General features: G+C 39.3%; 54 protein-coding genes (2 of these 54 running past the window's edge). 49 read left to right on the top strand and 5 right to left on the bottom strand.

Annotation, left to right across the window (positions count from 1 at the left end; translation table 11 throughout):
* The 16 genes from Q8N22_01255 to Q8N22_01180 all read left to right on the top strand — a co-directional run.
* A protein-coding gene (locus Q8N22_01255; protein MDP3052566.1) for an O-antigen ligase family protein crosses the window boundary here: on the top strand, positions 1-1305 show its 3' portion. It extends 1020 nt beyond the left edge of the window; 1305 of the gene's 2325 nt are visible here — the last part of the coding sequence; its start codon lies off the left edge, out of view; its stop codon occupies positions 1303-1305.
* A gap of 7 nt (positions 1306-1312) precedes the next feature.
* Positions 1313-2635: an O-antigen ligase family protein gene (locus tag Q8N22_01250; protein MDP3052565.1), complete on the top strand. Its 1323-nt coding sequence runs from the start codon at positions 1313-1315 to the stop codon at positions 2633-2635.
* 39 nt (positions 2636-2674) lie between these two features.
* Positions 2675-3280: a hypothetical protein gene (locus Q8N22_01245; GenBank protein ID MDP3052564.1), complete on the top strand. Its 606-nt coding sequence runs from the start codon at positions 2675-2677 to the stop codon at positions 3278-3280.
* 12 nt (positions 3281-3292) lie between these two features.
* A complete protein-coding gene (locus tag Q8N22_01240) occupies positions 3293-4102 on the top strand; it encodes a hypothetical protein (protein MDP3052563.1) in 810 nt (269 codons plus the stop codon).
* A gap of 24 nt (positions 4103-4126) precedes the next feature.
* Positions 4127-5176: a glycosyltransferase family 4 protein gene (locus tag Q8N22_01235; GenBank protein ID MDP3052562.1), complete on the top strand. Its 1050-nt coding sequence runs from the start codon at positions 4127-4129 to the stop codon at positions 5174-5176.
* 1 nt (position 5177) lies between these two features.
* Positions 5178-6197 carry a GDP-mannose 4,6-dehydratase gene (gene gmd, locus Q8N22_01230; GenBank protein MDP3052561.1) on the top strand — a complete coding sequence of 340 codons (1020 nt, stop codon included), beginning with the start codon at positions 5178-5180 and terminating at the stop codon, positions 6195-6197.
* Complete coding sequence (locus Q8N22_01225) at positions 6190-7125, top strand: class I SAM-dependent methyltransferase (protein MDP3052560.1); 936 nt, start codon at positions 6190-6192, stop codon at positions 7123-7125. The genes gmd and Q8N22_01225 overlap by 8 nt, the downstream gene beginning before the upstream one ends.
* Complete coding sequence (locus Q8N22_01220) at positions 7122-8306, top strand: glycosyltransferase family 4 protein (GenBank protein ID MDP3052559.1); 1185 nt, start codon at positions 7122-7124, stop codon at positions 8304-8306. The genes Q8N22_01225 and Q8N22_01220 overlap by 4 nt, the downstream gene beginning before the upstream one ends.
* Complete coding sequence (locus Q8N22_01215) at positions 8303-9100, top strand: ChbG/HpnK family deacetylase (protein MDP3052558.1); 798 nt, start codon at positions 8303-8305, stop codon at positions 9098-9100. Before Q8N22_01220 ends, Q8N22_01215 begins: the two co-directional genes overlap by 4 nt.
* A complete protein-coding gene (locus Q8N22_01210; GenBank protein ID MDP3052557.1) occupies positions 9097-10239 on the top strand; it encodes a radical SAM/SPASM domain-containing protein in 1143 nt (380 codons plus the stop codon). Before Q8N22_01215 ends, Q8N22_01210 begins: the two co-directional genes overlap by 4 nt.
* Entirely contained in the window at positions 10220-11005 is a 786-nt protein-coding gene (locus Q8N22_01205; protein MDP3052556.1) for a class I SAM-dependent methyltransferase, read from the top strand. Before Q8N22_01210 ends, Q8N22_01205 begins: the two co-directional genes overlap by 20 nt.
* On the top strand, positions 11002-12036 hold the full coding sequence (locus tag Q8N22_01200) for a glycosyltransferase (GenBank protein MDP3052555.1): 1035 nt from the start codon (positions 11002-11004) through the stop codon (positions 12034-12036). Before Q8N22_01205 ends, Q8N22_01200 begins: the two co-directional genes overlap by 4 nt.
* A 68-nt stretch (positions 12037-12104) precedes the next feature.
* Entirely contained in the window at positions 12105-13139 is a 1035-nt protein-coding gene (locus tag Q8N22_01195; GenBank protein MDP3052554.1) for an NAD-dependent epimerase/dehydratase family protein, read from the top strand.
* A 60-nt stretch (positions 13140-13199) separates the two neighbouring features.
* Positions 13200-14015, top strand: a complete 816-nt coding sequence (locus tag Q8N22_01190; protein MDP3052553.1) for a class I SAM-dependent methyltransferase — start codon at positions 13200-13202, stop codon at positions 14013-14015.
* On the top strand, positions 14012-15175 hold the full coding sequence (locus Q8N22_01185; protein ID MDP3052552.1) for a glycosyltransferase family 4 protein: 1164 nt from the start codon (positions 14012-14014) through the stop codon (positions 15173-15175). Before Q8N22_01190 ends, Q8N22_01185 begins: the two co-directional genes overlap by 4 nt.
* Before the next feature lie 6 nt (positions 15176-15181).
* Positions 15182-15940 (top strand): class I SAM-dependent methyltransferase, encoded by a 759-nt coding sequence (locus Q8N22_01180; GenBank protein MDP3052551.1) that lies wholly within the window; start codon positions 15182-15184, stop codon positions 15938-15940.
* 74 nt (positions 15941-16014) lie between these two features.
* On the opposite strand, the gene Q8N22_01175 is transcribed toward Q8N22_01180, so the two are convergent.
* The gene (locus Q8N22_01175) at positions 16015-17316 is read right to left on the bottom strand and encodes a cobalamin-dependent protein (protein ID MDP3052550.1); all 1302 of its coding nucleotides are present in this window, start codon (positions 17314-17316) and stop codon (positions 16015-16017) included.
* A gap of 249 nt (positions 17317-17565) precedes the next feature.
* A complete protein-coding gene (locus tag Q8N22_01170) occupies positions 17566-18495 on the bottom strand; it encodes an NAD-dependent epimerase/dehydratase (protein ID MDP3052549.1) in 930 nt (309 codons plus the stop codon).
* Positions 18496-18651: 156 nt separating this feature from the next.
* Between Q8N22_01170 and Q8N22_01165 the strand changes: the two genes are divergently transcribed.
* The 13 genes from Q8N22_01165 to wecB all read left to right on the top strand — a co-directional run bounded on the left by Q8N22_01165 (position 18652) and on the right by wecB (position 32591).
* Positions 18652-19818, top strand: a complete 1167-nt coding sequence (locus tag Q8N22_01165; GenBank protein MDP3052548.1) for a glycosyltransferase family 2 protein — start codon at positions 18652-18654, stop codon at positions 19816-19818.
* Between the two features lie 19 nt (positions 19819-19837).
* Entirely contained in the window at positions 19838-20761 is a 924-nt protein-coding gene (locus tag Q8N22_01160; protein ID MDP3052547.1) for an NAD-dependent epimerase/dehydratase family protein, read from the top strand.
* 2 nt (positions 20762-20763) lie between these two features.
* Positions 20764-21573 carry an NAD-dependent epimerase/dehydratase family protein gene (locus Q8N22_01155; GenBank protein MDP3052546.1) on the top strand — a complete coding sequence of 270 codons (810 nt, stop codon included), beginning with the start codon at positions 20764-20766 and terminating at the stop codon, positions 21571-21573.
* A gap of 23 nt (positions 21574-21596) precedes the next feature.
* The gene (locus tag Q8N22_01150; protein MDP3052545.1) at positions 21597-22739 is read left to right on the top strand and encodes a DegT/DnrJ/EryC1/StrS family aminotransferase; all 1143 of its coding nucleotides are present in this window, start codon (positions 21597-21599) and stop codon (positions 22737-22739) included.
* Between the two features lie 34 nt (positions 22740-22773).
* Complete coding sequence (locus tag Q8N22_01145) at positions 22774-23889, top strand: FkbM family methyltransferase (protein ID MDP3052544.1); 1116 nt, start codon at positions 22774-22776, stop codon at positions 23887-23889.
* Positions 23890-23906: 17 nt separating this feature from the next.
* Positions 23907-24836 carry an NAD-dependent epimerase/dehydratase family protein gene (locus Q8N22_01140; GenBank protein MDP3052543.1) on the top strand — a complete coding sequence of 310 codons (930 nt, stop codon included), beginning with the start codon at positions 23907-23909 and terminating at the stop codon, positions 24834-24836.
* Positions 24833-26023, top strand: a complete 1191-nt coding sequence (locus Q8N22_01135) for a glycosyltransferase (GenBank protein ID MDP3052542.1) — start codon at positions 24833-24835, stop codon at positions 26021-26023. Before Q8N22_01140 ends, Q8N22_01135 begins: the two co-directional genes overlap by 4 nt.
* A 171-nt stretch (positions 26024-26194) precedes the next feature.
* Positions 26195-26710 carry a hypothetical protein gene (locus Q8N22_01130; protein ID MDP3052541.1) on the top strand — a complete coding sequence of 172 codons (516 nt, stop codon included), beginning with the start codon at positions 26195-26197 and terminating at the stop codon, positions 26708-26710.
* A 187-nt stretch (positions 26711-26897) separates the two neighbouring features.
* Entirely contained in the window at positions 26898-27722 is an 825-nt protein-coding gene (locus tag Q8N22_01125) for a glycosyltransferase family 2 protein (GenBank protein ID MDP3052540.1), read from the top strand.
* Entirely contained in the window at positions 27667-28497 is an 831-nt protein-coding gene (locus tag Q8N22_01120; GenBank protein MDP3052539.1) for an adenylyltransferase/cytidyltransferase family protein, read from the top strand. The genes Q8N22_01125 and Q8N22_01120 overlap by 56 nt, the downstream gene beginning before the upstream one ends.
* Before the next feature lie 45 nt (positions 28498-28542).
* On the top strand, positions 28543-30165 hold the full coding sequence (locus Q8N22_01115) for a Gfo/Idh/MocA family oxidoreductase (GenBank protein ID MDP3052538.1): 1623 nt from the start codon (positions 28543-28545) through the stop codon (positions 30163-30165).
* Between the two features lie 19 nt (positions 30166-30184).
* A complete protein-coding gene (locus Q8N22_01110; GenBank protein MDP3052537.1) occupies positions 30185-31396 on the top strand; it encodes a glycosyltransferase family 4 protein in 1212 nt (403 codons plus the stop codon).
* Positions 31397-31400: 4 nt separating this feature from the next.
* Entirely contained in the window at positions 31401-32591 is a 1191-nt protein-coding gene (gene wecB / locus Q8N22_01105) for a UDP-N-acetylglucosamine 2-epimerase (non-hydrolyzing) (protein MDP3052536.1), read from the top strand.
* 1 nt (position 32592) lies between these two features.
* On the opposite strand, the gene Q8N22_01100 is transcribed toward wecB, so the two are convergent.
* Complete coding sequence (locus Q8N22_01100; protein ID MDP3052535.1) at positions 32593-34086, bottom strand: flippase; 1494 nt, start codon at positions 34084-34086, stop codon at positions 32593-32595.
* On the bottom strand, positions 34083-35411 hold the full coding sequence (locus Q8N22_01095; protein MDP3052534.1) for a sugar transferase: 1329 nt from the start codon (positions 35409-35411) through the stop codon (positions 34083-34085). Before Q8N22_01095 ends, Q8N22_01100 begins: the two co-directional genes overlap by 4 nt.
* Positions 35412-35495: 84 nt before the next feature.
* Between Q8N22_01095 and Q8N22_01090 the strand changes: the two genes are divergently transcribed.
* The 6 genes from Q8N22_01090 to Q8N22_01065 all read left to right on the top strand — a co-directional run bounded on the left by Q8N22_01090 (position 35496) and on the right by Q8N22_01065 (position 42938).
* On the top strand, positions 35496-36047 hold the full coding sequence (locus Q8N22_01090; GenBank protein MDP3052533.1) for a hypothetical protein: 552 nt from the start codon (positions 35496-35498) through the stop codon (positions 36045-36047).
* Positions 36048-36413: 366 nt separating this feature from the next.
* Positions 36414-37049 carry a hypothetical protein gene (locus tag Q8N22_01085; protein ID MDP3052532.1) on the top strand — a complete coding sequence of 212 codons (636 nt, stop codon included), beginning with the start codon at positions 36414-36416 and terminating at the stop codon, positions 37047-37049.
* 6 nt (positions 37050-37055) lie between these two features.
* Positions 37056-38204 (top strand): hypothetical protein, encoded by a 1149-nt coding sequence (locus Q8N22_01080; GenBank protein MDP3052531.1) that lies wholly within the window; start codon positions 37056-37058, stop codon positions 38202-38204.
* Positions 38161-41688, top strand: coding sequence for a lamin tail domain-containing protein (locus tag Q8N22_01075; protein MDP3052530.1), 3528 nt, complete (start codon positions 38161-38163; stop codon positions 41686-41688). The genes Q8N22_01080 and Q8N22_01075 overlap by 44 nt, the downstream gene beginning before the upstream one ends.
* A gap of 147 nt (positions 41689-41835) precedes the next feature.
* A complete protein-coding gene (locus Q8N22_01070) occupies positions 41836-42351 on the top strand; it encodes a TrmH family RNA methyltransferase (GenBank protein ID MDP3052529.1) in 516 nt (171 codons plus the stop codon).
* A 134-nt stretch (positions 42352-42485) separates the two neighbouring features.
* The gene (locus tag Q8N22_01065) at positions 42486-42938 is read left to right on the top strand and encodes a DUF192 domain-containing protein (GenBank protein ID MDP3052528.1); all 453 of its coding nucleotides are present in this window, start codon (positions 42486-42488) and stop codon (positions 42936-42938) included.
* Here Q8N22_01065 and Q8N22_01060 read toward each other — a convergent pair.
* Positions 42931-44394: a flippase gene (locus Q8N22_01060; protein ID MDP3052527.1), complete on the bottom strand. Its 1464-nt coding sequence runs from the start codon at positions 44392-44394 to the stop codon at positions 42931-42933. The two genes, Q8N22_01065 and Q8N22_01060, sit on opposite strands and share 8 nt — an antisense overlap.
* Positions 44395-44589: 195 nt before the next feature.
* On the opposite strand from Q8N22_01060, the gene Q8N22_01055 reads away from it, so the two are divergent.
* The 14 genes from Q8N22_01055 to Q8N22_00990 all read left to right on the top strand — a co-directional run.
* Entirely contained in the window at positions 44590-44964 is a 375-nt protein-coding gene (locus Q8N22_01055) for a glutaredoxin family protein (GenBank protein ID MDP3052526.1), read from the top strand.
* Positions 44885-45832: an FAD-dependent oxidoreductase gene (locus Q8N22_01050; protein ID MDP3052525.1), complete on the top strand. Its 948-nt coding sequence runs from the start codon at positions 44885-44887 to the stop codon at positions 45830-45832. Before Q8N22_01055 ends, Q8N22_01050 begins: the two co-directional genes overlap by 80 nt.
* 63 nt (positions 45833-45895) lie before the next feature.
* On the top strand, positions 45896-47422 hold the full coding sequence (locus Q8N22_01045; GenBank protein ID MDP3052524.1) for a glycogen/starch synthase: 1527 nt from the start codon (positions 45896-45898) through the stop codon (positions 47420-47422).
* A gap of 2 nt (positions 47423-47424) precedes the next feature.
* The gene (locus Q8N22_01040; protein MDP3052523.1) at positions 47425-48798 is read left to right on the top strand and encodes a UvrB/UvrC motif-containing protein; all 1374 of its coding nucleotides are present in this window, start codon (positions 47425-47427) and stop codon (positions 48796-48798) included.
* Between the two features lie 34 nt (positions 48799-48832).
* Positions 48833-49867 (top strand): glyceraldehyde 3-phosphate dehydrogenase NAD-binding domain-containing protein, encoded by a 1035-nt coding sequence (locus Q8N22_01035; GenBank protein ID MDP3052522.1) that lies wholly within the window; start codon positions 48833-48835, stop codon positions 49865-49867.
* A 6-nt stretch (positions 49868-49873) separates the two neighbouring features.
* Positions 49874-50326 (top strand): RpiB/LacA/LacB family sugar-phosphate isomerase, encoded by a 453-nt coding sequence (locus tag Q8N22_01030; GenBank protein ID MDP3052521.1) that lies wholly within the window; start codon positions 49874-49876, stop codon positions 50324-50326.
* A 25-nt stretch (positions 50327-50351) separates the two neighbouring features.
* Complete coding sequence (locus Q8N22_01025) at positions 50352-51023, top strand: ribulose-phosphate 3-epimerase (GenBank protein MDP3052520.1); 672 nt, start codon at positions 50352-50354, stop codon at positions 51021-51023.
* A 7-nt stretch (positions 51024-51030) separates the two neighbouring features.
* Positions 51031-51885, top strand: coding sequence for a transketolase (locus tag Q8N22_01020; GenBank protein ID MDP3052519.1), 855 nt, complete (start codon positions 51031-51033; stop codon positions 51883-51885).
* 7 nt (positions 51886-51892) lie between these two features.
* On the top strand, positions 51893-52882 hold the full coding sequence (locus Q8N22_01015) for a transketolase C-terminal domain-containing protein (GenBank protein MDP3052518.1): 990 nt from the start codon (positions 51893-51895) through the stop codon (positions 52880-52882).
* A 3-nt stretch (positions 52883-52885) separates the two neighbouring features.
* Positions 52886-54028, top strand: a complete 1143-nt coding sequence (locus tag Q8N22_01010; protein ID MDP3052517.1) for a UDP-N-acetylglucosamine--N-acetylmuramyl-(pentapeptide) pyrophosphoryl-undecaprenol N-acetylglucosamine transferase — start codon at positions 52886-52888, stop codon at positions 54026-54028.
* Between the two features lie 109 nt (positions 54029-54137).
* A complete protein-coding gene (gene gltX, locus Q8N22_01005; protein ID MDP3052516.1) occupies positions 54138-55532 on the top strand; it encodes a glutamate--tRNA ligase in 1395 nt (464 codons plus the stop codon).
* Positions 55525-56988 (top strand): peptidoglycan DD-metalloendopeptidase family protein, encoded by a 1464-nt coding sequence (locus tag Q8N22_01000; GenBank protein MDP3052515.1) that lies wholly within the window; start codon positions 55525-55527, stop codon positions 56986-56988. The genes gltX and Q8N22_01000 overlap by 8 nt, the downstream gene beginning before the upstream one ends.
* Before the next feature lie 21 nt (positions 56989-57009).
* A complete protein-coding gene (locus Q8N22_00995) occupies positions 57010-57420 on the top strand; it encodes a hypothetical protein (GenBank protein ID MDP3052514.1) in 411 nt (136 codons plus the stop codon).
* A 163-nt stretch (positions 57421-57583) separates the two neighbouring features.
* Positions 57584-57671: the beginning of a hypothetical protein gene (locus Q8N22_00990; GenBank protein ID MDP3052513.1), read on the top strand. 689 nt of this gene lie beyond the right edge of the window; 88 of the gene's 777 nt are visible here — the first part of the coding sequence; it begins with the start codon at positions 57584-57586; its stop codon lies off the right edge, out of view.

The raw sequence follows: 57671 nt of genomic DNA, 5'->3' as shown, positions 1-57671 counted from the left end.
GACCCCCGCCTTTTGAGGTTTGATTTTAGCGGGACTTATTGGGACAAACCCCATAATGTTTTTTTGGAATATCTGATTAATACCGGTATTCTTGGTTTTATGGCTTACTTGGGAATTTTTATTGTTGCGTTTAAAAAGCTGATAGGTGCTGATAAAAAGCTGATTTATGCGGATAAAAATATCAGCATCAATCAGCCAGAATCGGCATTAATCAGCGCATCGCCATTTTTAATGGCGATGTTGATAGCTTATTTAGCGCAGAATTTTTTTCTTTTTGACACCTTTGGTTCTTATCTGATGTTTTTTATTTTACTGGCTTTTATAGATGGGAATTATAAACACAAAGATGACGCAAACGAAAATAAAATAGAAAAAAAACAAAATTTGCCGAATTCTTATATCAAAGCAATTGTTATCGTTTTGTTGGTTTTGGTGTCGTTTATCCCCATTTATTTTGTAAATTACAAATCGCTTTACGCCAATAATCGCCAATACTGGGGATTAAACTATTTTCTGAACCGTATGTCTGCTTCGGCTCTTGTTGCTTACGCCCAGTCTTTGTCCACCCCTAATCCGTATACCAATGACATCAGAAAAGATTTTGCTTCAGCAGTTTCCGATATTTATTCCCAAGGAATATTTATTCCCGAAATTGAAAAGGTTTCCGCCAAAGCGATGTCGGAATTGGCTTTAGCGATTAATAGCCAGCCGAATGATGGTGCTTTGCGTTTGACTTTTGCCAATTTAAGTTCAGTCTTTTATGTTTTCAATTCCGCTTATTTGAAAGCAGGGGAAGAGCAAGGCGCGCAATCCTTGAAATTGAGCCCTCAACGGCAGGAAATTTATTACACTTTGGCGAAAATTAAAGTCATCGAAGGCGAAAAATCTGCGGCGGTTGAATTGATGAAAAAAGCGGTGGAGCTGGACCCGGAAGCGGCTGACCCGCATTTTTACTACGGGTTTACTTTACTTGAAGCCGGCGAAAGAGAACTTGGCTTCGCCGAAATAGAACGAGCCAAAAAATTGGGACGCGGACCGCAAAACAACGGAGAAGCGAGAGTGCTTGGTAATTATTATGGAGACGCCGGTGATTACGAAAAAGCTATTTATATGTATCTGACCGCCATAAGCTATAATCAAGATGATTTGGATTCGCAGCTTAAGCTGGGAATGGTTTATTTTTATTCCGGCGACCGAGGTAATGCTCGCTTTCGTCTAAAACAGATCTTAGACGCTTTGCCGGAATTTAAAAAATCGCCGTCTTTTGAAACAGTTAAGCCGATTATTGAAGATTTAGGCTTGTGATGGTTATATGATTAATTTATTTTCAAAACTTTCAAAATTTTTCCTTTATTTGGTGCCTTTTACTGTTTTGATTGTTTCCCGAAGCACTCTATTTCCTTTTATTGTCGGCAAATATGTCTTTTTCCGGGTAGTGGTGGAATTAGCCCTGATATTTTTTCTTTGGGCTTGGGTGAGGGGAGAATTTCAATTTTCAAAGTTAAAATTAAAAATTTTAACCCCCTTGGTAATCGCGGTTTCGGTTTTTACTTTGATATTTTTGCTGGCGGGATTTTTAGGTTATGATCCTTCCGCTTCTTTCTGGTCCAATTTTGAGCGTGGAGAAGGCGGATTGCAGATGCTGCATCTTTTTATTTTCTTCGTTTTATTAGGTTTACTCTTTAGAGATGAAAAGGCCTGGCGGAGAATGTTTATTGTTTCGGCGTTGGTGGCGGTTTTGGTAATTGCCTATGGATTCGCCGCCGCTTTGAAAATATCTGGTTTTATAGGTCCTGGTATTTGTGAGCGGTTCGCCGGTTCTTTGGGAAATTCGGCTTACATCGGCACTTTTATGATTTTCGCTTTGTTCTACGCCGGCTATCTGCTTATTAATGGCCTGCGCCAGTCCGCGTCCGGTCCGCATAAGTTTGCGTCTTTGAAAAAATGGCTTTGGGGGAGTTTAATGGTTTTATTTTTGATAATTCTGATTTTTTCCGGAACCCGGGGAGCATTTTTGGGATTGGCCGCCGGTGTTTTAGCCGGTTTGTCTTATCTCTTTTTCCGTCTGCCATCCGGCCGCGTCCGGAAAATAATTTTGTTTGTAATTATTGTTTTGATAATTTTTGGATGGCTAGGATTCAAATATCGCAGTTCCATAGATCTAATGCCTTTTTGTAAAAATGAAGGCCAGGGTGGAAATAGAATTTTGGATATCAATTTAAGCACCGAAAATTTACAAACGCGATTTTTTCTCTGGAAACAATCAATTAAAATTTTTGAAGAAAGGCCGATTCTCGGCTGGGGGCCGGAGAATTTCAGTCCGGCTATTGAAAAATATCATCTGCCGCAATTTACGGTTTGGTTCGACCGCGCTCACAACATTTTTTTCGATTATTTGACAACAACCGGCATTTTGGGGCTGTTAAGTTATCTTTCAATTTTTATTGTTTTCTATTGGCAATTTTTAAAAAAGATGCGCAAATCAGCGTTAAGTCCGTATCAGTCCGCGCTGATATTTGCTCTCCCTATAGCTTATTTGGTTCAAGGCGTTGTTCTCTTTGAAGTTTTGCCGATTTACATTAATCTTTTCCTGTTTTTGGCCTTTGCAAATTACAAATTTAATAATAAATTTTAAAATTAAGGCATTCATTCAAAATTGAAAATTATTACATTTATGTTTAAATCATACAAACTCATAATAGCAACAACATTATCTTTACTGATCGTCACAGTAATGTACTTTGGCTCTTATTTGCCCTTGAGAAAAAGCCAGCTTTTTATCAAAGCTATGTCTGACCTTCAATCGGGAAAAATTCGCTCCATCCAGGATTTTGATACGGCTTTCGCGTCGGCTTTAAATTTTTATTCACCCATCGGCCAAGATGAGATTTCTTCTCAATATTTAAATATTCTGGCTAATGTAATAAGCCAGCAGACCGATAAAAATATAATTGAAATTTTAACCAAGCAGGCCGAAAATACAATGGAGCCGATTCTTAAAGCAGGCAAAGGATTCGGCTATAGCCAGAATCTCTATGCCTTTGCCCGACTTTACGAATTAGCCGCCCAGAAATTAAACAGTAATGTTTATCTTCAAAAAAGCGTTGATATGCTAAAATTGGGTTTAGAAAATAGTTCCAATCGTTTTATTTTCCTTGAAGGACTTTTTAATATTTATCAAATGGCGGGGGATAAAGAAAAAACAAAAGAAATAGGAGAAATTATTCTTAAATATTGGCCGGACAATGAAAAAATTAAAACAATTATCCAGTCGTTATAATTAATTATAAAAATGGCAAAAAAAACAAAAGTTGGTATTATTGGTTTGGGTTATGTCGGCGGCGCGTTGCGGCATTGGTTTGAAAAACAACCCGGAAAATATGAGGTTTTTTCTTACGATAAATATAAAAATATCGGGTCGGAAAACGAAATCAACCGGGCCGAAATTATTTTTGTGGCGGTGCCGACGCCTTTTTATGACAACGGCCGGGGCTATGACGATTCCGAAGTCGGGAAGGCTCTTGAAAATATCCGGGATAAAAAAATCGTGGTTTTAAAATCAACGATTCTCCCCGGCTCAACCGATAAATTTCAAAAACAGCATCCCCGGAAAATTCTTTTGCATAATCCCGAATTTTTAAGAGCTAAAACCGCCATCAAGGATTTTTTGAAACCTGAAAAACAGCTCGTCGGCTACACTAACTTAAAAAGCAGGCGATTGGCGCCGAAAATTTTAAAAATTCTTCCTCAGGCGCCGCATTCGAAAATCATCAAGGCCCGGGAAACGGAAATGATCAAATATTTTTCCAACACTTTTTTGGCTGCCCGGGTTATTTTCGCCAACCAAATTTATGATTTATGCCAGAAACTCGGCGGAATAGATTTTGAAGTGATAAAAGAATGCGTCGGCTGGGACCCGAGAATCGGCTCAAGCCATTTTAATATTTTTACCGACGGTTATCGGGGCTATAGCGGCGGCTGTCTTATCAAGGACACCAAGTCCTTTGTTCAGCTTGCCGAAAAACTTCGGGTTAATTTGTCTTTGCTTAAAGAAGTGGATGAGGCTAATGAGAAGTTGCGGATGAATTCTCATCGTCGATAGGTATCTTAAAGAACTGCGTCAAGTATGAAAATACTATTTTTATCTTCAGACCTTAGCAAAACCGGCGGTATCCAGCGGTATAATAAAGACCTTCTAATGGCCTTAAAAAACAATAACGCCAAAGTTTTTTTAGTTGAAAGACCGTCCCATTTTTTAGGTAAGCCAATTTTTGTTTTGAAAAGTATTTTCGCTGCTGTTTTTAAAAAACCGGATGTTATTTTCTGCACTCACATTAATTTTGCCCCCTTGTGCATACTTTTAAACAATCTTTTTAGTTTGAAATATATTGTTTTTACATACGGCATAGAAGTTTGGGATTTAAAAAACCGGGTTGCAATCAGGGGGCTGAACGGCGCGGACGTAGTCGTGACTATATCTGATTTTACGGCGGGATTTTTAAAAGCAACCCTGCCGAATATTGAAAATAAATTATACTTTTTATCACCCACATTTGATGAAGATAAATTTTTTATTGCAAGACGACCCCAAGATTTAATTAGAAAATATGGTTTGAGCAACAATAGTAAAATAATTTTAACCGTGGCTAGGTTGGATTCCACTGAACAGCGCAAAGGTTATGATAAGATTATTGAAATACTTCCGGAGATAAAAGAGGAAGATTGCAATATTAAATACTTTTTAGTCGGCGGAGGGGACGATATAGAAAGAATTGAAAAACTTATCAAAAAAGTAGGAGTTGAGAAGGATGTTGTATTGACGGGATACGTACCGGATGATGAGTTGGCTGACTATTACAACTTAGCCGATGTTTTTGCTATGCTTTCTAAAAAGGAGGGTTTTGGTATAGTGTTTTTAGAGGCCATGGCTTGCGGTACGCCTGTTATCGCGGGTAACAAAGACGGCTCGCGCGACGCCCTTCTTAATGGTAAATTGGGGATTTTAGTTGACCCGGACAACAAGGAGAAAATAAAAAGCGCTATCTTGGAAGTTGTGAAAAAAAAATCAGATAGTAAAATCAAAGAAGGTGAAACATTAAGAGGAGAAGTAATCCTGCATTTCGGGCCTAAAAGGTTTCAAGATAAAGTGGCCAATTTAATAAAGTCTATTGAATAACATGAAAAAAGCGTTAATTACAGGGATAACGGGGCAAGATGGTTCTTATCTTGCGGAATTATTGTTAGATAAAAATTATCAAGTGCATGGTTTGGTGCGCCGTTCTGCGGTTGAGAAAAAGGATGAAAGATTTTCTCGCATAAAACATATTTTAAACAGAATAGAGATGCATTACGGAGATGTGAGAGATTATCCTGCCATCTGGCGATTAATAGAAAAGATTAAGCCGGATGAATTATATCATCTCGCTGCTCAAAGCCAGGTTGGCGTGTCTTTCGAGGATGATTTTGGCACGTTTCAAATAAACACAAACGGAACTCATTATTTGTTAGATGCCGTTAAAAATATAAAACCCGATTGCAAATTTTATTTTGCGGGCACCAGCGAAATGTTCGGGGACGTCAAGGAATCTCCGCAGAATGAGGATTCTTTATTTAATCCCGTGTCTCCATACGGTATTTCCAAGCTGGCTTCTTTCTATCTTACCAAGATGTACAGAGATGCGTATGGAGTTTTTGCTTGTACTGGAATTTTATTTAATCATGAATCGCCTAGGCGAGGTTTTGAGTTTGTGACGAGAAAGATTACCTCAACAGCGGCAAAAATTAAGTTTAATCTCGAAGATAGATTGGAGCTCGGCAACTTGAGCGCTAAAAGGGATTGGGGTTTCGCCGGCGATTACGTAAGAGCTATGTGGCTGATGCTACAGCAAGACAAGCCAGAGGACTTTGTAATAGGTACTGGAGAAAATCATAGCGTGCGAGAGTTTGTTGAACTTGCCTTCAAAGGCATTGGTATTGATATCGAGTGGAAAGGAGAAGGCATTAATGAAAGAGGCGCTAATAAGAACACTGGTAGAGATTTGATTTTTGTGAAAGAAGAATATTTCCGGCCACTGGATGTAAATAAATTATTAGCTGACGCATCCAAGGCGAAAGAAAAATTAAACTGGAAACCAGAAAAAAAATTCAAAGATCTTGTCGGACTTATGATTAAATCTGACTTAGAATCAATTGAATAAATTAATCTATAAAGATAAGTTTTATCAAAACATTTGTAATATTTGCGGGAATAAAAATACTCATTTTGTTTTCAATCGGCCTGACGGGTTGGGGGTTTTTGAGTGCCAGAATTGCGGGCTGGCCTTTGTCAATCCGATGCCTTCCAAGGAAAATATTCTTGAAATTTATAAAAATCAGAATATAGATTTTGAAACGCTTAAAAATAAATTTTACGACCAGAAAAAAACCGGCAGCAATAAATCGATTATCAGGCGCATTTCTAAATTTAAAAAAATTTCCGGCAGCCGGATTTTAGACATTGGCTGCGGCCCGGGTTTTCTTTTGTATGATTTAAAAAAAGCCGGAGCGAAAGGAACCGGCTTGGAAATTTCTAAAGCCCTTGTTTCTTTCGGCCGGAAGGAATTGGGTTTGGATATCCAGGAGGGGACATTGGAAAATTCCAGTTTATCTTTAGCGAGTTTTGACATCGTGGTTTGCAGTAATTTAATAGAGCATCTTTCGGACCCAATCGGTTTTTTCTCCCGACTGGACCGCGTTTTGGCTCCGGCCGGCATCGTGTATTTTTCAACCCCGAATTACGACGCCACCAAGGAATACGGAAACAAATGGCCGGGTTTTTACAAGGATTTTGAACATATTTTTTATTTTAATAAACGCAGTTTGACTTACGCCTTGAGCCGTTTGGATTTAAAGCCGATTAAATTTTTCTATTTGCCCCAGACCGGCGGCATAATAGGCAAGAAAAACATCAATTACGAAAAATCCAGTAGCCGAACGAAAATCCGCAAAATTCTTTTAAACACGCCTATTTTGAATAAATTTTTATGGGAAATGATTTTTTTAACACGCCGCCTGGCGAATTCAAAATCAATCAGAGAGGGAACCGCTTTTGAGATGGAAGCGATATTTGAGAAAACAAAAGTATGAAAAAAAAATACAAATTAGCCGTTTTAACTTCTCATCCCATTCAGTATCAGGCGCCTCTTTTCAGAAAATTGGCCCAGCACCCCGAAATAGAGCTGATGGTTTATTTTTGCTGTGATTACGGGATAAAAGAGGAATTTGACCCCGGTTTCGGCAAAAAAATAAAATGGGATATTCCTTTGCTTGACGGCTATAAATATAAATTTTTAAAAAATTACAGCTTGAGGCCCCGCCCGGGTTTTTTCGGCTTGGTAAACCCCTCAATTATCAAAGAACTTTTTTCAAATCATTATGACGCGATTTTAGTGCGGGGTTATTCCAGTGTTTCCAATTGGTTTGCTTTTTTCGGCGCTTGGCTGAGCCGGACGCCTGTTTTTCTTCACGGTGATTCCAATTTATTGAAAAGGCCCCGTTTGTGGGCCCATTTTGTCAAAAGATTATTATTCCCGTTATTTTTCAAAGGAATTTCCGCGTTTCTTTCAGTCGGCGCGTCAAATAAAGAATATTATAAATATTTCGGCGCGCCCGATAAAAAAATATTTCTGACTCCTTATTCCATAGATAATGATTTTTTTCAAAAAGAATCGGAAAAATATAAAGGAAGAAAAGAAGAAATCCGGAAAAAATTTAATTTGCCGCTTAAAATTCCCATAATTTTATACGTGGGAAAAATTTATAAAGGAAAAGGTGCTTTTGATTTATTAAAGGCCTTTGAGAAAATTTCGGGTTCTTTGGAATCCGCTCTTGTTTTTATCGGGGAAGGGGAGGAGAAAATCTACTTGGAGAATTATGTCAAAGAAAAAAATATCAAAAACGTTTATTTTCAGGGTTTTAAAAACCAGAGCGAGTTGCCCGCTTTTTACGCCGTCTCGGATGTGTTTGTTTTTCCTTCAAAAATAGACAGCTGGGGCTTGGTGGTAAATGAAGCCATGGCTTGCGGCCTTCCGGTTATTGCCACTGGTTTTGTGGGAGCATCTCATGATTTAATTAAGCAGGGATTTAATGGCTTCGTTTACAGGGCGGGAGATATTGAAGAGTTGAAATTATGTATTGAAAAAACGATAGTGGATCCCGCTTTAAGAAATAAAATGAGCGAAAATTCCCTTAAAATTATTTCAAGCTGGAATTACGATTCCTGCGTTGAAGGAATTCTCAGGGCCTTAGAATATGTTTCAAAACAATGAATAAGCCGAATTTTATTATCAACGCCGACGATTTCGGGCAAAATGACGAAATCAACGAAGCGGTCATAAAATGTTTCAACGACGGTTTTTTGACCAGCGCGAGCGTTTTGGCGAACGGCTCGGCTTTTGATAAAGCCATGGAATTCGCGAAGAATCATAAAAATTTCAGCATCGGTATTCACTTGAACCTTACCGGAGGAAAACCCGCCACCAAGAATTTAAGAGAAGTCTCCTCGCTTGTAAAAAATGATAATTTTTTGAGTTCGGAAGAATTCCGGAAAAAATATTTTCGGTTCGGCGTTTCCGGCAGGCAAATTTACAAAGAATTGGAAAATCAGATTCTTAAGTTTCTCGGTTACGGTTTAAAGCCGAGTCATATTGATTCCCATCATCATATTCATACGCTTCCCACCGTGGCGATGATAACCGCCAAATTGGCGAAAAAATACGGGATTTCAAAAATCAGGCCCTCTTCAAATTATTTTACGGCTCAAAAAATCAATTACCGGAATTTTTTTCCGACGTCGCTGAAATTGGCTTATAAAAAGATGATAAATAATTATTTTAGGCGGCGTTTTATAATGCCCGATTATTTTTGTGAAGGCAGTTTGGACCGAATTTTTAACGATGAGAAATTTCTTGGTAATTTATCCGACGCCACCTACCTTTTCATGTCTCACCCGGATATTAGCGGCGCCGGGATTAGTGATCTGAAGATACTGACAGACAAAAATTTGTTCCGTTTGTTAAATAGCGACTTAGGCGTTAAGTTTATTTCTTTCAACGAATTATGAGTTTAAATTCTATCATCAAAAAACTGCGCGCCGAATACTCCAAAGCGGGTTTCAGTTTTTTGTTTTTTAAGAAAATTTTTCAAAGAGCGTTTCGGATTATTCAGGAATTTTTGGTCGGCCTCATTCCCCAAAAAGTTTTTTCCCGGTATGTTTTTGATAAATTATTGGTTAAGCCCTCTTATTTAGACATAGAAATAACGAACACCTGCAACGCCCGTTGCTGTTTTTGCCCGTATAAATATATGAAACGCCCGAAGGGAATGATGAGCGATGAAATTTTTGAAAAAACAGTCAAAGATTATGTTGAAATCGGAGGGGGCAGGGTGGAATTGACACCAGTTCCGGGAGAAGTTTTTTTGGACAAAAAAGCGATTGAAAGAATAAAATTTTTGCGTTCCTTTGAAGAAATAAAGGAGATAAGTTTTTACACCAACGGAATTTTTCTTAATAATTTTGATATGGAAGAATTACTGGCTTCGGGTGTGAACAACATCACCGTCACTTTTGGCGGAACCGACCGGGAAGAATACCGGGAAATTTTCGGGGTGGATATGTTCGACCGGGTGTCTGGCAATTTAATTAAGTTAGGGGAAACAAACCGGCGGTTAAACCGTCCGGTTTCGCTTGCGATATCTTTCCGGACTTCCAAGAAATTATCCCTTTTTACAAAAACCGATTTATTTAAGGCGTTAAGCAGGGATTTTCGGATTGATTATCAGTATAACTATCACAGCTGGGGAGGGCTGATTAAACAAGATGATTTAAAAGGTGAAATGAGGATGTCGCCGTTGCCGGTCAATAAAATAAAAGAACCCTGCGGACTTTCTTATTCGGGATTGCGGGTCGCCTGGAACGGCGACGTCACTCCTTGCTGGTGCGGAGATATAGAAATAGATCTTAAAATCGGAAACATAATGGAAAATTCTTTGATAGATATCTGGAAAGGGGAAAAGATGATAAATTTTCGCGAGTCATTTATAAAAGGGAAGCCGCCTTTGATTTGCCGAAAATGCGAACATTACAGCGGATTGGATCATTTCAGGAACCCGGAATCCTTTAAAGCCGCTTCGGAGAATTATAAGGCCTATTTGAATTCCGAATACGTCAAAAAAACCGAAAATGCCGATAAACGAATATAAAAAATTTTACGAGAGCGTAGACAGGGGAAAATATGCTTCGGGCAAAGATTTAAGCAATGACCTTTTTTACAAAGAATTTTCCGGATTTATAAAAAAATATGGTTTGGAAAATGGAAAGGCCTTGGAAATAGGCAGCGGCAACGGGAAATACCAGGATATAATCGGGGATTACACGGGCGCGGATATCAGCGATTCCCTTTCAAATTTTTATCATAAAAGATACGTGGTTTTGGAAGAAAACGAAAAATATCCCTTTCTTGACCAAAATTTTGATTTGGTATTCACGACTTCAGTTTTTGAGCATATCCCGAACATAGAATTTTCTTTAAAAGAAACACTCCGGGTGTTGGAAAATAAAGGATATTTATTTTTTCACATGGCTTGGCAGGTAAGACCCTGGGCGGCGGACGGCTATGCTGTCAGGCCTTATTCGGATTTCGGCTTAAAAGGCAAATTAATCAAAGCGTTAGTCCCTTTAAGAGAAAACATGTTTTTTCGGATTTGTTCGGTTATGCCGAAAAGAATAATTTGGGCGTTAGGTTTTATTTTGAATAGAAATAACTTCAGAAATGAGTTAAAATACAAAAAACTTAAGCCGAACTATGAAACTTTTTGGTCTTCCGACTCTGATGCCTGTAATTCCGTTGACCCATTCGCGATGATTCTTTATTTTAGGGCGAACAATTGTAAAATCATGAATTATTCCAATCCTTGGAAAGCGTTTTTTGTAAGGTCGGGCATTTTAATGATTTCAAAAAACATATGAAAATTTTAATCAGTTGTTCCAAAGTTAAATATTTATTAGGCATGTCTTTTGCGAGAAGTTTCCAGAAGCTCTCAATTGAGACGGAATTGTTTTTTGATGATGAAGCTTATGAAGAAAGTTTCAGGGTTTTCAAGAATAAATATACCCATAGATTATTCTGGAAGTTTTTCTCGGTTCTTGTGAGAGAAAAATTCTTTAATTCAATCAAAAAAAGTAATCCGGATTTAATACTTATTTTTAAAGGCGCGTATTATAGTCCCGAGTTTCTTAAAAGTATTAAGGACAAATGGCCCGCAATTCCTCTTTTTTGCTACGCTCCAGACAATGTTTTTGATACAAAATATTATGGCGTGAGCAATAAATGGATTCGGAGATCTATCCCGATATACGACGCCTATTTCATCTGGGGAAAGTTTCTAATTGGCAAATTATTGGATTTCGGCGCCAAAAGAGCCGAATATATTCCTTTCGGTTATGACCCCGATATTCATTATCCGGTTAAGGCAACGGTTGAAGAAAAAAAATATTATGGTTCGGATGTAGCTTTTATTGGCAGTTGGGATAAAGAGCGTGAACAGTTATTGAATCGCGTTGCCGATTATGATTTGAAAATATGGGGGGATAGCTGGGCTAAGGCTAACCCACAATTAAAGAAAAAATGGCAAGGAAGAGCGGTGTTCGGCGAAGAATTGGCTAAAGTTTGCGACAGCTCCAAAATAATCTTGGATATTCTGCGCCCGCATATGTTGCCGGCCCACACAATGAAGATTTTTGAAATTTCAGGTTGCAAAGGATTTCTTCTTTCCAGCCGGGGAGGGGAATTCGGCGATTTCTTTGATGAGGGAGAAGAAATAGCTACTTTTGAAAATCCGGAAGAAATGCTCAGTAAACTTAATTTTTTCTTAAAACACGACGAACTCAGAGCGAAGATTGCCGAAGCGGCGCATAAGAAAGTGGGGCGATACGAATACGTGAATTCGGCGAAAAAGATAATTGCGACTTATCAAGAATTGACGGCTGGCAGAGTTTAATTTGATTAAAATAAAAAAGGATTCTATAATTATATTTATATCTTTATTAATAATTAATTATCAAAACTATGGCAAAAAAAACAAAAGTTTTAATTACTGGTTCGGCCGGTTTTATTGGTAGCCACTTATCCGCTTATCTTAATAATAAGGGGTTTTCCGTTTACGATGTCGATGATTTGTCCGGAGGTTTTTTAAGAAACGTCGTTAACAAAAAATTTTTCAAAAAACTTGATTTGAGGGAACGCGAGAAAACCGCTCAATACATCAAAGAGTTAAAGCCGGAAGTAATTTTTCATCTGGCGGCTGATGCGACAGAGGGCAGGAGTCAATTTACTCCTTTTAGCGCTGTTGACCGCAATCTGGTCGCTTACATGAACGTTTTAGTGCCGGCTATCAAAAACGGTTTAAAAAAAATGATACTGATGAGTTCAATGAGTGTTTATGGATCGCAACAGGTTCCTTTCCGGGAAAATCTCATAACTCAACCTGAGGATGTTTACGGAACTTCCAAAGCGGCCATGGAGACGGTGACGCGGGTAATGTCTAACGTTTACGGATTCGAATATGTCGTTATTCGGCCCCATAATGTTTATGGTCCTAAGCAGAATTTATCGGATCCTTATAGGAATGTTGTCGGTATCTTTATCAACCGGTTATTAAATGGCAAGAATTTTTTCATTTACGGAGATGGCGAGCAAAAGCGAGCTTTTTCTTACATTGACGAGATTGTAGACGGGACAGCTAAAGCCGCTTTCAGCCGAAAATGCGAGGGGAAAATAATAAATCTTGGCGGCGACAAGGCGATAACCCTGAATGATTTGGCAAAAATCGTACTTGAAGAATTTTTTGAGACTAAGAAAATACCGGCCCATTTTATGCCTAAATATTTTCCGGCTAGGCCTCAAGAAGTGAAATATGCCTATAGTAATCATGATATCGCCAAGAAATTGATAAACTTCAAAGAAAAAACTGCTTTGAGGAAAGGAATAAGAATAATGATTGAATGGGCTAAATCCATGGGGCCTCAAAAATTCAGATATTTGTCAGAACTCGACTTGGAAAGCAGCGCTACTCCTAAAATTTGGAAAGACAAACTGCTTTAATTTCGCTAAAATTCTCTTTAAATATTTTTTGCCCAAGGCGCTATTTCTAGAATAGTAATTATGCAAGACGAAAATAAAAAACCAATAAGCGCCGCATGGTGCGAATTCCTGAAAGAGAAAGGTTACGAGCAGCATATATCAAAAAAAGGGGATTACAGAAAAGTAAGAAACTTCTCCAGAGTTTGGAGAAGGATATTCAGAGAGATAAAATTGAATCCTTTTTTCCGGAATGATTTAAATATTTTTGAAGTCGGTTGCGGTGGAGGGGGACAACTCATGATGTTCGCTTTAAATGGCTGGAAATGCGTCGGGCTTGATTGTTCAGAAGAGGTTTTAAAAAGAGCCGGGAATTACATCCAAGAAGCATCGGCTATACGCAAGGAGGATTTGAACATAACTTTGATTTGCGAAGATTTTTTAAATTATAAACCATCAGGCGGTTTAAAATTTGACGTTGTTTTCCATGTCGGGGTGTTGGAACATTTTTTAGATGAATCAGAAAGGCTGATGTTTCTTAAGAAAATGTTTGATTTGTCAAAGCCGGGAGGTTATATAATTTCAATTGTGCCAAGCGGAATCCATCCTTTGCGACAAAAGATGAGACAATTCAAATTAGGTGGCTATAATATTCCGGAAATTGACTACAACCCTTCTCTTATTACGAAAGAATTCAAAGAATGTGGAGCTGAAGATATAAAAATTCTTCCTCATAATATTTTGGGATATTTTTTGATTGACAATAAAAATTTTATAATCAATGCCCTTAGAAGAATTATCTATTATTTTTTTCAAATAATACCTTCCTCTGGCGTGCCATTCAATTTTGCCTTAAAACATGCAAGCACCTTAATCGGTATAGCAAAAAAATCCCTATGAAAATCGCGATTTCGGTTCCGGGAAGATTTCATCTTTTTAATTTAGCTCAGCAACTATTGAAACGAGATTATTTATCTCAGCTCATAACTTCTTACCCAAAATTTGAAACTAAAAAATATGGCATTCCCCCTGGGAAAGTCAGTTCTATTTTAATCAAAGAAATTATGTTTCGGGGCTTTCAGAATTTGCCGCAGTTTTTACAAAATGTTTATAATCCGCATTATTTAATTTCTGAAATTTTTGATAAGCTAGCTTCCCGTTCTCTGAAGAAATCCGATATAGTGATCGGTATTTCCTCAACATTCCTTCATACTTTAAGAAAAGCGAAACAAATGGGTGCTATCACCGTTACCGAACGCGGCAGTTCTCATATTATTTATCAAAATGATCTTCTTAAAGAAGAATACGAAAAATTCGGCATAAAAATGAGAACGTTCTTATTGCCCCACCCGGAAGTTATCAAAAAAGAACTGAAAGAATACGAAGAGGCCGATTATATTTCCGTTCCTTCTTCTTACGCCAAAAGAACTTTTCTGGAAAAAGGCGTTCCGGAAAACAAGATTATCCAGGTTCCTTACGGGGTTGACTTATCCGCTTTTAGACAAGTTCCTAAAAATGACAATATTTTCCGCGTTGTATTTGTCGGCGGAATAAGCTTGCGAAAAGGTGTCCATTATTTACTTCAGGCGTTTTCCGAATTAAATCTACCAAAGTCAGAATTAACACTTATCGGGTCAATCAACGATGAGATTAAACCGTTTTTTAAAAAATACGAAGGTAAATTTAAATGGCTTGGTCATATGCCCCAGAAGGAGCTTTACAAGTATTATTCTCAGGGCTCGGTTTTCGTGATAGCTTCCATCGAGGAGGGCTTAGCTTTGGTTCAGCCCCAAGCGATGGCTTGTGGTTTGCCGGTAATTTGCACCGTTAATACTGGCGGCGAAGATATTATCCGCAATGGAATTGACGGTTTTGTGATCCCTATCCGCGACGTTGAAGCACTGAAAGAAAAGATTTATTATCTTTATAATAATCCGGAGATTTGCCGGAAAATGGGGGAGTCGGCTAAACAAAGGGTTAAGAGCGGTTTCACCTGGGATGATTACGGAAATAAAATGATCTCAGCCTATCAAAAAATTTTAGAAAAGCATCATGGCTAAAAAATTATGATTAATATTTTGGTAAAATTAATCGGTTATCCAGCGACGATTTTGCATGGGGATGCGGCTGTTTTTGATAGGTACAGATGGCTTAAAAAAAATCTCCTATCTGGTCCTTTACGCACCTTAGATGCCGGCTGTGGTTCGGGGGCTTTTACAATGTACGCGGCAAAAATCGGCAATGAAGCCGTAGGAATTTCTTTCGATAAAAGAAATAATAAAGTCGCGGCTGAAAGGGCAAAAATTTTAAACATTCCCAATGTTAATTTTATTGACGGGGATTTAAGAAAATTAGACGAAATGTCTGAAGTTTTGGGAAAATTTGACCAAATTATTTGTTTTGAAACGATTGAGCATATTTTAAACGATAAAAAACTTGTTAAAGATTTTTTTTCGCTGCTGAAATCAGGAGGAAAATTATTTTTAACCACTCCGTATAAATATTACAGACCACTTTATGGCGAGGACAAGGATAAAGTATCAACTTACGAGGATGGAGGCCATGTCAGATACGGATATACTCACGAAGAAATGGCAGATTTATTAAAAAAATCCGGTTTTGAAATTGAAACACTAGAATACATTAGTGGTTATTTTTCCCAACAACTGATTAATCTAGAACGTTTTTTAGCGTCTAAAATAAATCCAAAATTGGCTTGGTTGATTGTTTTGCCTTTAAGATTATCTTCGTTTTTAGATTTATTTGGTGGAAAGATTATTAAATATCCCTATCTTTCAATTGGCGTGATTGCGGTAAAAAAATGAGCTAAACAATAATAAGGAAATAAAAAACACCAGGAATGAATCCTGGTGTTTTATTTATTGCTTTATCGGCCTTTTTATAGCCCATAAAGTTCTTTTTTTGATGTTGCCCAACGGGTTTGCGTCATCTCCTTTAATACCTCGTCAGGGATGGGGTTATTTAATTGTTCTTTCAGGAATTCTACAGACCATTCCTTCTTGATTGCCCAGTACCAATATCTCGCTAACCGATTGATTTTTTCTGTGTCTTTAATCTTAAGTACTGTTTTGTCTTGGAAGTTAGTCGGTTGCACGTTGCCGTCAATCAAGCCCTTTTTGATGCAATAAGACCAAAGCTCGGTACCGGGAAGTGGTTGATAAATGGTCACGACAGATTCCAGTGGGTGGCATCTCTTGTTGAATTCGAATGTTTCCAGAGCATCAGCAAGCGGATCCTCAACGGGAAGGCCAATCATATTTTGAGTACGGACCTTGATTCCTGCTTCCTCGCACCAGCGCACGGCCTTATAAACATCGTCATTAGTTACTCCTCCGCGCCGCAAAAGTTTCTGCGTTTCCGCGTTAGCGGATTCGATGGAGACATTAAGAAGCTTACATCCGCTTCTGGCCATCATTATCACCGTTTTTTCGTCCACACTATTCGCACGGATAGAACCACAAAAACTCGGAATGTCGTTGGCTAACAAAAGTTTGCAGAATTTTTCAAGCCAGTCCGGATTATCCGCTAAGTCGTCGTCGTTGAAATAGGCCAATTCAAGCCCATATTCATTTTTCACCGCGATGACTTCCTGAATCATTATTTCCGGCGAGGGACGATAAGTAAAAAACGACTTTTGGTCCAAGTACATCTTTTTGAAGGCGTGGTTAAAACAGTGGGTACAGGAAAAAAGGCAGTAGCGGCAGGCGATAAATCGTTTCATCCTTGCTTTCCCGAGCTCATCATACTTATAGATGATACTTCGGTCTGGCGAGGAATATTCAAATCGGCCGAGCAGTTCGCCTCGCGACAGTCGTGGCGCTAAACCATTTACGATACTCAAAATCACACTTTCTCCCGGCCCTTGGACCACATAATCAATTGCTGGGTCTTGCGTCCATCGGGAGGGCATAAAAGTGGGGTCTGACCCCCCAACCACAGAAATAAATCGATGGTGTTTAGTTTTGAGCTCTTGGTTGCGCTTGGCAAACCAATCCGCCTCGTCGCTCGTTACGGAATACATTACGAAATCGACTGGGTTTGCGGCAAGATATTTATCCGCGTTTTCTTCTTCGTCTTGCACTAAATCTACTTCATGCCCGGCTTTTTTAAGCACAGCGCTAAGATAGCAGATACCCAGTTTATCCATGCGAAGCTTCTTCTCAACAAAAAGAATTTTCATTAAAACCCCCCTTTCGTTATTTAATTATTAATTTGTCAATCGGATATGGAAACACTTATAATCCATTATCCATGCTTTTTTTATTTTAAACTGTATTTCAAAATAAGTCAAGTCCAGTTGTGGTTGCGTTTAGCTGTTGTCCGCTGGGTAATTTTTGTAAATACAAAAAGGAACACGGTATTTATCACCGTGTTCCTTTTTGCTTATCACAGTTGCGATAGTGGTTTAAAGCATACAGCCGAAGCTGAATCAATTTAAGTTTGAGTGCGGGCTAACTACCAGTATCATCTTAAACGCCTTGATGAGCTCTTCTAGGCCTTCGTCTATTGAAATATCGGTAGTAAAACCAATTTTACGAATTTTTTTATATGAAACTTCATAGTTGCGAAAATCAGGGTCGTGGCCGATTGGCGCGAAGTAGAGATAAAAATCGATTTTCTCCTTGATTTTTTTGGCGATATTTTCTTTCGTGAGGTTCATTGATTCGTGCCCGACATTAAAAACATCGTTTTTCATCTGCGGGATGTGCGCGAGTGCGAACGCGAACGCCTTCGCCATATCTTTGACATGAATAAAGGTTCGCCGATAATCTTTCTGGTACACAATAAGGTTTCGTTCATGAACCGCCTTATAAGTGAAATCGTTCGGTAGTAAATCAAGGCGGAGGCGCGGCGAGATGCCGAACCCCGTCGCGAACCGATAAATAATACAATTGCCCTTCGTGAGAAAAATTTTTTCCGACTCGGTTTTTGTAACTCCGTAAAGAGATAACGGGTTGAGCGGCGTTTTCTCGGTACAGATGGTTCTCACTTTACCGTAATTACTGCCCGTTGAGGCAAAGATAAGAGTTTGATTTTTACTTCGGAGTTTATTGATAATTTTACTTGCCTGGAGATTCACGCTTTTTGCGAGGTCGGGACGCATGCGACAAGCCGGCTCTCCCACAATGGCGGCGAGATGAATTATAACATCGGCGTTGCGGATAGCCGGTTTCATCACTATTTCATCCCGCACGTCGCCAAGAATGAAATGAAAATTTTTAAACATTGCGTTCCCAAGAAGGCTGTCTTGGTGATACATCAAATTATCAACCACCGTGACATCAAGACCCTCCTTAAGGAGTAGTGGAACTAATGTTGACCCAACGAATCCCGCGCCTCCGGTAATGAGTATCTTCATATGTTTATAATTATGCACCATTTTTAATTACTACTTAATTAGTATAATTAAAGTGGCGTTTTCTGCAAGTGTATTGATATTGACGGCGTATGGCGGGCCGCGGCCGTGCTTGCTACAGCGTTGATTTTGTGAGGTAGCCTTGCTAAAATTTTACGTATGGATAAAAGCGCATCAGATAAAAATCCACTGGTGAGTATCTGTACGACATTTTTTAACGCAGGAAGATATATCCACAGGGTTATTGAAAGTTGTTTGAATCAAACATATAAAAATATAGAAATAGTGATAGTTGATGACGCGAGTACCGATGACAGCGAGAGAGTGGTAAGGGAATATATGGCGCGAGATTCCAGAGTAAAATATTTCAGAAACGACAAAAGAGCTAATGTTTTAAATAGTAAGGGATTCGTCGCGGAGGGATTTTTGAAAATGTCCAAGCTTGCGAAGGGAGATTTTGCCATGATGATGGGAGCAGATGATTGGCTTGCGAGGGATTATATAGAAAATGGAGTGCGTGCCTTTTTGAGACATCCTGACATCGCCGGCGTGGTGCCGGATTTAACAGCTTTGTTTGAACATGGCGATAATGGCATCTTTACATTTGACTGCCGAGAACATTTTTCTCCGGGAACGCGCTCGGCCGAATGGTTTATAAGACGCATATACCGACCGACGCATCTTTACATAAGTGGGTTTGCGTTAGTGAGGAGTAAGGATTTCGTGAGCGCCATGGAGTATTTTGTTGAAAATTATTATCATAATCCATCTAAATCCGTTCCGGAAGAATTAAGAGAGTTTTTCAGGAGGGCGTTCGGTATCGATTCAGTATTGTTTACGGAAGTTCTTACCCGATATAAAAGTTTTATTTTTGATAATTCGTTAAATTATATAAAAATCGCGCACTCGGATAATAGCTATATCCCTCTTAAACAAAATTCATTATCTGAAGTTTTTAAAAAATCTTATTACTATTTTCTTATATACAAATATATTTATAAGCTTAAATGGCCAAGATTTTATCCGAAAATGAAGATTTTTATGGGAGCTCAAGTATTATCAGCGTCATTTATCGGTTTTTTTCAATGCGGTTTTCGTTTGTCTTTTTTAAATATAAAAGAAAGCAAGAAACTGATTTATGATTTTTTCGGCGAACTCTCGTTTTTTGAAATCACGATGGCGGTGATTTATTCGGTTTCGATGACTCTAGGCCGTTGTTTTGATTTCGTCGTAAGAAAATTTACGAAAACTAACGTAGGAAAATCTTTTGTATTCACTCAGGAAAATTTTTTGGATTCGGAAGGGCGTTTTAAAGCTAATGGATAATCAGGTATAATTTAGGTATATGCGAAAAATACTAATTTTGGGTGGAAATGGATTTCTTGGCCAGCACGTGGTGGAAGCTCTTAAAGAAGAAAATTATGAAGTTTTCTCTTTGTCTCGCCACGAGGGTACGGATATTCGGATTTTGGAGGATTTTTCAAGAAGATTAAAAGAAATAAATCCCGACACAATTATTAATTGCGCCGCTCATGTCGGTGGTATTCATTATGTGGCTCAATACGCGGGTGACGTGATAGACGATAATATGCGTATAGTGTTGAACATCTATAAAGGGGTGACAGCGGTCTGCCCTCTAGCAAAAATAATTAACCCAATCTCTAATTGCTCTTATTCCGGCGAAGCTAATACCCATTACGAGCCCGATTGGGAAAAAGGGCCAGTGCATGATTCGGTGTTGGCCTATGCTTCGGTTCGCAGAATGATTTATGCTGTATCTGAATGTTATCGCAAGCAGTATGGCGTAAAAACAGTAAATTGGCTGATTGCCAATGCTTATGGCCCCGGTGACTATACTGATCCGAATAAAGTTCACGCTTTAAACGGAATAATAATAAGAATGATTAAGGCTCAAAGAACCCAAGAAAAACAATTTGAAATTTGGGGGTCCGGCAAACCAACCAGGGAATGGGTTTACATAAAGGACGTGGCCAAGATATTGGTTAAATCAATCAACGAAATAGAAGAACAGGTTTACCCGATCAACTTTGCTCAAAACAAAGCATACTCCATAGCGGAGATAGCAAAGATAGCCGCGGAAATTCTAAACTACAATGTTGAGTTTTCTTTTAATACTAAATACGCCGATGGTGCTCCTTTCAAGATACTGGATGACAGAAAATTCCGTGAAAAATACCCGGATTTTAAATTTACCTCTCTTGAAGAAGGCATTAAAAATACGATCCATTATTACAAAAGCATAATTTAAGTATGTCCGTTCGTATTGATCAAAAAAAAACGATAGGAGTTATCGGGGGCATGGGCCTGCTGGGGTTGGATTTGGTCCGGTTTTTGCAAAAAAATTATAAAGTAGATGGAATAACCCGAGAGAATTATGATACGTTCCGAGGGAAGCATTATGATGTTGTTATCAATGCCAACGGGAACAGTAAAAGATTTTGGGCTAATGAGCATCCACTTGAGGATTTCGAGAAATCAACATTCTCCGTTTACAAGAGTCTTTTTGATTTTAGTTTTGGAATGTACGTCTTTATTTCTTCCCCGGATGTTTATGAGGATTATTCAAACCCGGGGTCAACGAAGGAGGACAGGATTATAGATCCTCAAAAACTTTCCCCCTATGGTTTTCATAAACATCTGGGAGAATTAATTGTGCGAAGATGTAAGAGTAATTATTTGATTTTACGTTCAGCTGCAATTCTGGGGACAGGACTCAAAAAAGGCCCTATTTTTGATATTCTTTGCGGGAAGAAACCTTTTGTGGGGCTTGATTCTCAAATTCAGTTGGTGACTACTGAAGAGATTGCCAATATTGTTCAGTATCTTTTGGGGCGATTGTCGAAAAATGAGATTTATAATGTCGGTGGGCGTGGAACCTTCCTATTAAAAAATATGACAAAGTATATTGGAAGTATTGTTCCGCCGGATAGTGGGGTCGAAAAGCAGATATATGAAATGAATGTTGAAAAACTTGGGGGGATATATCCTTTAAAGACCTCGGAAGAGTATCTTCAAGAATTTTTTCTTTCCAGCGGCAAGTTGCTTTCGTTAAAGTCTTGATTATAATTAAATAAAATATACTTATGCTAAAAAAAGATTATGAGATTGGAGATGAAATCCGGCCATGGGGAGCTTTTGTTCCGGAGGAAGCTATTGAAAGAGTAGGAGAAACACTACGCTCTAAATGGATTAACACTGGTCCCCGAGAGAAAGAATTGCGCGAGAAAGCCTGCAAAAGGTGGGGGTTTCCGTATTGCGTCGCGGTGAACAGCGGCACATCCGCGTTACGAGCGAGTCTGGCAATGCTTGGCGTTGGTCCCGGAGATGAGGTAGTTTCCACTCCTTTCACGTTTATTGCTACCAACACCGCTATTTTGGAACAAGGAGCCAAGCCGGTGTTTGCTGATATTCGGTATGACGACCTGAATATAGATCCGCAAAGCATAGAAGAGAGAATAACAGAGAGAACAAAAGCAATCTCAATCGTACACTACGGCGGAAACCCATGCGACCTGGATGAGATAAGAGCAATCGCCAAGAAACACAACCTTCCACTTATTGAAGATTCTGCTCACGCGCTTGGAAGCAAATACAAAGGGAAATACATTGGAGCTACGGGAAATATTGTTTGTTTTTCTTTCCAAGTGGTTAAAATCATTAATTCCGGGGATGGTGGACTTATTGTCACTGAGAGAGAAGATTATTATAAAGATCTAAAAAAAATCATTTGGTACGGCATAGACCGAGAAGATAAAGAACCAAATTTTATTGATCCGCTTCCGCCGTCTTTCAAGGGTGAAAAGCTGGGCTTCAAGTACAATATGAATGACATCGTCGCCACTTTAGCTTGTACTGGAGTGGATCATTTCGATGAGCCTGCTAAGAAAAGGAAGGAAATTGGTGAAAGGTACAGAAAAGAACTTGCGGATTGCAAGAAAGTGAAGTTACTTACTTACTATAACGACCGAGAACCGAATTATCAGATTTTTCCTGTCCATGTGGTTGATCGTTCTGCATTCGCGAAGCATATGCATGACCATAAAATTATGGTTAAAATCAATAATCGGAGAAATGATATTTACCCGATGTTCGGAGGGAAACGCGATGATATCCCGGTAACCGCGCGTGCCGACGAAGACGTGATTCTTCTCCCTATTCATGGAGACCTAACCGAAGATCAAATAAAATATATTATTGACAAAGTGAAAGCATACGATTGCTCATAAGAGCGGTGGACTGCCGAATTTATTTATAAATTAAATGTTTTATTCATCATTCGCGCCTAACCCTCGATTTACTAAATATCTTGTTAAAAATGAGATTTTAAAAAATCGTTCCTTGGCTGTCGTTGATGTCGGTAGCCGCGGTGGGCCTGAACACCACTGGACCAATTACGGCAATGCGGTTAGATTTGTTGGTTTTGAGCCGGATCCAGAGGAGTGCGAAAGGTTAAATAACTCCTTAGATCCCGAGTCAAAATCCAGGTTTTACCCGGTTGCTCTTTACAAAGATAAAGGTTCTTATGTTTTCTATCACAATCAGGCGTCGGCTGCTTCAGGTCTTTACCCTGCGGATCAAAAAATTGTAAGCCGTTTTCCGGATGAAGAAAACCTTAAAATTAGAAAAACGTCAATTATTCATACCACCGACTTTGATTCTTTTATTAAAGATTATAATATCCCTGATATTGATTTCATGAAGATTGATGCCGAAGGGGCCGATCTTGATATTCTTAAAGGGTCTGTTAATCAACTTAAAAAGTCAGTTCTCGGAATCAGTTGTGAGGTTCTTTTTGCGCCTTGGCGCGGGGAGGGCAGGGGATTTAGCGAGATAGAGCAATTTTTAAGACCCCTTGGTTTTAAGTTATACGATTTAAATCTGTATCGCTATGCGAAAAAGTCGTTTCCTGGCATAGATAGCGTGGCTCCTTTTGCCGGCGGTACGGCTCACTATGGCCAAATTGTTTTGGGTCAGGCAATATTTTTTCGAGACCCCGTGGCTGAAATAGAAAATAAAAAAATATTACTATCCGACTGGGACGAAACCAGAATTTTAAAAGCCGCTTCCTTGTTTGAGGTTTTTCGTTTGCCTGATTGCGCCATAGAACTTATTGATACGGCATTTAAAAACAAAATTATCACTGATTCCGAAAAAATAAATATGGATAAATTTCGTGATCTTGTCACCTCGGGTTTTTTGGGACGCGCGACGACCTATGAGCGGCATCTGCAAAAATTAGCAAATATAAAAAAAAGAGGATATCTAAATAATTTTGAGCGTCTTAAGCCTTTCTTAAAAAGAATTCCTTGCTTGATGGGAGTCAGGTCTTTCATCAAGAAACAAATTGCTTATCATCGTAATAATTATACTTCTTAAAATTTTTGAAAATTATTATGGTTAAAAAATTTTCCGAAAAAATTATTTTTACCGGTGGTGCGGGATTCATAGGAAGTCATATCGTTGATAAGTATATTGACCTTGGTTATAAAGTTGTCGTTATAGACAATTTTTCAACGGGCTTCAAGAAAAATCTGAATAAGCGGGCGAAATTTTACAAAGCCGACATCAGAAATTTGCCGTTGCTGGAAAAAATTTTTAAAAAAGAAAAACCCCAAATCATTAATCATTACGCGGCCGTTGCCGAGGTTATTAAATCTCTTAAAGATCCCACTTTGACGTATCAGGTAAACATTTTGGGAACGGCAAATGTTTTATTGGCCGGAGCCAAAGTCGGCATAAAAAAATTCATTTTTATTTCAAGCGGCGGCACGGTTTACGGCAGACAGAAAAAACCATTAGCCACCGAGAAATCTCCGGTTGACCCACTATCACCTTATCCGATTTCCAAATTAGCCGGAGAGAAATTAGTGAAATTTTACGCCCGTAATCATAATTTCAATTATCTGATTTTGCGCTGCGGCAACGTTTACGGGCCGCGGCAGAATCCGAAAGGAGAAGCCGGGGTGGTTGCTATTTTCAGTGGATTGATGAAAAAAGGAATCCGGCCGACGATTTTCGGCGACGGCGGCAAAACCCGCGATTATGTCTATGTCGGCGACATTGTTGAGGCGAATGTTCTGGGGCTTAAAAAAGGGAAAAATGAGATTTTAAATCTCGGTAGCGGCAAAGAAACCGCCGACCAAAAAGTTTTTGACACTTTGGCCCGGGAACTTAAATTTAAAAAACCGCCGATTTACGCTCCTTTCCGCAAAGGCGAAGTTAACCGGATTGCTCTGAACTGTTCTCGGGCGAGAAAAATTCTTAAATGGCAACCGAAAATCAGTTTTCAAGAAGGAGTAAAAAAATATTTAAATAATTTATGAAAATTCTTTGCGTCATACCCTCGTATTATCCGGCCTTTAAGTTCGGCGGTCCTATCGCTTCCGTCCATAATTTAAATAAAGCCTTGGTTAAAAAAGGCGCTGACGTGACGGTTTACACCACTAATATCGGTTTAGCCGGAAAGGTTACGACAGGGCAGGAAATTAACGTTGACGGCGTGAAAGTGATTTATTTCAATTTCTCCAAAATTTTTGAATTTGTCGGTCCGAACGGCTGGCAATTTTCCCGGCCTTTAACCCGGGCCTTGAAAAAAAATGTAAATAATTTTGATCTCGTTTATTTGTCGGCGGTTTGGAATTATCCGACTGCCGTCGCCGCTCATTATTGCCGAAAATACGGGAAGCCTTATATTATTGCTCCCCGAGGAACGCTTTATTCCTACACTTTCAACAAAAAGGGTTGGAAAAAAAGGCTTTATTACGAATTGATTGCCAAAAAAGATTTGGAGAGCGCGGCATCTATCCACTACACTGCGCGGGATGAATTTGAAAAAACCAATTCATTCCTGAAATTAAAAAACAAGAAAGCGTTTGTTGTTCCCAACGGAATTGACTTGTCCGAGTTCGTTAATTTGCCTTTAAAAAGCGATTTGGTAAATAGTTATCCGATATTGAAAAATAAAAAAGTAATTTTGTTTTTAAGCCGTTTAAACTGGAAAAAGGGTTTGGATATCTTAGCAAAGGCCTACGGCTTAGTCGTCCAAAAAAGAGACGATGTTCATCTTCTAATTGTCGGAGACGGCGAAGAAAGTTTTAAAGCAAAAGTCAAAAAATGGTTTGAAGACGAAAAAGTCATGGACAAACTGACGTTTGCCGGCATGCTTACCGGCAGGAAAAAGCTGGAAGCATATGTCGGAAGCGACATATTCGCTCTTCCTTCTTATTCCGAGAATTTCGGAATGGCCGTGGTTGAGGCGATGGCCTGTGGTTTGCCAACGATTATAAGCGATGGTGTCGGAATACATCGGGAAATAAGCAATAATCGCGCCGGCATTGTTGCGCCTTGCAATCCTATTCAGTTGGCAGAAGCAATAGATAATCTTTTAAACAATAAAATGCTTCGTCAAAACATAAAAGAAAACGCCCAAAGATTAATCAGAGAAAAATTCGACATAGACAAAGTGGCTGATGAGATGATAGGGGAGTATAAAAAGATAATTATTAATTAATATGAGATTTTTTGAAAAAATAATTCTTCTTCGGCGCCTATTTGATTATTCGTGCCAGAAAAATTTAAATATATCAAATATCAGCGGAACAGACGAAACAAATGAAACGAAATAATATTGTTTTTATATACATCTCTTGCGATCGTTTAAAATGTATATAATAATATAAATATGAGTTTATTAGATGATTTACTTATTGTTTTAACCGATTATTCAGGCGGCTATAAATTGTTACGGAAAAGAATGAGGGGCTGGGAAGATGTTCCTATACTAAAAAGAATAGATTATCAAAAATTAAAAGAGCAAACTTTGAGGATAACTCTATCCCGTCTTAAAAAACGGGGTTTAGTAGAGAATAAAAATGGCATTTGGGCGATTACTAAACAAGGAAGGAAATTTTTAAAAAATAAATTAATTTCTAAAATTCCCCACTTCGGACATTTAAAAATTAAAAACAAAAAGAAAGAGCTAGTGGTTATTTTTGATATTCCTGAAATAAGAAAAAAGCAGAGAAATTGGTTGAGGGGAGAATTGACGCTTTTGGGTTTTATTCTTTTACAAAAAAGCGTTTGGCTTGGTCCGGCGCCGTTGCCCAAAGAATTCATAAAATATTTAAGCGATACCAATCTTTTGCCATATTTAAGGTTTTTTAAAGCCACGGAAGAAGATATAGTTAGCAGCAATTAAGATAAATTATTAAGATAGAAAAAAAGATCGCGGTTTTATATTTATATACACTTCTTGCGGTCGCAAGAAGTGTATATAAATATGCAGAAAACTTAAAAAATTGACGGCATTAACGGCAAAGATGTATAATTCTTAAAAGCTAATTAGTGTTAATTTTCGGGAATTAAAGAAATTTTCCAGATGAATTATGAAACTTCCAATTTCGGTAATTATTTTAACCTATAACGAGGAATTGAATCTTGAAAATTGCCTTAAAAGCATCGCCGGCTGGGCGAGTGAAATTATTATTGTTGATTCTTTCAGCAGTGATAAAACCTTGGAAATCGCCAAAAAATATACTCTGAATATCGTAAAACATTCCTTTGTTAATCAGGCCGAACAATTCAACTGGGCTCTGGATAATTTGAAAATAAAAAACGACTGGATTTTGCGTTTAGACGCCGATGAATATCTGACCGAAGAATTGAAAGCTGAAATAACTGAAAAACTAAAAAACGAATCCGATAATATAAACGGCTACTGCATAAAACGGCGCGTATATTTTATGGGCCGCTGGATAAAGCACGGCGGTTATTATCCGACTTGGATTTTGCGGCTTTTTAAAAACGGGAAAGCGCGCTCCGAAGAAAGAGAAATGGACGAACACATTATTTTATCGGCCGGTCAAGCCGGGAAATTGGAAAATGATTTCATTGACGATAATAAAAAAGATTTAACTTGGTGGATTGAAAAACATAATAATTATTCTTCGCGGGAAGCGAAAGAGGCGATTAAGGAGAATTATGGCGATAAAAAAAAGAGGGTTTTTTATTACAATCTGCCGCTTTTTTGCCGGCCGTTTCTCTATTTTGTTTATCGGTATTTTTTCCTTCTCGGTTTTCTTGACGGCAAAGAAGGTATGATATTCCATTTCTTGCACGCTTTTTGGTATCGTTTTCTAGTGGACTCCAAGATTTATGAAATTAAAAATAAATCAGAAAATAAACTTTATGAAAAATGCCGGAAAAAATAGAAAACCGGTGATTGTCGCTGTCAGCGGAGGGTTTGACCCGGTCCATATCGGACATATCCGGCTTTTTGAAACGGCAAAAAAATTAGGCGACAAACTGGTCGTTATCTTGAATAACGATAATTGGCTGATGAAGAAGAAGGGATTTGTTTTTATGCCCCAGAAAGAGAGAAGGGAATTGTTAAAAGCGCTGGCAGTCGTTGATAAAGTGATTCTGACCGGTCATCCTAAAAATCCGGCTGATATGAGCGTTTCCGGGGAATTAAAAAAAATCCGGCCTGATATTTTTGCCAACGGCGGCGACAGAACCAAAAAGAATATTCCCGAAGTGGCGGTTTGTGAAAAAATTAATTGTAAAATGGTTTTTAATGTCGGGCCAGGCGGGAAAATCCAGTCCAGCTCATGGCTTTTAAAAAAATGCGTTAATGAGCTGCAAGCTAAAGTCCATCGGCCCTGGGGGTATTTTGGAGTTATTGAAGAAGGGAATGGCTTTAAAGTGAAAAATATTTTAGTGAAGCCGAAACAGAAATTAAGTTTGCAGCTTCATCATAAAAGAGCGGAGCACTGGGTAGTTTTGAAAGGAAAGGCGAAAGTGAATTTAAACGAAAAAATTTTTAACTTGAATCCGCATCAAACTTTTGATGTTCCGATCGGTTTCAAACACCGGTTGGAAAACCCGACCGGCAAGAATTTGGAAATAATTGAAGTTCAGAGCGGCGATTATTTAGAAGAAGACGATATCATAAGATTTGAGGATAAATACGGCAGAAAGAAATAAAAATAATTAATTAACTTTTTTCGTTAATTGTGATTTAATAGCATTATGAGAATACTTACGGGGAAAAAATGGCTGGGCGGTTTTTTGGATTACTGCCGAAACAAAAATGAGTACAGGATTCAAGTTTTGACTTGGAAAAATCTTGAAAAACTTGAAAATGTTTATCACACGAGACCCAAGAGCTTAAGGTTGCTGATTAATTATTTTCCCGTTGTCGGTCCCCAGGGATTATTTACAAAAATTTGGTCCAGAATCAGAGAAGACAGGCGCAATGAAAAATATATTTCCTGCGGTTTTGGAAAAATTATTGAAAGCGCCGATAATCAAAGTTTTCCCGAAGGAGAATTGGTCGGTTTCGTAGCTCCTTTACATCCGGCTCTTGTGGAACGGGTTGTCTTGCCTAAAGAACTTATTTTTAAAATTGATAAATCAGGCATCCCCGAAATACCGGCGGATACAATTTTATATTCTCCGGTTAAAAAAAATGAATCACAAAATGTTTGGTGGAAAAATATCAAAGGGTGGAGCATTTATTCGGGAATAGAAATTTCCGAGGAAACACAAAGGGGATTGGCGGATGGATTGAAAAAGGAGATTGAAAATAATACATGGCTTGAATCTCAAAAAATTGACGCGCGAGACGCGAGTCCAGTGTTAGAAACGAAAGGCCAAATCAAAAAGACAAACTCCAAAAAAAAGAGCGGAGTTTTGTTCGGTTATGGTAATTACGCAAAAATCAATATCCTTCCTTACACCAGGCCGTTTGTAGACATAAAATCAGTCCACGAAATTGACCCAACGCAAATATTTTTAGAACGGAGAGTCCAAAAATGGGACTCGTCGCCTTTCCCGGGAAAAGATGAAAAACATGATGTTTATTTCGTTGCCAGCTACAACCATACTCATTTCCCAATAGTTTCGCATGCCTTAAATCAGGGAGCGTATGTTATGGAAGAAAAACCGATTGTTATGGACTATGACGAACTAAATGAGTTGGAAGAAGTCCTTAAAAGAGTCGGCAGGCGTTTTTTTGTCGGGTTTCACAAGCGTTACGGAATATTTAACAAAATGGCCCTTAAAGACCTTGGCGTAAAATATGGCGATCCGATTTCGTATCATTCAATAGTTTATGAATTAATTCAACCCGAATTTTTTTGGTACAACTGGCCGGTTTCAAGAAGCACTTTTCTTGCGAACGGTTGCCATCAGATTGACCATTTTCTTCATCTTAATAATTTCAGCAAACCGAAAAATTTCAATATCAAGCTCTTACAGGATGATTCCATTGAAGTATGGATAGAACTTGAAAACGGCGCGGCCTTCACTACGACTTTCAGTGAAAAAGGCACCTCAAGAGTAGGGCCGAGAGATCACGTGGAGCTAAAGGTTTATGGAAGAAACGTGAGAATAACAGATGCTATAAAATACCAGTCCGAAGATAATCATAAAATAATCAGAAAAAAGAGAATCTTCAAAACGAACAGCTACAGGGATATGTACCGGACAATAGGCAGAAAAATAGCGAACAACGAAGAGGGGGATTCCATAGAGTCAATTCTCATTTCGGCAAAATTGATGTTGGATCTTGAGGAACAGCTTCGGGTAATGAAAGGATGGGGCGATAAATACGAAAGAGCCAAAGAAAGATTCTCAAATTATTTTAAATAGCCGTTAACCCATTTTAACAATGAAAAATATTTTAATTATTACGGATTCTTATCCGCCGGAAATTCGTTCTGCTGCGCAATTGATGAAAGATTTAGCTGATGGGCTGCGCGATAAAGGGCATAATGTTTTTGTCGCCACTTCTTATCCTAAATATAATTTGGCGGATTCCGAAAGCATTGTTTGGCCGAAGATTTCAAATGAAAACGGCATAAGGGTTTTAAGAATAAAAACCCTGCCGCACCATAAGGCTAATTTTGTCATAAGGGGCATAGCCCAATTGACAATGCCGTATATTTTTTTTCACGCCATTAAAAAGAATATAAAGGATAAGCTTGATGTTGTCATTTTACATAGTCCGCCTTTGCCTTTGACAATGACCGCTCACAAAATAAAAAAGATTTATAAGGCAAAGTATATTTTGAATCTTCATGATTTTTTTCCTCAAAATGCGGTTGATTTGGGCATTCTGACAAATAAGCCCTTGATAAAATTTTTTGAGGGCATGGAAAGAGATGCCTATAAAAATGCCGATACGATTGCGGTGCCTTCCGAAGAGCACAAAAAATTTTTGAAGGAACAAAGGGGAATTTCTGATGAAAAAGTGTTTGTTATTCCGCATTGGATAGATACCAAGCCATTTGAAAATGCGAAAAAAAGCGGCAAATTCAGAAAATTATACGGTTTGGAAAATAAATTTATTTTTCTCTTTGCGGGCGTTTTGGGCCCATCACAGGGCCTTGATTTGATTGTCCGTTTGGCTCTGGAATTGAAAGATAATAAAGAGATCTGTTTTCTTCTTGTCGGCGACGGTTCGGATAAAAATCGACTATTGGAATTAGTAAAAAATTACAAACTTGATAATGTCATTTTTCAACCATTCGTTTCCAAAGAGGATTATCCGGAGCTTGCGAAAGATTCGGATGTGGGACTGATAAGTTTAAGCGCAAAAAATACCACGCCGGCGGTTCCCGCAAAGCTTCTGGGGTATATGGCCGCCGCCATCCCGGTTATCGCTTTTGTCCACAAAGAAAGCGACATTCATAGGATTGTCAAAGAGGCCGAATGCGGTTTTAGCGCAATTTCTGATGATGATAAAAAAGCCCTGGATATCGTTTTGAAAATTTATCAGGAAAAGAATAAACTAAGGGAATACGGTGATAATGGGTTTAAATATCTTCTTGCTAATTTTACCAAGGATATTTGTTTGAGAAAATTTGAAAATTTATTTTAAAAAAATGCCAACAAAAAAAATTCTTATAATTTTTGGAACGCGCCCCGAAGCGATTAAACTCGCCCCATTAATAAATGAAATAAAAAACACTCCTTCCTTAAATGGTATAGTTTGCGTTTTTCGGCAACATGAAGAAATGCTTAATCAGGTTTTGAGGGTTTTTAAAATAACCCCCGATTATGATCTTAAAATTACGCTTAATGATAAGGCCTTATTTGGTAAAAATATCAATATATTCAAGAAAGCAATGAGTCTAATCAACACCGGATTTTCATTAATTAAATTTTTAAGAATTTTAAAAACAGAAAAACCAGACCTTCTGATTATCCAAGGGGATACCTCAACGGCGTTTCTTGCCGCATTCCTTGGGTTTCATTTCAAAATACCCATAGCTCATATAGAAGCCGGGCTAAGAACATACAATAAATACAGTCCTTTCCCCGAAGAAATGAACCGCCAGCTTATTTCAAGATTGGCCGACCTTCATTTTACGCCGACAGAGCGAGACGCGGATAATCTCTTAAAAGAAGGAATATCAAAAAGCAATATTATATTAACGGGCAACACCGCAATTGATTCTTTGCTGTTTGTCAGAAACAGGCAATCTGAAGAAAATATGCGGGAAAATTACGTAAAAATATTCAAAGATAAATATAAGATTGATTTAAAAACAAACAAAAAAATAATTTTATTAACGGCCCACCGCAGAGAAAGCTTCGGAGAAGGGCTAAGGAATATTTTTTCCGCCATAAAAGAAATTGTTAAAAGGCGGGAAGATGTGGTTATTATTTATCCGGTTCATCCCAATCCGAATGTCCAGCATTTGGCGCGGGAAATGCTTAAAGATAGCCCTAATATTTATTTGATTAATCCGGTGGAATATGATGAATTTATTTTTTTGATGGGCATTTCTTATTTTATTCTTACGGATTCAGGAGGCATACAGGAAGAAGCCCCATCTCTGGGGAAACCTGTGCTGGTTATGCGGGAAAACACGGAACGGCAGGAAGGAGTTGAGGCGGGAACATCTAAATTAGTAGGAACAAGTTCGGAAAAGATTATTAATGAAACTTTAAATTTGTTGGATGATAAAAACACTTATAATGCGATGATAAAGGATCAAAATCCCTATGGCGATGGGAAAGCGGCCAAAAGAATTATTGAGGCCATTAGTAATTTTAAGAATCAATCTTGATCTAATTTAAATTATTAGATTGCGAGGGCGCGTCTTGAAATTTTTTAAATAAAATTAAAACTTCTCCTAAAACTTTTTCTTTGAATAAATAGAGCGCTCCGAAATAAACCCCCGCGGAAACAATGATATTCAAGATAACGTTTACATTGAAGTAATTAAGGATAAAGCTGACTACTCCCATAATAATCGCCCCCACGATTATTTTTTTCAGATGACGCAGAGTTTTAAAGTCGCTAAATTTTTTCATATATTTCCACGTTGGGAAGACATAAAAAATTTGGCTGACAAAAGTGGCGATAGCGGCGCCGATAATTCCCCATACAGGGATTAGAAGGACGTTAAAAAGCACATTTGCCAAAGAACAGATTATTGCGTATTTAACAATTTTTTTCTGCTGATTATGGGCCAAAACCAAATAAGAAAGAAAAGTGATGGGGTATATCCAGAGCAGGGTGGCGAGCAAGACGCGAAAAGCGGGAACTCCCGGCAAGTAGACCTGGCCAAAAGTTAATCCAATGATTGGTTCGGCTAAAATAATGCCTCCAACTACCAAGGGAATGGCTACCAAAAAAAGTGAGGCCATTGATTTTTCATTAAGATTTTTTTCTTTTTCTTTTTCATTTTGCTGGGCAAAGCGGGAGAGGACGGGGAAAATTGCGCCGGCAAAAAGAGAAGACAAGATATAAAGAAAGGGGACAATGCGCTGGCCAACCGAATAATAGCCGATTTCCGTAGCCGTTCGCCACCAGCCGAGCATTACCATATCGTTGTTGATCATAAAAACTCCCATCGCCGTTGAGAAGGCGATAGGCAGAGCCGCTTTAATGGTTCTATAAGCCAATTTTTTGTCAAAATAACGGAAAATTTTAGAAAATTGATTTCTGAGAATGAAAATCGCCAAAAGCGTCGCCAAACCGGAACTGGCGATATATGAAAAAGTCAGCGATTTTGAAGTGGGGGAAATGACAAGGAAAATAAATCCTATTACCATAAGGGCTATATTTTCAACAGACAAAATGAGAGCTTCCCATTGCATTTTTTCCATGCCGCGGAGAAAAGCGATGGCGAATTCTCCGATACCGTCAAAAATAACCATTAGCGCCACAAAAGGAATCAAAAAAGAAGCCTCTTTAATATTTGAGAAATGAGGAGCCACGAGGGCGATCAAAAGAGCGGTGAAGAACAACAAAACCATTTTTATCCAGAAACTGGTGGAGAAATAGCTGTTTCTTTGTTCCGGATGGCCGGCAATGTCTCTGGTAAGCAAAGAATTGATGCCGATATCGGCAAAGGCGGCAAAAAAACCGGCGAAACCCAAGACGTAAGAAAAAACGCCGTATTCCGCGGCGCCTAAAATCCGCGCCGCGTAAATTATTATAATTACCCGAAAAATGCGGGTTCCGATTTGGCTGGCGCTTAACCAAAAAATATTTTTGGTTATAGTTTGGCGAGGAGAAATATTTTTGAAGAGAAAAGTTTTTAACTTGGAAATCATTTTACTTTAGTGAAAACGTATCTTATGGTTTTGAAAATAATCAGTAAATCCAAAAACAGCGAGCGGTTTTTAATATAGTAAATGTCATACTTCAGTTTTTCAAACGCTTCTTCCAAGGAGGCGCTGGGGCGGTAAGAGATTTGAGCCCAGCCGGTGAATCCCGGCTTGATGATGTGTCGGATTTCATAATAGGGAAGTTTTTTATATTGTTCCACCAGTTCTATCCTTTCGGCTCTGGGCCCGACAAAAGCGATATTGCCTTTGAGAATATTCCAGAGCTGGGGGAGCTCATCTAAATGGCTGAAGCGGAGGATTTTTCCCGTCGGCGTCAGGCGTTTGTCATTTTCCGTTGTCCAGAGCGGGCCCTTTATTTCAACTCTCATAGTTCTGAATTTATAAAGCCAGAAAACTTTGTCATTTTTCCCCGTTCTTTGCTGTTTGAAAATAACCGGCCCTTTGGAAGTGATTTTAGTCAGAACGGCAATCAATAAAATTATCGGCGAAAAAACGATAAGTGAAATAAGAGATAAAATTATATCGGATAATCTTTTAATAGCGTCAAATAAAGGCCGCTTGGTGATTATTTTTTCAATAAACCAGCTCTCTTCCAGCTCTTCTAAAGGAATCTTTGCAAAGATTGTTTCATAAAAACTGACGAAATCGGTGATTGTTAGTTCAAGAGGTAGTAATCGGTAAATTGATTTAACAACCGCAAATTCTTTTTTGATTTGAGGTGGAAGAACAACAGTGTTAATTTTATTTTCGCTGATAATTTTCAAAAGATTTTGCTGGTTGATTTCTTGATTTTTTTTGAGTTGTAAAACGATATCATACCCGAGGAGAGGGTTGGATTTCAGAAAAGCGACTGTTTCCTGGATTCTCGGCGAATCTCCTATAACCAGCACGCGATAGCGCCAGCCGCCGAAGAGCAGGGCGTTGGCTATCAGTAATCGCCAAAGATAACTTAGAACCCCAAAGATAACCCCGAAAACCAAAAGGTTAGTTTTTGGGGTTAAATTGGAAACCGGAGCCAACAAATAAAAAAGTATTACCGAAATCGCCGTGGCGATAATTACCGCCAGAAAAAGATTGCCGATCAGATTGCGGTCGTTTTTAAGAATTTTCACCTGGTATAAATCAGTCAGAAAAAAAATTGACAGCCAGACAATCAAAACCCAAGAAAATGGCCTTAAGTGATCCCCGAAAGAATTTATCCAGGCCGGCTGGCCGTAGCGGATTAACAAAGTCAAAATCAGCGCTCCGTAGAACAAAAAAACATCGCCAAGTAAGACAATTAATTGTTTTAATTTGAAATTAAAGCTCATATAAAATTCATTTTATTTTACAATAAATCAGCCAAATCATCAACTATTGTAATTCTGCGATCGTGGAATTACAATAGTAAACATATGTCAACAGAAATAGTTTTAGAAATTCTTAGGAATTTAAAATGGATAGCAACGAATGTTGTTTTTAATGATTATCACACTTCTTACAAAAACCTCCGGCAATATTCGCATTCCGGCCGGTCACAAAGCTCAAAAGAAGAACACCAAAAATTCCACAACCTTCTTTATCAGCTCCAAAAGCAGGGATTTGTTGAAAAGAAAAAAAGCGAGGACAAAAAGACGATTTGGAAATTGACGTCAAAAGGGTTGGAGCGTTTAAAAATTTTAAAAAATAAAAAACTTTTGTCTCCCCTAAAATCCATTGAAAAGAAAAAAGATTATTTGAAGATTATAGTTTTTGACATTCCGGAAAATCAAAAGAAAAAGAGGGATTGGTTAAGAAATACCCTTATTAACTTCAATTTTTCCTTGCTTCAGAAAAGCGTTTGGACGGGGGACAGCCAATTGCCGGAAGAATTTTTTCATTTCCTGAAAGAATTGAATTTATTGCCTTATATCCATATTTTCGCAGTAAACAAAGAGAAACAAGGCACCCTTAATATAAAACCTTAATCTTTAATTCTCGGGAATGCGGCAAACCTGTCCTTAATCCGGCAATTTTAGATTTGCCGGATTATTTCTATAATTATCGCATTATCCTTATTTAAATCGGCAATTGCCGCATTATTTTGCCGGATTGCCGAATTCAAATTGCTGATTTTCCGCAAAAGCGCTAGAGATTGACGAAGATAATTAAAATTTTTATTTCAAAATCCATAAATTGCTCAAAAACAATTTACTATTGTAATTCCACGATCGTGGAATTACAATAGTAGCTCAATATTTGGTAGAAATTAGAAAGAAAAAAGATTTAAAAAAATTGGAAAAATTAGTTATCCACAGTTGATTGTTGGAATTTTTTGATATAATAAAAATATCGTGAAGAAATTTTTTGAGAATAAGCATTGGATAATTTTTTGGCGCATTGTTCGCATCCCCTTGGGTATAATCCTCCTTCTCTTTATCGGTCTTGTTATCTATCGCATACCGGCTGTAATTGAAAAACAGAAAACGGAAGAAGCCGTACTTCGCATACACGCGCAAAAAATTACACTTGACGATGTGATGGGGATAAAACTCCCGCCGGAACCTAACCAAGAACTCAATGACTCAACCATTGAGGGAATTGACGCGAATCAAAACGGCATTCGCGATGATGTGGAGCTGGTTATTTTTAAGGAATATCCGGATTCTGCGAAAACCCGCGCGGTGCTTTTACAATATGCGTTCGCGTTGCAGATGGAAGCGACGCAGAAGATTGTGAATAAGGAAACGGTGACTGAAGTAGTGAGGGAACAGAGCAGGGCACATTATTGTGTTGGTGAAATAACTTCACGAGATGATATGAAAAAATTTATTGAAATTGGCGACAAGCTTCATGGATTTATTGAAAATAAACAACGAAATACACCAGAAAGAAAAAAAGCCCGTAAAGATTTTGTTGGAAACATAGGGAGTTATAGCGAATCAGAAAATGAAGTATGCGATATTAATCTATCGGTATTACCTAACTAGAGTTTTATGAACTATTTTTCAATAAAATTTAAAATAGCCATAATGGCTGTTTTGTTTGCTATGTCTCCATTTGCTGTTTTTGCTCAAACAGGGAGCCAAACTTGTTCGTCGAATGGCTATACAATCATCACGATTAACGGGATTCTAACTAATAAAGATGGTGCTATTTCTAATAGAGATGCCTTAAAATATTATTTTGGAAAAAATTACAATGGCGAACCCCTGGCCGTTGATTATCTCCATAACGAATCCCATCTCGCCGGACTCGGCGATATTTTAAAATCAATTTATCAAGGGCTTTTTGATTCTGAAACAGTAGAGGATTATGATCTCGTAGAAATGCTCAAGACCGCCAGTGAAAAAGTTGCCACCCAAAAATTGCTCCTCGTCGCTCATTCTCAAGGAAATTTTTATGCTAATAGTTTTTATGATGTAGTTGCTGACAAAGATGGCGGGGTTCCTTCTCAATCCCTTGCTATTTATAGCGTGGCAACTCCTTCATCTCGGGTTGCTGGTAGCGGTAAATGGATCACCTCTGATACTGATAAGGTTATTACTGGCCTTGTGGCTCGTATTCAATTTACTAGAAAAATTTTACCGTCCAATGTTCATATTGAATTACAAGAAGGTGATAGTTCTTCAGGGCATGGTTTTTCTGATATCTACCTAAAATATCAAGGTGATAAAATCGTTTCTGGTATTGAATCTTCGCTTGATCAGTTAAAAACAAATAATGTACAAGACGCGCAGAAACCGTGCCTTGCTTCGCCAAAACTTTCTATAGTGCATAAAATAGAAGGGGCGATGTTTGCTGTCGCAGACCATATTGCAAATGGAGTGTCCTTTGTTGCTTTTAAGCTACCCGTAGCCATTGGACGGGCCGCTGTTTCTATAGTTAATGCTGGAGTTGAAAAAGTTGTTGAGGTTGCTCAAGCAATCAAAGAAACATTTTCCAATGTTTTTAAAAAGGATGAATTTCAGTTGGCGCAGGTAATAGATTTATCTCAAGAAACGCAGTTGGATCAATCTGGACAGGCGTCTCGGTCAGCGAATTTTGAACAGTGTTCTTTTGATACTCAAAAATCAGCGTCGCATTCAAAAGTCATCATCAATGAAGTCGCTTGGATGGGCGGGAGCGGGGGGGGGGGGGGGTAGCAACGCCAACGATGAATGGATTGAATTAAAAAATATTTCCGGCAATTCTATTGATATTTCCGGCTATCAGCTTTTGGACCGAGGCGAGCAGATAAAAATTGTTTTTGATAAAAACACGGTTATTCCAGCCGGCGGATTTTTTCTTTTAGAAAGAAATGGAGATGAGGCGGTTTCTTCGGTAAAAGCCGATTTGATTTATAGCGGCGCTCTTTCAAACACCGATGAAGGGTTAAGATTGTTTGACGGCGGATGCAATCTTATCGACGAGGTTTTGGCTAATTCTAAATGGCCGGCGGGGGATAACGCCGCTAAAAAAACAATGGAACGAAATAACAGCGATTTAACTTGGCATACCTCAGCCGCAATCGGCGGTACGCCGAAAAAAGAAAATTCCCAGCCGGTTGTTGTTAAAAAACAAGAATCGCTGATAGATATTTCAGAAGAAACAGAAGAACAGGGCGAAGAGATAACGCCTCGACAAGAAGAACAGATAAAACAACAAGAACAAATCCAACAAGCAACCAGTAGCCCGCCACAGGCAGTGAGTTTTAAACAGTGTAGTTTCGCAACTTCCCAATCTCCGTCTCGACAAAAAATTATTATCAACGAAGTGGCTTGGATGGGAACCGCTAATAGCGCCAATGACGAATGGATTGAACTGAAAAATATTTCCGGCGCCGAATTAAACCTGAGTGGACACCAATTAATTGACCAAGGCGAGCAAATCAAAATCACTTTTGAAAATGGAGATAAAATTCCGACTGGAGGATTTTATCTTTTGGAGCGTACCGATGATAATTCGGTGCCAAATATTTCAGCCGATAAAATTTATACCGGCGGGCTTTCCAATACTAATGAAGGTTTGCGGCTTTTTGACGGTCAATGTAATTTAATCGATGAGGTTTTAGCGAATCCAAGCTGGCCAGCGGGCGATAATGTTTCCAAACAGACAATGGAAAGAAAAAATGATTTGAGTTGGCAGACATCGGCTAATGCCGGCGGCACGCCAAAAGCGGTTAATAGTTCCGGTTATATTATTATTTATGGCGGCGGAGGAGGCGGAGTAAATAATCCGCCAGCCGGCAATTTAAACCAATCAACCGTCGCTATCCAATATTCAAAAATTTTAATTAATGAAATTCAAATTTCTCCAATCGAGAATAGATTTATAGAACTTTACAACCCAAACGACCAAGCTGTCAGTTTGAGTGGTTGGTACCTTCAAAGAAAAACTCAAACTGGCAGTGATTTCAATTCATTTGTTTCTAAAAATAATTTCGAAGGTAAAATAATAGAGGCTAAAAGTTATTTTGTGATTTTTCGGGCAACTTCAACTTATTCCGATGTTGTCGTTTCCGGCATGGCTTTAACGGAAGACAACACTCTTCAATTAAAAAATCCCAATCAGGAAGTAGCCGATAAAGTTGGCTGGGGAAGTGTTGTGGATTTTGAGGGATCAGGTTCAGCTGTCAATCCCAACGAAAATCAAAGCATTCAGAGAAAATTTCAAAATAATACTTTTATTGATACCAATAATAACTCTCAGGATTTTGAAATTCAAACTTGTCCGAGCCCGAAAGCCCAGCCAAAAAATTGTTCTGCGACTAATCAGGCGCCGAGCGCTTTTTTTGTTTATACTCCAACGAATCCTGTTGTTGGTGATTTAATTACTTTTAACGCCGCTTCTTCAAGCGATCCCGATTCCGATGGAACAATTTCACTTTATCAATGGGATTTTGGCGACAATGCCACTTCAACAATTTCTATCGCCACTACTACGCATAATTATTCCCAAGCTGGTGATTATCAAGTAAGCTTAATTGTTTTTGATAATCAAAACGCTTCTTCCACTGCCACTTCTACTATTTCTGTTAGTTCCATTGAGCAACCTAATCAAGCTCCTGATGCCTCTTTCAGTTATTCTCCACAAAATCCGAAGGTCGGCGATGTAATTACGTTTAATGCCGCCTCTTCAACTGATGATGGTCAAATTATTTCTTATCAGTGGGATTTTGGTGATAATGCGACTTCTTCGGCAACAACCACCACCACTATTCATACTTATTTTCAAGCCGGCGATTACCAAGTCGGTTTAGTTGTTTTTGACGACCAGAATACTTCTTCAACCGCGACTTCAACTATTATTTCTGTTGGACAATTAGGTGAAGCTAATCATATTGTTATCAGTGAAATTCTTTTTAATCCCCAAGGACTAGACGAAGGCAAAGAATTTATTGAACTTTATAATCCCACCAATAGTGAGATTGATATCAACGATTGGTCTTTAAGAATTTTAAAGAATGGTGCCACCTCAACCGATTCATTAGCTAAATTTGGTTCCAAGCCCGAAGATATTACTCTAATAAAAAGGAAAAGTTTTCTTTTGGTTGGATTTAATAGTTATATTAGTACCAGTACGCCTGCCGATATTATCCGGTCAGCCACTTTACCTAATAGCACAAGCACCATTTATTTAATTGATAATCAAGGCTCTGGAATTGATCAAATAAATTATTCCAACATTCTTGAGAATGTTGGAATATCCGAAGGGCAAAGTTTAGAGCGAAAAGCTTTCTATAATAACCAGTGTATTTCCAGCCAAAATGACGGTGAATTTTTAGGCAACGGTTGCGATACCGATGACGCTATTGATTTTGAAATTCGCTCAATTCCCAATCCTCAAAATTCTTTAAGTTTCCCTGAGCCGCGTTCCGCGCCTGCCGCTCCCGCCGACTTTGTCGTGCGATACTCTTCTTCAACAATGAAATTAATTTTCAATTGGCAGGCGTCGCAGGATTATTCCGGCGCCACTTCAAGTTTAACTTACAAAATTACCGATATTAGCAATACCAGTTCAACTTTAGAGGTAATTAATACCGCCTCAACAACGGCCGAAATTTCCATTAACGAAGTGGGCCGTGATTACCAATTTTCCATTCAGACGTTTGATAAAGAGAGATTAGGTTCGGCAATCAGCACCGCTTCCATCGCCGTTCCCGTGGGTCAACTAAATCATGATAATTTGATATGGGCTAATAGCCAATGGTCAAATGCTATAACTCAATTTATCAATAAAGGAAATTCCCAAACAATTAACCGAGTATGTCTTTGGCTCCAGCAAAGAGTTGACCCCAAATGGGGAGCGTTTGCTACTGGTTTTGAATTATATTCTCAACCGACCGACCCCCAAAATGGGGCTAATATGACCGGGTACACTCAAATTACTGGTTGGTGGGGGATTCCCCCTGAAATTGCCGGCGAGGTTTGTATTCTTTTAGACAATAGTATTACATTAGACCCTGGTTTGTATTATTTTATTCATTACGCTGGCACTCGTTACGGCGATGATAATTTTCGTATCTATGGGGCAGGTTCTAACTCTTATGAAAATAGCAGTTATGACGCTTGCTATTACATCGGCGCCCCTGCTTTTTCTTGGCAATGCGTCGGTGATATATATTTCCATTTTGGAATAGCCCCCTAAACAATTAGCATTGCTTTTCCGCGACTTGTTTTCAAATAGTGATTGGTATATGAAAATCGGAGTAACAAAAGATCAATAAATATTAATTTAAAATTGTCATTACTATTGTAATTCCACGATCGTGGAATTACAATAGTAAATCAAAAATTGATTAAAATTAAAATGATTATTATCCTTCACAATATCCGCAGTTTGCATAATGTTGGTTCTATTTTTCGGACTGCCGATGCGGCCGGGATAGAAAAAATTTATCTTTGCGGCATTACGCCGGCGCCAATTGACCAATTCGGGAAATACCGGCCGCAATTGACCAAGGTTTCCTTAGGCGCGGAAAAATACGTGGCCTGGGAAAAAATTGACTCAACCACAAAATTGATAGATAAGTTAAAAGGGGACGGCTATAAAATTTTTAGCATTGAGCAAAGCAAAAAATCCATTCCTTACTCCAGTGTTTTAATTAAAACTAAAGGCACTATCACGCGTGATAGTGCCCCGAAGATTGCTTTGGTTTTAGGAAATGAGATTAAGGGTTTGCCCGCATCAATTTTAAAACGTTCGGATAAAATTTTGGAAATCCCGATGAAAGGCAAAAAAGAATCGCTTAACGTGGCGGTTGCTTTCGGGATAGTGGTTTTCTCCCTGGAGTATAAAGCCAAAAAATAATTTACTATTGTAATTCCACGATCGTGGAATTACAATAGTAGCTGAGGAGAAGGTTAAATGGGGAGAAATTTTAGATTGGACAAATAATAGGTAATTCTAATTTTTTAGGAATTCTATTTTTTTTATTTAATTAAATGGCTGAATATCTGATAATTTTTCTGGCATTTTTAATCGTTATTCCGGCGGTTTGTTTGTTTTTTTTGACTGAAGTAAAACTTGAATACAAAACTGCGAAAGTTGGCATTAACGGAAAAATTTTTGAAGCGGAAATCGCCGACACGATACTAAAAAAAGCCAAAGGTCTTTCCGGCCGGAAAGCGCTTGGAGAAAATAAGGGAATGATTTTTATTTTTACGAATCCGGGTAAATACAATTTTTGGATGATTGGCATGAATTTTCCGCTGGATATTATTTGGATAAGCGGAAATAAAATTGTTGATATTTCAAAAAACGTTCAGCCGTCCAAAAGCGGCAGGTTAACTGTTATTGTCTCGCCTTTAACAAAAGCTGATAAAGTTTTGGAGATTCCAGCCGGTTCGGCTGAAAAATTTGATATTAAAATCGGCGACGAAGCGGTGATTAACTGACAATTCCCTTTATTATTTCTTTGCCCTTGATTAATATGGGTTCTTTGAGCAAATATAAAAATCCAAAATAAACCAACATTGACAGCGGAAAATTAATAAAGAAGTTTATTCCCAGAAGATTTAAACCCCAGACAAAAAAGGACATTAGAATAGTGGCGATGATTATTTTCGGCAAGTGGCGGAGGGTATAAAAATTATTCACTTTTTTCATTTTCCACCAACTGAATCCGTTGCTGATAATTTGAGTGAAGATGGTTGATATGGCCGCTCCGCTGATTCCCCAAATCGGGATTAGGAGAAAATTGAAGAAAACATTGCCTAAGGCTCCGAGAAAAAAATAGCCAATTAATTTTTTTTGTTTGTCGTAGCAGAAAACGGCATTGCCGATTAACGTTCCCGGGAAAACCAAAAGAACGGTGAAAAGAAGAATTTGAAAAACGGGAATAGCCGGCAAATATTCGTTTCCGAAAATAATTCTGATAAAATCGTGGCCGAGTATGAGGCCGCCGGCCACCAAAGGCAAACCGACCAAAAAAACCACGGCCATGGATTTTTCAAGAATAAGACGAAACTTCTCATTATCTTTATGAGCCAGACGGCTGAGAATCGGGAAAAAACTGCTGGCTAAAAGCGCCGGGAAAATCCAAAAAAGCTGGACCGGTTTGTAAGCGGCGGCGTAAAATCCCAAATCCTGGGCCGGGCGGAACCAGCCGAGCATTATCATGTCGGTGTTTATCATGATGCCTCCCAATAAACCAAAAAGGGCAAATGGCCAAGCCGAAGAAAGAATCGGGTAAATCAATTCTTTGCGGAAATGGCTGAAAACTTTTCCGAATTCTTTTCTTAATATCCAAATAACGGCGGCCAAACCCAAACCGCTGCCCAAAGTGTAACCGACGGTGAAAGAGCGGCTGGTGGCGGAAATGAAAAGAGCCAGAAAGCCCAAAGCGACAATCGCCGTGTTCGTAAAAATTTTTACTGCCGCTTCAACCTGCATTTTTTCCAAAGCTCGGACAAAAGAAAAAGCGAAATCCCGCAAACTGTCAAAAGCTAAAAGAAAGGCGATGACCGGCAAAAGGGGAACGGATTCTTTGATTTTAGTGAAAAAAGGAGCCAGGAAAATCACCATAACAATGCTTATGGCAATCAGGCATAATTTAATGAAGAAAGCGGTGGAAAGATATTGAGTCCTGGTTTCGGGATTTTTTGCCGCTTCCCTGGTGAGGATACTGCTGACTCCGATATCGGAAAAGATGGTAAACAGGCCGGCTAAGTTAAGAGCATAAGAAAAAACGCCGTAGCCGGCCGCGCCGATAAGCCGGGCGGCGTAAATAATGACTACCGCCCTGATAAGGCGGCTGGCTATCTCTCCGAAATTAAGCCAGAAAGCGTTTTTCATCACCGTCTGACGAAGAGACTGATTTTCAAAAAGAAATTTTTTAATCCGGTTAAACATTATGTTTCTTATTATATGATATAATATTACTATTATTTCTGTGAATTACGAGTTAATAACAGGCGAAAATATTTTCTTCAATCCGCTCACGGATTTGCTTTGCAAATCCTGCGCTTCCGTTTAGATTTCAGAAAAATCTTTTTGCCTGTTATCGGCAAAATTGGAGTTTCGTAATTCACAGATTATTTAAACCAAATGATTAAAATTTATACTACTCCCGCCTGCGTTTTTTGCGAGATGGCCAAGGAGTTTCTTAAAGAGAAAAAGATTGCCTATAAAGAATATGATATTAGCAGGGACGAAAAAGCTCAAAAGGAAATGCTGGAAAAATCCCATCAGTTGGCGGTGCCGGTTTTTGATATTGACGGAAAGATTTTAATAAATTTCAACCGCGTTCAATTGGAAGAGGCCATCAAAAAACAGAAATCCAAATCTATTGCCTCAACCGGGAAAAAACGAATTAAGACAAAAATAAAAACAAAAAAATCTTATGGTACACGATCTGATAATCGTCGGCGGGGGACCGGCCGGAGTGGCCGCCGGAATTTACGCCGCCCGAAAAAAACTTAAAGGAATTTTAATAAGCGATTCCGTCGGCGGGCAAGCGGTGGTTTCCGCGGAAATCCAGAATTTTATCGGTATTAAATCAATATCCGGCTTAAATTTGGCCAAAACGCTCAAAGACCAGCTGGAATTCCAAAAAAATATAAAAATCATTGAGGGCGATTCCGTCACGGAAATCAAAAAAAATAAAGCGGGATTCAAGATTTTTACCAAAGAAAGGAAAAATTTTGACACCAAAACTATTTTGATCGTTTCCGGCAGCCGCCGGAAAAAAATAAACATTCCCGGGGAAAAAGAATTTGAAGGCCGGGGAGTTTTTTATTGTTCCATCTGCGACGCTCCTTTGATGAGAAATAAAACCGTGGCCGTTATCGGAGGCGGAAATTCCGGCTTTGAGGCGGTTTCCGACCTTTTAGCTTACGCTTCCAAAATTTATCTCCTGGAATACACTGATGTTTTAAGCGCCGATTTGATTACCAAAGAAAAAGTAAAAAAATCGAAAAAAGTTGAAATCATCACGATGGCCGAGGCGCGGGAAATTTTCGGCGGGGAATTCGTCAAAGGATTAGAGTATAAAGACCGCCGCAACGGCAAGATTAAAAAATTAAATCTCCAGGGCGTGTTTGTCAGCGTCGGCTATCAGCCCAACAGCGAGATTGCCAAAAATTTGGTCAAACTGAATAAAAATAACGAAATTATAATTGACCCTAAAACTCAGGAAACTTCCTGTAAAGGAATTTGGGCCGCCGGCGATGTTACCGACGGTTTGTATCGCCAGGTGAACATTGCCATTGGCGATGCCATTAAGGCGGCTTTGAATATTGACAGTTATCTTTACGCTTTGTCGATGAAGCGATTTTTAAAGAAAAAATAATTCGTTTAATATCTCTATATTAAGAGATAAGCGTAAACTATGTTAAAATAGATAAATACGATCATGTCATTTTTTGCTATTAAAAAATCTTTTCCGAAAATTCTTTTTGTGGCCTCCGAAGCCGCTCCTTTCGTTAAGGCTGGCGGGCTCGGAGAGGTGATGTTTTCTTTGCCCCGGGCTTTGCGCCATCTGGGTTATGACGCCCGGGTAATGATTCCGTTATACGCCGGCGTTGACCAGGAAAAATATAAATTAAGAAATATATACGAAGGGCTTAAAGTTCCCACTGACGCCGAAGAGGCGGGTCAGCCTGAACACTTGATTTGTAATGTAAAAAAATTTGAATCTCCATCGGGCGACCTTCGGGCGCCGGTTACCTCTTATTTTTTGGAAAATGAGGAATATTACGAAAAGCGGGCGAATATTTACGGCTATGGCGATGACGCGGTCCGTTGGGCTTTACTTTCCCGCGGCGTTTTGGAGTTTTTAAGAGCCACTAAAGACTGGACGCCTGATGTGATTGTGTCTTCCGATTGGCAGAGCGGATTTCTAGTCAGTTATTTGCATCAAAATTATAAAGATGACCCGAAACTTAATTCCATTGCTACTGTTTTTTCCATTCACAATTTGTATTATCAGGGAATGTTTGACCATCGTTTCATTACCGAAATGGATTTTGACGACGGCCATTCTTTGATTCCTTCTTTTTTTAATCCCCGTCTTTTAAAAATAAACGCCATGCGCCGGGGAATCAAATACGCCGATATTGTCAATACCGTTTCTTCAAATTACTCCAAAGAGATTATGACTCCGGAATACGGTGAGCTTCTGGATGATCTGTTGCGGGAACGGCGTTCCCGGGTTTACGGCGTTTTAAACGGCATTGATTATGAAACGATTAATCCGGAAACCGACCCTTATCTGGTTAAGCATTATAATGTCAAAAGTTTGGAAAAACGAGTCGAAAACAAAATAGAACTTCAGGAAAAATTCAATCTGCCGGTTAAAAAAGATGTTTTTGTCGTCGGTATTGTTTCTCGGATGGACGAACAAAAAGGGTTTGATTTGTTGTTTCCGATAGTTGAACCATTATTAAAACAACTAGGTTTTCAATTAGTGGTTTTGGGTTCGGGTGATGGACGCTATATGAAGTTTTTCCAGGATTTGGGAGAAAAATTTCCGGAACAGGTGGCTTCTCATTTGACTTTTGATGAAGTTTTACCACATTTGATTCGGTCCGGGGCTGATGCCGTTTTAATTCCTTCAAAGTTTGAACCCGCGGGATTAGTCCAGATGGAATCAATGCGGTACGGGGTCGTTCCGATAGTCAGAAAAACTGGCGGTTTGGCCGACACGGTTGAAGATTATAATCCGCGAACCAATACGGGCACAGGTTTCGTTTTTAAAGAATTTGATTCATTGGCTTTGAGCATAGCCATAACCCGGGCTTTTGAAAATTATCGGCATCGTCAAGTTTGGCAGGAAATTCAGAAACGGGGGATGGAAAAAGATTTCTCCTGGGAAAAGTCAGCCCAGAAATACATGGATTTATTTTTTAAAGCCATAGATTTAAAAAAGAAAAACGCTTAAAAATGTACTGGGCTAATTTTTTGCACATTTATCAGCCGCCGACGCAAAAACCAATTTGGGTCAAAAGAATTGCCGATGAATCTTATCGTAAAATTCTCGCCGAGTTAAAAAAAGCGCCTCAGGTTAAAACTACTTTAAATATAAACGGCATTTTATGCGAGCTGTTGGATAAAAATAATTGCCGCGATGTTATCTCCGATATTAAATTTTTGGCCCAAAGAGGTCAGATTGAATTGACCGGCAGCGCCAAATACCACGCTTTTTTGCCGAAACTGCCGTCGTCGGAAATTATCAGACAGATAAAATTAAACGAAGAAACCCTGAAAAAATATTTTGGCTCCGCTTGGCAACGAAGAGGTTTTTTCCCGCCGGAAATGGCTTATTCTAAAAAAGTAGCCGAGGCAGCCAAAAAATTGGGCTACCGATATATTTTAGTTGATGAGTTGGCGTTTCCGAGTGTTCAGGTTAAAAAAGTTTATCAGGAAAATCAGATTAAAGCCGACCAAATTTATGAAATCAAAGGGCTGAAAGATTTTTTCGTGTTTTTCAGGGAAAGAAATTTTTCTTTTCGGATTTTATCGGCTCAAATTGGCGTTGTTTCCGTTCTTTTGCGCGAATTAGGAGAACGGCTTTCCAAAAATGAGTATTTGTTTACGGCGATGGACGGCGAAACTTTCGGGCATCATCGTCCCGGCTTGGAAAAATTACTTTTTGAAATTTCCACCAGCCCTCAATTAAAAACGGTTACGATTTCCGAACTTATTTCTTCATTCCCGAAAAGAGAAGTGGTTGAACCTAGAGATTCAACCTGGGCTTTGGTGCCTCATGATTTGGCCAGAAAATTGCCTTATGCCCGCTGGGCTGACCCCAAAAATAAAATTCAGGTCTGGCAGTGGCAATTAACAAATCTTGCCCTGAAGGCGGTTAAAAAGAAAAAATGTCAAAAAGCCAGAAATCTTTTGGATGCCGCTCTGCATTCAGACCAGTATTGGTGGGCTTCGGCGCGTCCCTGGTGGAGTTTGGAAATGATTGAGCGGGGCGCCAAGGAATTGAAAGATACGGTTTTAATTGCCCCGGGTTCGTCCGTTCAAGACAAAAAATCAGCCCAAGATTTATATGAAAAAATTATTTTTACCGGCTTTGAATGGCAGCGTTCCGGCTTGGTTGATGAAATCTCCCGGCAAGAAGATGAAGAAACGAGAGAACGATTAGAGGAGAAAGAAAAACTTTTTATCACCGAAGAGGAATACGAAAAAATGATTGAGACCTTAAGAGAGCAAATGTACGCCGCCGCCAAAAACGAAGAATATCACCGAGCCGGGATGATTCAGGACCGGATCAGGGAATTAAAAGAAGAAATGAAGAAAAACCCTTAATTACTAATTTCTATTAATTTGTTATAATAAAATTATTATGGCGAAAATCGCAATTAATGGTTTTGGGAGAATTGGCCGCTTGTTTTTCAGGCAGGCCTTAAATGAGCCGTCTTTAGAAATTGCGGCCATTAATGATTTGGGCGATTTGGAAAATTTAGCTTACTTATTAAAACATGATTCCGTTTATCGGACTTTCCCTGGCGAAATAGAAACTGTCGTAAACGGGGATGAAAAATATCTTATAGTTGACGGCAAAAAAATTCTGGTTTTACAGGAAAAAGACCCGCTTAATTTGCCCTGGGGGAAGTTGGGTATTGATGTCGTTGTTGAGGCCACCGGCATTTTTGAATCTTTTGAAAAGGCGAAAGTTCATCTTGGAGCTGGCGCGAAAAGAGTGGTAATAACGGCGCCGGCCAAAGATGCCGAAGGAACAGCCAATGGCAAAACGATTTTAGTCGGTTTGAATGATAAAGATTTTAAAACTACTAATTTAACTTCCAACGGGTCTTGCACCACCAATGCTGTCGCGCCGGTAATGGCGGTTTTGGCGAAAAATCCAGGCATCAGCAAAGCAATTTTAAATACCACTCACGCCTACACCGCTACCCAGAGTTTGGTTGACGGGCCGGTTAAAGGCAAAGATTTTTTGCGGGGCCGAGCCGGAGCCCAGAATTTGATTCCTTCAACAACCGGAGCGGCTTTAACGGTTGGCCGGGTGATTAAAGAATTGGACGGCAAGTTTGACGGCATCGCCATAAGGACGCCGGTGGTTTGCGGGTCTCTGGCTGATATTACTTTTTTGGCAAAGCGGAAAACCTCGGTTGAAGAAATTAATGAAATTTTAAAAAAGGCCGCGGCTAACCCCGAAATGAAAGGAATTCTGGAAGTCAGCGAAGAGCCGTTGGTTTCTTCGGATATTATCGGAAAAGAAACCGGCGCGATTGTGGATTTGTCCTTCACTAAAGTAGTTGACGGAGATTTGGTAAAGGTTCTGGTTTGGTACGAAAATGAATGGGGCTATTGTTCTATTTTGATAAAACACGTTTTGAGAGCGGCGGAAGCATTATAAAAACATATGATAATTTTTATCGGCGCCGACCATCGGGGTTTCAATCTTAAGGAAAAATTAAAACAATTTATTTCAAATCGGGGGTACACCGTGGACGACAAGGGTAACGACCATTACGACGAGGTTGATGATTATCCCGATTTTGTCGCCGCAGTGGCTCAGGAAGTGGCCCAGGACCCGGACAACAGGCGGGGGATTTTGATTTGCGGTTCAGGCGTGGGCATAGACGTAACGGCTAATAAATTTAGCCGCATTCGCTCGGCTTTGGCCAATAATCCCGACCAGGCCTTTTCCAGCCGTAATGATGTTGACGCTAATGTTTTATGTTTGGCGGCCGATTTTTTGGACGAAGAACAAGCTAAAAAAATCTTAAGCGTTTGGCTGCAGACGCCTTTTTCTAAAGAAGAACGCCATAAAAGACGATTAAAAAAAATTGCCGAAATAGAAGCGAGTAATTAGCCACTAGTCAGTAAATTATAATTTTATGTTAGTAATCCCGGCCATTAACGAAATTGAATTTAGCGAGGTTTTAAAAAAAATCAATATCGCCGGCGAATTCAGCCGGTGGATTCATCTTGACGTTGTTGACGGCAAATTCGCCGCCAATACCACTTGGAACAATCCCGGCGACTTAAAAGCTATAAATTCCGGGCTGAAAGCCGATATTGAAGTTCATTTAATGGTGGAAAATCCCGAAGTCGTAATTAAGGACTGGGTTTCAGCCGGCGCCAAACGAATAATTATTTCTCTGGAAGCATTGGAAAAATCAAAATTACAATTTAAAATTCAAAATTTATTTGATAAAAATTGTGAAATTGGTTTGGCGATTAATCCGGAAACGTCAGTTGAAAAACTAATTCCATTTATCAGCATTAATCAGCCCGAAATCGGCGTAAATCAGCGTCTTATAAAATTCGTGCTGGTTTTGGGGGTAAGTCCCGGTTTGGCGGGGCAAAAATTAAATGAAAATGTTTTGGAAAAAATTAAATTTTTGAAGAATTATTATCCGGGTGTTATTATAGAAGCAGACGGCGGAATTGATTTGGAAACCGCCAAATTAGCCAAAGAAGCCGGAGTGGATATTATTGTTTCGGCATCGTATATTTTCGGTAGTCCGAATCCGCAAAAAGCGTATGAAGATTTTTTAAACATCTAAAAATAAAATGGCTGAATCCTACGACAAAAAAATAAAATTTCTTGAGGAGATGGCGAATAAAATTCGCCAGAAAATAATTGAGACCTTGCTTGAAGCGGGCTCCGGCCATTCTGCTTCCACTTTGGGCAGCGCCGATATTTTCACGGCTCTTTATTTCCATATCCTTAATCACGACCCGAAAAATCCCGAATGGCCGGAACGGGATCGACTGATTTTATCCTGTGGCCATTATTGCCCGGTTCAGTACGTGGCGATGGCCTATGCCGGCTATTTTCCTTTGGAAGAATTGAAAACCTTGAGAAAAATCAATTCCCGTCTTCAGGGTCATCCCCATTATGGGGCCCTGCCGGGCATTGAAGCCACTTCCGGCCCTTTGGGCGCCGGCCTTTCCCAGTCCATCGGTATGGCTTTGGCGGCCCGGATGGATAAGAAGAAGCATCGGATTTATTGCGTCACCTCGGACGGCGAGCAGAACGAAGGAAATGTCTGGGAGGCGATGTTGTTTGCGGGTAAGAATCGCTTGAGTAATGTCACCGCTATTTTAGATCGCAATAATATCCAGATTGACGGCTATACCGAAAACGTGATGCCCTTGGAACCGTTGCGGGAAAAATACGAGGCCTTCAATTGGCACGTGCTTGAAGTTGACGGCCACAACATTGAAGCGATAATTGACGCCACCAACGAAGCCAAAGCGATTTATGAAAAACCGACAATAATTATCGCCCACACCATCCCCGGCAAGGGAGTGGGTTTCATGGAATGCGAATTTAAATATCACGGCGTGCCACCGACAAAAGACGAAGCCGATTTGGCTTTAAAAGAGTTGCGGACTTTGTGCGGAAAAATTAAAGAAGAATAATAAATATATGTTAAATCCCCAAGTAAAACTTTCTTCAGAAATTTTTAATAAAGAAATCAAACAGGAGCCGACCCGTTTCGGATTCGGCGAGGGTTTGATTATCGCCGGCGAAGCCGACCCCAATGTCGTGGTTTTGTGCGCCGACATCACCGATTCCACCCGTTGTTCCGGATTCCGGGATAAATTTCCCGAAAGATTTTTTGAAATGGGCATTGCCGAACAGAATATGGCGGTGGTGGCCGCGGGCTTGGCTTTAAGCGGGAAAATTCCCTTTATTTCTTCTTACGCCACTTTTTCCCCGGGACGCAATTGGGAGCAAATCAGGTCTTTTATCGCTTACGGCAACACTAATGTCAATATCGCCGGAGCTCACGCCGGAATTTCCACCGGGCCTGACGGCGCCACTCACCAAGCAACCGAAGATTTGGCTATTATGAGAGTTTTGCCCGGCATGAGGATTTTTGTTCCCTGCGATTCCCTTGAGGCAAAAAAGGCGACGGTGGCCGCGGCTAAAATTTGGGGGCCGGATTATATTCGTTTGACGCGGGAGAAAACGCCGGTGTTCACCACCGACCAAACGCCCTTTATCCCAGGCAAAGCGGAAATTTTTTGGGATTCTTCAAAACCGCAATGCGCCATTATCGGCTGTGGGCCGTTGGTTTATAACGCTTTATTGGCGGCTAAAGATTTAGCCGAAGAGGGGATTAATACCATCGTGGTCAATAATCACACTTTAAAACCAATGGACGAGAAAATCATAATAGATGTTGCCAAAAAATGCCGGGCAGTAGTTACCGTTGAAGAGCATCAGGTTAAAGGCGGTTTGGGCGGCGCGGTAGCGGAAATTTTAGCCAAAAATTATCCGACACCGATGGAATTTATCGGGATGCAGGACACTTTCGGCGAATCCGGCAATATGAACGACTTGCTTGAAAAATACGGAATGGGAGTGGACGCCATTAAAGAAGCGGTGAAAAGAGTCATAAAAAAACGATAGATTATGAAAGATAAAACCAGAATACTTTTAACCGCCGGCGGCACGGGAGGGCATATCTATCCCTTGGTCGCGGTGGCTGAAGCAATTTATCGCTTAGCCGCAGAACAAAATCGCAATATAGAAATAAAATATTTCGGGCCGGCTGGCGTTTTGAACAACGAATTTGAGGGTAGGGGAATAAAAATCGAAAAGATTATCTCCAGCAAACTGCGGCGTTATTTTTCTTTAAATAATTTCATTGACGCTCCTAAATTTGTTTTCAGTTTTTTTCAGGCGCTTTTTAAAATTTTTCGGTTTATGCCAGACGTGGTTTTTTCCAAAGGGGGGACAGGAGTTCCAATGGCCGTCATTTTGGCTTCCAGATTTTACCGGATACCGATAATCATTCACGAATCAGACACAATTCCGGGCTTGACTAATCTTTGGGCTACCCGTTTTGCCGGGAAAATTCTCATATCTTTTGAAAAAGCGGCGCAATATTTTCCCGCTGATAAAACAATTCTGGTCGGCAATCCCATCCGGCCGGAGATTATAAGAGAAATTCCCGACAAGGAAACGGCGAAAAAAACTTTGGGCTTCAATTCCGCCGAACCGGTGATTTTGGTTATCGGCGGTTCGCAAGGCGCTTTGTCAGTCAATAATTTCATTCTGGATAATTTGGGAGAAATTCTTGATTTCGCTCAAGTTATTCATCAATCCGGCCCGATTAATTATTCGGAGACCAAAAAAGATTCCGATTTTCTGCTTAAGACCTTGGGAGATTTTTATAAAAATCGTTATCAATTAGTCGGCTACTTGCAAGACGCCAAAGCCATAAGAGAAGCATTTGCGGCGGCGGATTTGGTTCTTTCCCGTGCCGGTAGTGGCAGTATTTTTGAAATTGCCGCTTTCGGCAAGCCGAGTATCTTAATTCCCTTGGAAGAATCAGCCAGCGACCATCAGAAAGTAAATGCGTATGAATATGCCAAAACCGGAGCGGCGGTAGTAATGGAAGAAGCCAATTTTAAGTCTAGTATTTTTATAAGCCAGGCAAAAAAGATTTTAACCGACCCGGAATCGCAAAATAAAATGAGTCAGGCGGCCAAAAATTTCGCCGAACCCGAAGCCGCCCAAAAAATCGCGGAAGAAATTTTAAAGTCATTTTGATTAGAAAAATTGAATTTTGAATTTACTATTGTAATTCCACGATCGTGGAATTACAATAGTAAATTTGCTTGATAGCCAAAAAGCTTATTTTGATTTATAATCAAATATTATGGCTGATAGTCCCAAAAAAGACATTCGGGTGCGGATTGCGCCCTCGCCAACCGGTCTTTTGCACATGGGCACGGCCCGGACCGCTCTGTTTAACTGGCTTTTTGCCAAAAATCAGGGCGGGAGCTTTATTTTACGGATAGAGGACACGGATTTGGAGCGTTCCGACCAAAAGTATGAAAAGGATATTATTGAGAGCCTTCAATGGCTGGGATTGAATTGGGACGAAGGTCCTTTCCGGCAAACCGATAGATTGGATATTTATGAAAAATATATCAAAAAACTTCTTGAAGAAGGCCGGGCTTATTATTGTTTTTGTACCAAAGAAGAAATTGAAGCCGATAAACAGGCGATGCTTTCCCAGGGTTTAGCGCCGAAATACAGCGGCCGTTGCCGGAATAATCGCGAACCGGATTCTGAAAGACCCTCGGTCATCCGTTTTAAAATGCCGGAAACGGAAGTGGTTTTCAACGATTTAATCCGAGGTAAAGTAAAATTTAACACCGGGCTTATCGGAGATATTGTTATCGCCAAAAATTTGCGGACGCCGCTTTATAATCTAGCAGTGGTGGTTGATGATTTTGAAATGAAAATCAGCCATATTATCCGCGGCGAAGATCATATTTCCAATACACCGAAACAAATTATGATCCAAGGAGCCCTGGGTTTTGACGAACCGGTTTATGCCCATTTGCCCTTAATTCTGTCAGCTGACCGAAGCAAACTCTCCAAGCGTTATATTGAAACCTCAATTGCAGATTACCGAAATGAAGGTTATTTGCCGGAGGCTATGATGAATTTTTTGGCTTTGCTGGGTTGGCACCCGGAGGAAGACGACAGGGAAGTATTCGCTTTGGAAGAATTAATAAAACAATTCAACTTAAAACGCATTCAGAAAGGAGGAGCGGTTTTCAATTTGGAAAAATTGGATTGGCTCAATAGCCAATATATTATGCAATTGGAACCGGAAGAGTTAATTGAGCGTCTGAAAAATTTTATTCCTCACGAATGGCTGAAGGACGAGGAATTTTTGATAAAAGTTGTTAAGATTGAAAAGGAAAGAGTCAAAAAATTGACTGATTTCGTAAAATTGGTCGGTTTCTTTTTTGAATTGCCCGATTATCCGGCTAATCTTTTGATTTGGGATAAAACGCCAAAGGAAAAGATTCTTGATAATCTTCAATCAATTTTGCCTTTAGTGGAAGATTTTGACAATGCTAATAATAAAATTATGGCTTTGGCCGAAAGTCGGGGCCGGGGCGAGGTTTTTTGGCCTTTGAGAGTGGCCCTTTCCGGCCAGACCGCCTCGCCGGGACCTTTTGAAATTTTGGGAGTTTTGGGTCGTGACGAAAGTTTGAAAAGAATAAAAATAGCCATTCAAAAGTTTAATGAATAGCATCCAACCAAACTTGTTTTCAAAAACCAGAATAATTTTGCTCCAGCGGCAAAATTTTCTTTTCCCTCGGCGTCCAAACTCCGCTTCGCGGAGACCAATCTTTGGACGCCTGCGGGATATTTTCTCAAACAAGTTTGGTTGGATTGTTTTTATCTTTCTATTTTCTATTTTCTATTTTCTATTTTCTACCGTTCAGGCTTCCACTCCTCAAGATCTCAGAGATGCTATCAACCAGAAAAGCGCCGAGCTTCAACAGATTGATTCCGAGCGCCAAAAAATTCTTGATAATCTCAACGAATTAAACAAAGAAAGCGCCACTATTCAAAAAGATATTAAAAAGAACGATTATCAAATCAGCCAGTTAAATTTGTCAATTAAATCCAGCGGAATCACTATTGAAAAACTTGGCTTGGAAATTGAATCTTTGAATAGTGAAATCAAAGATATAGGAAATAAGTCCGATATTGAGAAACAGGCCATCATTAATTTATTAAGAGAGCTTAATGAAAAAGAAGGCGAAGGGATTTTAAATATTTTGTTGAAAAATAAAAGCTTGACTGACACTATTTCCGAAACTCAAAACTTGCTTGACCTTAATACTAATTTAGCCACGGAAGTAGCCACGCTTCGGCAGCTCCACGACGAACGTTTCCAGAAATTAGGCGATGTTTCGCAGAAAGAGCAAAATCAGGAAGCGGCAAAAGCCGATTCGCAGAATAGAAAACTTATAGTTCAAGATCAAAAAGCAGAGCAACAAAATCTTTTGGCCGTCAATAAAAAACAAGGAAGCGCCTATCAGCAAAGAATTGATGAGCTGGAAAAAATACAACAGGCAGTCGGCGCCGAAATTGACAAAATTGAATCCGAATTAAGAGCAAAAATTGATCCGAATATCCTGCCTGTACCGCGGTCTGGAGTTTTAGCCATGCCCTTGAATTTAGATTTGAAAGCGAATTTAACCCAGGGATACGGCTGTATTGTCGATTCTTTTGCCAGAAAATCTTATCCGGCCTGCAATGAAGGCACGGGCAATGGCGGATTTCATAACGGAATTGATATCGGCGTACCTGTCTCGACGGAGGTTTTCGCGGCCGAAAACGGCCGGGTGATAGCTGTCGGGAATACCGATAAATATTGTCCTCCGGTTTGGTATGGTAAAAAGAAATACGGCGGTTCTTATGGAAAATATATCGTGATTAAACACGACAATAATCTTTCAACATTATATACTCATCTTTCTTTGCAAGAGGTGAAAGTCGGCGATATCGTAAATAGGGGAGTCCGGATTGGTTATAGTGGTAATACAGGTTTTTCTACCGGCTCGCATCTCCATTTTACGGTTTATGCGAATATCTACGGCGGAGGCCAGACCTTGCTTTCACCCGAAATAAAAAACAGCAACACTTGCGGCCTCCAGCCCTATGGAGCGACTTTGAATCCTCTTGACTATTTATAAAATTTATTTTATTATAAAAATATGAATTACAAGCGTTTGTTTCTATTAATTTTACTATCGGCATTCATTTTGTCAGCGTCTAAAATTTCTTTGGCTGAAGTTAATATTTCAGATATACCGACGCCGGAAAAAATTCAGAGTTTTATCCCGCAGCCCTTAACCGATTTATTCAAAACCTTCAGCAATATAAATATTGATTTTTCCAAATTTTCATTTCTCAACCAGGTTGTCGGAGCCATTCCTAAGTCGGGCGAGGATGTGGCAAATGGCTTCAGGTGGCTTACTCGGGGCCTGGGGAATACGAATGAATGGCTAAAGACCCATATCGGGCTTAATATCGTTTTGGTATTTCAAAAAGTGGGGGAATTTTTTGTCTGGATTTTCCAGGGAATCGCGAATCTAATCAAAGCCGGATTATCTTTTATAAAATAAAAGTAAGGTTATTTTACGATAGTTCTTTATATTATTTAAAGAATTGTTGTAAAATAACCGCAACCTTTTGCGTTAGATTTTTATTATCTGACGCAAAAGGTATCTTGTACGACAGATATAACCCTTGAATATCTTGGCTTCCCTGCTAAGATATGGAGATATTATGTATTATTCCAATTTGGGGCAGTTCAAAGATTCAAGCGGCTATGAAATTGACGGTGCTTGGTATCCTCGCGTGACTAAAATCATTG

This window comes from bacterium, assembly GCA_030693325.1.
GTDB lineage: Bacteria > Patescibacteriota > Minisyncoccia > UBA6257 > MFKM01 > MFKM01.
This window is presented reverse-complemented; position numbering and strand designations above follow the sequence as displayed.

What these genes read in the sequence shown, in the direction of transcription:
- Q8N22_01140 (MDP3052543.1), top strand. Translation starts at nt 23,907, where the DNA reads ATGGTTAAAAAATTTTCCGAAAAAATTATTTTTACCGGTGGTGCGGGA.
- Q8N22_01145 (MDP3052544.1), top strand. Translation starts at nt 22,774, where the DNA reads ATGTTTTATTCATCATTCGCGCCTAACCCTCGATTTACTAAATATCTT.
- Q8N22_01180 (MDP3052551.1), top strand. Translation starts at nt 15,182, where the DNA reads ATGATTAATATTTTGGTAAAATTAATCGGTTATCCAGCGACGATTTTG.
- Q8N22_01075 (MDP3052530.1), top strand. Translation starts at nt 38,161, where the DNA reads ATGAAGTCGCTTGGATGGGCGGGAGCGGGGGGGGGGGGGGGTAGCAAC.
- Q8N22_00995 (MDP3052514.1), top strand. Translation starts at nt 57,010, where the DNA reads ATGAATTACAAGCGTTTGTTTCTATTAATTTTACTATCGGCATTCATT.
- Q8N22_01185 (MDP3052552.1), top strand. Translation starts at nt 14,012, where the DNA reads ATGAAAATCGCGATTTCGGTTCCGGGAAGATTTCATCTTTTTAATTTA.
- Q8N22_01045 (MDP3052524.1), top strand. Translation starts at nt 45,896, where the DNA reads ATGTCATTTTTTGCTATTAAAAAATCTTTTCCGAAAATTCTTTTTGTG.
- Q8N22_01130 (MDP3052541.1), top strand. Translation starts at nt 26,195, where the DNA reads ATGAGTTTATTAGATGATTTACTTATTGTTTTAACCGATTATTCAGGC.
- Q8N22_01160 (MDP3052547.1), top strand. Translation starts at nt 19,838, where the DNA reads ATGCGAAAAATACTAATTTTGGGTGGAAATGGATTTCTTGGCCAGCAC.
- gmd (MDP3052561.1), top strand. Translation starts at nt 5,178, where the DNA reads ATGAAAAAAGCGTTAATTACAGGGATAACGGGGCAAGATGGTTCTTAT.
- gltX (MDP3052516.1), top strand. Translation starts at nt 54,138, where the DNA reads ATGGCTGATAGTCCCAAAAAAGACATTCGGGTGCGGATTGCGCCCTCG.
- Q8N22_01025 (MDP3052520.1), top strand. Translation starts at nt 50,352, where the DNA reads ATGTTAGTAATCCCGGCCATTAACGAAATTGAATTTAGCGAGGTTTTA.
- Q8N22_01240 (MDP3052563.1), top strand. Translation starts at nt 3,293, where the DNA reads ATGGCAAAAAAAACAAAAGTTGGTATTATTGGTTTGGGTTATGTCGGC.
- Q8N22_01210 (MDP3052557.1), top strand. Translation starts at nt 9,097, where the DNA reads ATGAGTTTAAATTCTATCATCAAAAAACTGCGCGCCGAATACTCCAAA.
- Q8N22_01235 (MDP3052562.1), top strand. Translation starts at nt 4,127, where the DNA reads ATGAAAATACTATTTTTATCTTCAGACCTTAGCAAAACCGGCGGTATC.
- Q8N22_01175 (MDP3052550.1), bottom strand. Translation starts at nt 17,316, where the DNA reads ATGAAAATTCTTTTTGTTGAGAAGAAGCTTCGCATGGATAAACTGGGT.
- Q8N22_01110 (MDP3052537.1), top strand. Translation starts at nt 30,185, where the DNA reads ATGAAAAATATTTTAATTATTACGGATTCTTATCCGCCGGAAATTCGT.
- Q8N22_01090 (MDP3052533.1), top strand. Translation starts at nt 35,496, where the DNA reads ATGTCAACAGAAATAGTTTTAGAAATTCTTAGGAATTTAAAATGGATA.
- Q8N22_01000 (MDP3052515.1), top strand. Translation starts at nt 55,525, where the DNA reads ATGAATAGCATCCAACCAAACTTGTTTTCAAAAACCAGAATAATTTTG.
- Q8N22_01165 (MDP3052548.1), top strand. Translation starts at nt 18,652, where the DNA reads ATGGATAAAAGCGCATCAGATAAAAATCCACTGGTGAGTATCTGTACG.
- Q8N22_01170 (MDP3052549.1), bottom strand. Translation starts at nt 18,495, where the DNA reads ATGAAGATACTCATTACCGGAGGCGCGGGATTCGTTGGGTCAACATTA.
- Q8N22_01030 (MDP3052521.1), top strand. Translation starts at nt 49,874, where the DNA reads ATGATAATTTTTATCGGCGCCGACCATCGGGGTTTCAATCTTAAGGAA.
- Q8N22_01095 (MDP3052534.1), bottom strand. Translation starts at nt 35,411, where the DNA reads ATGAGCTTTAATTTCAAATTAAAACAATTAATTGTCTTACTTGGCGAT.
- Q8N22_01065 (MDP3052528.1), top strand. Translation starts at nt 42,486, where the DNA reads ATGGCTGAATATCTGATAATTTTTCTGGCATTTTTAATCGTTATTCCG.
- Q8N22_01100 (MDP3052535.1), bottom strand. Translation starts at nt 34,086, where the DNA reads ATGATTTCCAAGTTAAAAACTTTTCTCTTCAAAAATATTTCTCCTCGC.
- Q8N22_01135 (MDP3052542.1), top strand. Translation starts at nt 24,833, where the DNA reads ATGAAAATTCTTTGCGTCATACCCTCGTATTATCCGGCCTTTAAGTTC.
- Q8N22_01215 (MDP3052558.1), top strand. Translation starts at nt 8,303, where the DNA reads ATGAATAAGCCGAATTTTATTATCAACGCCGACGATTTCGGGCAAAAT.
- Q8N22_01010 (MDP3052517.1), top strand. Translation starts at nt 52,886, where the DNA reads ATGAAAGATAAAACCAGAATACTTTTAACCGCCGGCGGCACGGGAGGG.
- Q8N22_01060 (MDP3052527.1), bottom strand. Translation starts at nt 44,394, where the DNA reads ATGTTTAACCGGATTAAAAAATTTCTTTTTGAAAATCAGTCTCTTCGT.
- Q8N22_01155 (MDP3052546.1), top strand. Translation starts at nt 20,764, where the DNA reads ATGTCCGTTCGTATTGATCAAAAAAAAACGATAGGAGTTATCGGGGGC.
- Q8N22_01120 (MDP3052539.1), top strand. Translation starts at nt 27,667, where the DNA reads ATGAAATTAAAAATAAATCAGAAAATAAACTTTATGAAAAATGCCGGA.
- Q8N22_01040 (MDP3052523.1), top strand. Translation starts at nt 47,425, where the DNA reads ATGTACTGGGCTAATTTTTTGCACATTTATCAGCCGCCGACGCAAAAA.
- Q8N22_01220 (MDP3052559.1), top strand. Translation starts at nt 7,122, where the DNA reads ATGAAAAAAAAATACAAATTAGCCGTTTTAACTTCTCATCCCATTCAG.
- Q8N22_01245 (MDP3052564.1), top strand. Translation starts at nt 2,675, where the DNA reads ATGTTTAAATCATACAAACTCATAATAGCAACAACATTATCTTTACTG.
- Q8N22_01205 (MDP3052556.1), top strand. Translation starts at nt 10,220, where the DNA reads ATGCCGATAAACGAATATAAAAAATTTTACGAGAGCGTAGACAGGGGA.
- Q8N22_01050 (MDP3052525.1), top strand. Translation starts at nt 44,885, where the DNA reads ATGGTACACGATCTGATAATCGTCGGCGGGGGACCGGCCGGAGTGGCC.
- wecB (MDP3052536.1), top strand. Translation starts at nt 31,401, where the DNA reads ATGCCAACAAAAAAAATTCTTATAATTTTTGGAACGCGCCCCGAAGCG.
- Q8N22_01080 (MDP3052531.1), top strand. Translation starts at nt 37,056, where the DNA reads ATGAACTATTTTTCAATAAAATTTAAAATAGCCATAATGGCTGTTTTG.
- Q8N22_01125 (MDP3052540.1), top strand. Translation starts at nt 26,898, where the DNA reads ATGAAACTTCCAATTTCGGTAATTATTTTAACCTATAACGAGGAATTG.
- Q8N22_01015 (MDP3052518.1), top strand. Translation starts at nt 51,893, where the DNA reads ATGTTAAATCCCCAAGTAAAACTTTCTTCAGAAATTTTTAATAAAGAA.
- Q8N22_01115 (MDP3052538.1), top strand. Translation starts at nt 28,543, where the DNA reads ATGAGAATACTTACGGGGAAAAAATGGCTGGGCGGTTTTTTGGATTAC.
- Q8N22_01195 (MDP3052554.1), top strand. Translation starts at nt 12,105, where the DNA reads ATGGCAAAAAAAACAAAAGTTTTAATTACTGGTTCGGCCGGTTTTATT.
- Q8N22_01055 (MDP3052526.1), top strand. Translation starts at nt 44,590, where the DNA reads ATGATTAAAATTTATACTACTCCCGCCTGCGTTTTTTGCGAGATGGCC.
- Q8N22_01200 (MDP3052555.1), top strand. Translation starts at nt 11,002, where the DNA reads ATGAAAATTTTAATCAGTTGTTCCAAAGTTAAATATTTATTAGGCATG.
- Q8N22_01150 (MDP3052545.1), top strand. Translation starts at nt 21,597, where the DNA reads ATGCTAAAAAAAGATTATGAGATTGGAGATGAAATCCGGCCATGGGGA.
- Q8N22_01190 (MDP3052553.1), top strand. Translation starts at nt 13,200, where the DNA reads ATGCAAGACGAAAATAAAAAACCAATAAGCGCCGCATGGTGCGAATTC.
- Q8N22_01020 (MDP3052519.1), top strand. Translation starts at nt 51,031, where the DNA reads ATGGCTGAATCCTACGACAAAAAAATAAAATTTCTTGAGGAGATGGCG.
- Q8N22_01250 (MDP3052565.1), top strand. Translation starts at nt 1,313, where the DNA reads ATGATTAATTTATTTTCAAAACTTTCAAAATTTTTCCTTTATTTGGTG.